Origin of the sequence: Caenimonas terrae (assembly GCF_042655405.1) — a bacterium.
Lineage (GTDB): Bacteria > Pseudomonadota > Gammaproteobacteria > Burkholderiales > Burkholderiaceae_C > Ramlibacter > Ramlibacter terrae_A.
Map to the genome: position 1 here is coordinate 486,163 of NZ_JBHSMF010000009.1, position 56,360 is coordinate 542,522.

The window sequence follows — 56,360 nt, forward strand, 5'->3', positions numbered from 1 at the left end:
TTTCGCACCGTGAGCCAGGACGACATCCTGTTCCTGCGCTCCGGCGTGTCGCAGGCCGGCTACTTCACCAACGTCGGCCAGACGCTGCGCCAGGGATTCGAGCTGTCGGCGCGCTGGCGCAAGGCACCGTGGCAATGGCATGCGGATTACAGCCATCTGGATGCGACTTACCGCAGCCAGGGCACGCTGCCCGGCCCGCTCAGCACGCCGCAGCGGCCCGACAGCTTCCGGCCCGGCACGCCGATCGCCGGCCTGCCGCGCCAGGTGCTCAAGCTGGGCATCGACTGGCAGGCCACGCCCGCGCTCACGCTCGGCGCCGACTGGCTGGCCGCGGGCTCGCAGGTGGTGGCAGGCAACGAGAGCGGCAACCGTCCCGAGCTGGGCCGGCTGGCGGGCTATGCGGTGCTGGATGCGCGCGTGGTGTGGCAGTTGCAATCGCGCTGGCAGGCCTGGGCGCGCGCGGGCAATGTGCTGGACAAGCGCTACGCGACGTTTGCCACCGGCAACCGCGATTTCTTTCCCGGCGGGCGGGCGCTCGGCCCGGGCCAGGAAGCGGCGGCCTCGCGCTTCCTGGCGCCGGGCACCGGCCGCAGCCTGACGCTGGGCCTGCGCTACGAATGGGACGAATGAGCCTCAGCGCAGGCTGGTGAGGTAGTGCGCGAGGTTCTCGATGTCGGTGTCGCTCAGCGTCTGCGCCACGCTGGTCATGCTGCCGGCGTCGTTGTTGCGGCTGCGCGTCTTGAAGTCGTGCAGCTGCTGCACGATGTAGTCGTATTGCTGGCCGGCCACCCGCGGGATCTCGTTCTGGCCCAGGAAGCCGCCGAGGTGGCACATGGTGCACAGCGTTTCGTCGGCCTTGGCCTTGCCCAGTTTCACCTTGGCGTCGTCGGCCTTGAAGGTCGAGGGCTTGAGCGGCTGGGCGGCGAAGAAGTTGGCCAGGTCGATCATGTCCTGCCGCGACAGCGGCTTGGCCATGGGCGACATCACCGGGTTGTTGCGCCGCCCTTCCTGGTAGTCGCGCAGCTGGATGTAGATGTAGCGCCAGGTCTGGCCGGCGAGGTTGGGGAAGTTGGGCGCGACGGAATTGCCGTCCGCCCCATGGCAGGCCGCGCACACCTGCGACTTGGCCCGGCCCGCCTCGACGTCCTGCGCCGGCGCCTGCGCCAGCGCGCCGCAGCACGCGGCCGCCAGCACGGCACACATCAGCGGGCCGATCGCTCTCAAGTCAGTCCGGCAGGGCGAACACCACCATCGTGTTGCCCCGCTTGTAGTCGAGCTGGGTGTTGCCGCCGCAGCCCATCGCGATGTATTGCTTGTTCTTCACCATGTACGAAACCGGCATCGCATTGGCGCCGGCGCCGCAGTTGAACTCCCACAGCAGCTTGCCCGTGCCCGCATGCAGCGCGCGGAACAGGCCGTTGCCTTCGCCGTAGAACACCAGGTCGCCGGCGGTGGCCAGCGCGCCGCCGATCAGGGGTTGCTCGGTGTCGAACTTCCACGCGATCTTGCCGGTGTCCACGTTCACCGCCGCCAGCCGGCCCCACTGCTTCTCGCCCTCGATCACCTTGAAGGCGCCGCCCAGCCAGAGCTTGCCGCCCGGGTACTTGGAGGGCTCCACGTGGTAGGTCATGGGCTGGTGCAGGTTCAGCGCGTAGGCCAGCCGGTGCTTGGCGTTGTAGGCCATCGGCGACCATTCGACGCCGCCGTTGGCGCCCGGCAGCATGCGCGAGCCGCCCGGCGTGGGCAGCACCCACATGTTCTCCTGCGGGATCATGGCTTCGGAGAAGCGGATCAGCTTGCCGGTCTCGCGGTCGTGGATGTAGATGTGGCCGGTCTTGCCGCCGTGCATGACGGCCGGCACCATCCGGCCCGAGCTGTCCTTCACGTCCAGCAGCACCGGCGGGCTGACCGCGTCCAGGTCCCAGACGTCGTGCGCGATGTACTGCGAATGCCACTTGTAGGCGCCGGTGTCCAGGTTCACCGCCACCATCGAATTGGTGTACAGGTTGTCGCCGGGGCGTTCGGCGCCGAACAGGTCGGGCGAGGGATTGCCGGCGACGAAGAAGATGGTGCGGGTCTTGAGGTCCACCGCCGGATTCATCCAGACGCCGCCGCCCAGCGTCTGGTAGAAGGACGCGTCGCGCGCCAGCGCCGCCTTCTCGGCCGCGATGTCGCGGTGCATGTTGCGGCCGGTGGCGTCGTTCTCCGCCCACACGCCCTCGTGGCCCTTCTCCGGGATGGTGTAGAAGGTCCAGAGCAGCTTGCCGGTGTTCGAATCGAAGGCCTTGACGAAGCCGCGGATGCCGTATTCGCCGCCGTTGGTGCCGATCAGCACCTTGCCGTCCGCCACCGTGGGCGCCATCGTTTCGCTGTAGCCCTTTTCCGGGTCGGCGATCTCGGTCTGCCACAGCACCTTGCCGGTCTTGGCATCCAGCGCCACCAGCTTGGAATCGAGCGTGCCCATGAACAGCTTGCCGCCCTCGATGGCGACGCCGCGGTTGTTCGGGCCGCAGCAGAAGGTCGTGATCGGACCCATGTTGTGCTTGTAGTGCCAGAACTCGTGGCCGGTGACCGCGTCCAGCGCATAGACGTGGTTGAACGAGGTCGTCATGTACATGATGCCGTCCACCACGATCGGCGCCGTCTCCATCGACTCGCGCACTTCGGTCTGGAACATGAAGACCGGCTGCAGCCGGCGCACGTTGCCGGCGTTGATCTGGCTGCCCGGATAGAAGCGGGTCTGCGCATAGCCGCCGTTGGTGTGCAGCCAGTCCTTGGACTGGCGGTCGGCGTCATTGAGCTGGGCCTGCGACACGTTGGGCGCGGTGGCGATTTCCCTGGGGCCGGCGTAGCGGCCCTGGCCCTGGATTTCCTGCGCGCCGGCCGCCCAGGCCAGCGTCCCGAGGGCGAAGACCGCGGCCAGCCGCAGCGTCGTGGACAGTTTCATTTGGCGTCTCCTCAATGCAATTGTTCGTGCGTTGCCATGACCGAACTACGGGCGCTGTTCGCGCTTCTCTGGGGCAGAATGCAGTATTAAGATTTCCCGCGCCGGTTGCAAGTGGCATTCCGGCCGGCGCATCGGAAACCCCGCTGCGTACGCCGAAATTCTCTTTTTGAGACAGACCATGAAGCAAGCAATCCGGTGGACGGTCCTGTGCCTGATCGGCGCGGTGGCCACGGCGGCGATGGCCCAGCAGGGAGCCGACCAGATCAACATCAACGGCCAGCTCGTCCTGGCCGCGCGCGGCGGCCTGGTGCCGCGGGTGAAGGCCCTGCTCGAGCAGGGCGCCAGTGTCAATTCGCGCGACCGCAACGGCGACACGCCGCTGAACATGGCGTCGGCCAGGGCCAATGCGCCGATGGTGGCCGCCTTGCTGGGCGCCGGCGCCGATCCCAACCTGCCCAACATCGCCGGCGTCACGCCGCTGATGGGCGCGGCGTTTGCCGCCAACGAGGAGATCTTCCGCTCGCTGCTGGCCGCCGGTGCCCGCACCGAACCCGTGGACCGGGTGCACAAGAACGCAGCCACCTACGCCGCGGCCAACGGCTGCACCGGCTGCATCCGGGCCCTGGTCGCGGCCGGCGTGCAGGTCAATGCGCGGCTGGAAAACGACCTGACCCTGCTGATGTGGGCGGCAGCCTATGGCCACGAGGACACGGTCAAGCTGCTGCTGGAGCAGGGCGCCGAGCGCAAGGCGCGCGATGCGCGCGGCAAGAGCGCCGCCGACATGGCGCGCGAGGGCAAGCACCTCGCGCTGGCCAGCCTGCTCGATTCCTGACCCGTATGCACGACGTCCAGTCTTTCGCGCGCCGTTGCGGCGCACCAGCCCTGCTGGCCGCCGCCATGCTGCCCCCGGGTGCCGCCATCGCCCAGCCGCAGCCGCAACCTCCCGTGCGCGAGGGCTTGCTCAGCCCGGTGGTGATCAGCGTCACGCGCGGGGTGGAGCAGCGTGCCTTCGACACCCCGGCCTCGGTGGACGTGGTGGATGCGGCGGTCATCCGCGACGCCGGCCCGCAGGTCAACCTGTCCGAAGCGCTGTCCCGGGTGCCGGGCGTGGTCGCGCTGAACCGGCAGAACTACGCGCAGGACATCCAGATCTCCTCGCGCGGCTTCGGCGCCCGCTCCACCTTCGGCGTGCGCGGCCTGCGGCTGTACGTGGACGGCATTCCCGCCACCGGGCCGGACGGGCAGGGCCAGGTCTCGCACTTCGACCTGGCGTCGGCGGCGCGCATCGAGGTGCTGCGCGGGCCGTTCTCGGCGCTGTACGGCAATTCGTCGGGCGGCGTGATCAGCATGTTCACGGCCGACGGCGGGCCGCAGACCATCGGCGAGATCGGCACGGCCTTCGGCAGCGACGGCCTGCGCCGCACCGGCCTGAAGCTGGGCGGCCAGCAGGGCGCGCTGCAATACAACCTGAGCGCCTCGCGCTTCGAGACCGACGGCAGCCGCCAGCACAGCGCCGCCGAGCGCACCGGCTTCAACGGCAAGGTCAAGTACACGCTGGACGCGGACACCCGCTGGACCTTCGTGCTCAACAGCGTGCGCATGCCCGACGTGCAGGATCCGCTGGGACTGACCCGGGCGGAGCTGCAGGCCGACCCGCGCCGGGCGACGCCGGCGGCACTGACCTTCAACACCCGCAAGTCGATCGACCAGACCCAGGGCGGCGTCGTGCTGGACCACCGCTTCAATCCTGGCAACGCACTGCAGGTGACGGCCTATGTCGGCGAGCGCGCCACCCAGCAGTTCCAGTCGATCCCGGTCGCCACCCAGACGCCGGCCTCGCACCCGGGCGGCGTGATCGACCTGGCGCGCGATTACTCCGGGATCGACGCACGCTGGATCCGCAAGTCGCAGTTGCTGGACGAGCCGCTGACGTTCACGGCCGGCGTGTCGATGGAGCGGTTGCAGGAAGACCGGCGCGGCTTCCAGAATTTCGTCGGCAGCACGCTCGGCGTGCTGGGCGCCTTGCGGCGCGACGAAGCCAACGACGTGCGCAGCACCGACGAGTACGCGCAAGCGGAATGGGCGCCGGGGCGCTGGCGCATCTCGGCGGGCGTGCGCCACTCGCAAGTGAGCTTCGATTCGCGCGACCACTACGTCGTGCCGGGCAACCCGGACGACAGCGGCTCGGTCAGCTACAGCGCCACCTCGCCGGTGCTGGGCCTGGTGTTTCGCGCCAGCGACGACCTCAACCTCTACGCCTCGCTGGGCAAGGGCTTCGAAACGCCCACGCTCAACGAACTGGCCTACCGCCCGAGCGGCGCGACCGGGCTGAACCTGAACCTGCGCAGCGCCGGCAGCCGGCAATGGGAGCTGGGCGTCAAGAGCCAGTTCGGCAAGGACTGGGCCCTGAACGCCGCGTATTTCCGCGCCCGCACCAGCGACGAGATCGCGGTGCTGGCCAACACCGGCGGGCGCAGCGTCTACCAGAACGTCGGCAGCACCAGCCGCGACGGCGTGGAGGCGGTGCTCAGCGGCCGCTGGCAGGGCGGCTGGTCGGCGTACGCCTCGGCCAGCTACCTCGATGCGATCTATCGCGACAGCTTTCTCACCTGCACCAGCGCGCCCTGCGCCAAGCCGACCACGCGCATCGCCGCCGGCAACCGGATCCCCGGCATCCCGGCCAGCACGCTGTATGCCGAGGTGGCGTGGGCGCACCGGCCCTGGGGGCTGGAGACGGCGCTGGAGTGGCGGCGCCTGGGCCGCATCTACGTCGACGACGGCAACACCGACGCGGCGCCCGCCTCCAGCGTGTTCAACCTGCGGGTTTCGCTGGCGCAGCAGGTGGGCCGTTGGGCCCTGCGCGAGTTCCTGCGGGTGGACAACATCGCCGACCGCAGCTATGTCGGCTCGGTGATCGTCAACGAGGGCAACAGCCGCTTCTTCGAGCCGGCGCCGGGGCGCACCTGGCTGCTGGGCCTGAACGCGGCCTACCAGTTCTGAAACCTTGCGGGACGGACCTTCGGCTCTGTCCCCAACTGATGTAGAGGCAGCGATGGAAAACCTCGACGTGATGGTGCTGCGGACGCTGCGCGACTGGCGCGCCGTCGGCAAGCGGGCGCTGATGGCGACGGTGGTGCGGACCTGGGGCTCGTCGCCGCGGCCGGTCGGCTCGATCATGGCGCTGTGCGAGGACGGCTCGGTGGTCGGCTCGGTCTCGGGCGGCTGCATCGAGGACGACCTGATCTACCGCTTCACCCAGGCCTACGCAGGCAAGCAACCGGGCCACGCGATTCCGTCGGGGCCGCCGACCTTCGTCAAGTACGGCGTCACTGCCGACGAGGCGCACCGCTTCGGCCTGCCGTGCGGCGGCACGCTGGAACTGCTGCTGGAATACGACCCGGATGCCAGGGGCCTGACCGAACTGGTGCGGGCGCTGGAAGCGGGCCAGCTGATGCAGCGCACCGTGCGCCTCTCCGATGGCGTCGCCACGCTGGCGCCCGCGCCGGGCCCCACCGGCCTGGAGGTGGACGAGACGCAGGTGGTCAACACCTTCGGGCCCGAATACCGGATGCTGCTGATCGGCGCCGGCCAGCTCACCGAATACCTCGCGACGATGGCCCTGTTCAGCGGCTTCGCAGTGACGGTGTGCGATCCGCGCGAGGAATACCGCGGCACCTGGAACGTGGCCGGCGCCACCGTGCTGGCGGACATGCCCGACGACGTGGTCGCCGCGTTCAAGCCGGACCGGCGCAGCTGCGTGGTGGCGCTGACGCACGATCCCAAGCTCGACGACCTGGCGCTGCTGGAGGCGCTCAAGACCGAGGCGTTCTACGTCGGCGCCATCGGCAGCCGGCGCAACAACCAGGCGCGGCACCAGCGGCTGATCGAGCACTTCGACCAGACCCGCCAGTCGCTGGCGCGGCTGCGCGGGCCGATCGGCATCTACATCGGCAGCAAGACGCCGTCGGAGATCGCGGTCAGCGTGATGGCCGAGATCATCGCGGTGAAGAACGGCGTGCAGCTGCCGCGCGACATGGAAGTCGGCCAGGCCAAGGACGTGCTCGCGGGCAAGTGACAACCCGTCATTCCGGCCTCGAGCCGGGATCCAGGCGGCACGACTTCGGGGCATGTCCATCATGAAGAAGCGGTGCCGGCGTTCTCCCTGATCGACCGGTATCTGGATTGAAGCGCCGGGATTCCGGGTCAGGCCCGGCATGACGTCTTTTTCTCAATGGCGTTTAATTCACCAGTTGGTTAAAGTGGGCGCATGACAACCGACAAATTCGACGACGTCGCAGCGCTGGAGGAGGCGCTGTCGCGTCCATCGCAGGCGCTGGCCGACACGCTGGCCGCAGTGCCGGGCGACATCATGGTGCTGGGCGTGGGCGGCAAGATGGGGCCGACGCTGGCGCGCATGGCCAAACGGGCGGCGCCGGGCAAGCGGGTGATCGGCGTGGCGCGTTTTTCCGAAGCCGGCCTGCGCGAGCGGCTGCAAGGGCAGGGCATCGACTGCATCGAGGCCGACCTGCTGTCGCGCGAGGCGATCGCCGCGCTGCCCGATGTGCAGAACATCGTCTTCATGGCCGGCCGCAAATTCGGCTCCGCAGGGAGCGAGTGGCTGACCTGGGCGATGAACGCCCATGTGCCGGCGCTGGTGGCCGAGCGCTTCGCCGGCTCGCGCATCGTCGCCTTCTCCACCGCCTGCGTCTATCCCTTCGTCGGCACGGATACCGAGGGCGCAACGGAAGACATGCCGCCGACTGCGCCCTCGGGCGAGTACGCCAACTCCTGCGTGGCGCGCGAGCGGATGTTCGAGCACTTCTCGCACGCGCACGGCACGCCGGGACGGCTGATCCGGCTGTCGTATGCGATCGACATGCGCTACGGCGTGCTGCACGACGTGGCGCAGAAGGTGCTGCAGCGCCAGCCGATCGACATGGCGATGGGCTGGGCCAACATCGTCTGGCAGGGCGAGGCCAACGACTGGACGCTGCGGGCGCTGGCCCATTGCGAGACGCCGACCGCGCCGCTGAACCTCAGCGGCCCCAAGGTCAGCATCCGTGAGGTGGCGAAGGAACTGGGCCGGCGGCTGGCCGTCGAGCCGGTGCTGGTCGGCCAGGAGGCGCCCACGGCGTGGCTGGTGGATTCCTCGCAGGCCTACGGACTGTTCGGCCGGCCGCAGGTCGGCCTGTCCACCATGCTGGACTGGACCGCCGACTGGGTCAAGCGTGGCGGCGCCAGCCTGGGCAAGCCCACGCACTACGAAGCGCGGGACGGAAAGTATTGACTTGCCGGACAGACCTTCCGCTCTGTCCCCAACTGACGAGGCCGCAGATGAAGATCGACGACATCCCCGCTGCCTCGCTGGCGCTGCTGCGCCGCGGCACCGCGATCCCCGCGCACCTGCTGGCGCTGGACGGCGAGCGCCGCTTCGACGCGCGCCGCCAGCGAGCGATGAGCCGCTACTACCTGGACGCCGGCGCCGGCGGGCTGGCGGTCGGCGTGCATTCCACCCAGTTCGCGATCCGCGAGGCCGGCCTCTACCAGCCGGTGCTGGCGCTGGCGATGGAGACCGCCCGCGAATGGGAGCCGATCGGCGGCCGGCGGCCGCTGTTCATGGTGGCGGGCCTGGCGGGCCGCACGGCGCAGGCGGTGCAGGAAGCGGGCATTGCGCGCGGCATCGGTTACCACGCCGGCTTGCTGAGCCTGGCGGCGATGAAGGGCGCGAGCGAAGACGAGTTGATCGCGCATTGCGAGGCGGTCGCCGCCGTCATTCCTCTGGTGGGCTTCTACCTGCAGCCGGCCGTGGGCGGCATCGAGCTGTCCGCGCACTTCTGGCAGCGCTTTGCCGCGATCGACAACGTGGTCGCGATCAAGATGGCGCCCTTCAACCGCTACCGCACGCTGGACGTGATCCGCGGCGTGGTCGCGGCCGGCGCGCAGGAGCGCGTGACGCTGTACACGGGCAACGACGACCACATCGTGCTGGACCTGCTGGCGCCTTTCACCTTCCAGCGCGATGGCGCGGACGTGACGGTGCGCATCAAGGGCGGATTGCTGGGGCACTGGAGCGTGTGGACGCGGCGTGCGGTGCAGCTGCTGGAGCGCATCCATGCCGCGGTTGAAAGCGGCGAGGTGTCGGCGGAACTGCTGGCGCTCGATGCGCAGGTCACGGACTGCAACAGCGCGCTGTTCGACGTCGCGCATTCCTTCCACGGCTGCATCGCCGGCTGCCACGAGATCCTGCGGCGCCAGGGCCTGCTGGAAGGAATATGGTGCCTGGACCCGCAGGAGGGGCTGAGCCTCGGGCAGGCCGCCGAACTCACGCGCGTGCATGACGCCTATCCGCACCTGCACGACGACGCCTTCGTCGCCGCCAACCGCGAGCGCTGGCTGGCGTAGTCGCGCCTAGGGCATTCCTCGTTGACAGCGGCAGGACCAGCCCGTAGAGTCGTTCAATTAACTGTTTAGTGAATTAACCCACGGAGACACCATGCACAAGCGCCATTTCCTCCAGGCCGTTTCCCTTGCCGTCGCCACCCTGGCCGCCTGCGGCCCGGCGCTGGCGCAGCAGTGGAAACCGACGCGGCCGATCAACCTGATCGTGCCGTGGGCGGCCGGCGGCTCCACCGACCAGGTCACCCGCGTGACGGCGGCGGAAATGGAAAAGGCGCTGGGCCAGACCATCGTCATCATCAACCAGCCGGGCGCGTCCGGCGCCATCGGCACCAAGAGCGCGCTCGATGCGGCCAGAGACGGCTACACCTGGACCGCCGGCGCGGCGCAGGACCTGGGCACCTACCAGACGCTCGGCTCGGTCAACACCAGCATCAAGGACTGGCACCTGTTCCTCAACGTCGCCAACATCCAGGTGATCGGCGTCAATCCCTCGCGGCCCTGGAAGACCGCCAAGGAGCTGCTGGACGACATGAAGGCGCGGCCCGGCCAGATCAGCGTCGCCACCGCCGGCGTCACGTCCGCCGCCCATGCGGCCATGGACCAGATCGTCAAGTCCACCGGCGTGAAGTACAAGGAAGTCTCCTACGACGGCGGCAACCCCGCGGTGGTGGCCACCGTGGCGGGCGAGGCCGACCTCACCACCCAGCTGGCGGTGGAACAGGCCGACATGATCCGCGGCAAGCGCCTGCGCCCGCTGGCCACCGTCAGCGACAAGCCGCTGGAGCTGGAAGGCTACGGCGTGATCCCGCCGCTGTCGCAGACGGTGCCGGGCTTCACCGCCCCGGCCAATTACTTCGGCATCTTCATTCCCAAGGGCGTGCCCGACGACGTGATCAGGACGGTGGAGCGGATCTGGAGCGAGCAGATCGCCAAGAGCGACGCCCTGAAGAAATACGCCACCAGCCGCGGCGCGCTGTTCAACCCGCTGTACGGCGACAACGCGCAGAAGGCGGTGTTCCCCGCGGTGCAGGCCAACGCCTGGAACCTGCATGCCAGCGGCAAGACCAAGGTCTCGCCGGACACGGTCGGCATTCCCAAGCCCTGAGGTCCGCGCATGGCCGAAGCGACCGAAGCCACCGAGGCACCCGACGACCATGCGCAGCGGCAACCGCCGCGCTCCGATTTCCGCGACGCGGTGGGCTGGACCATCCTGGGCTTTGCCATCCTGGTCGGCTCGCTGCGGATGGACCGGCTCGAGTCGCAGAACATCAACCCGTACACCGTGCCGGGCCTGCTGCCCGGCCTGCTGGGCCTGACGATGTTCCTGCTCGGCGGCGTGATGGCCCTGCGCAGCTGGCGGCGCGGCGCCTTCACCCAGCCCGCCGTGCCTGCGTCCGGCCTGCTGCGCGAAGAGCGCCGGCGCGCCTGGCTGGTGATCGGCCTGTGCGTCGGCTACGGCGTGGTGCTGGTCGGCCACGGCATCCCGTTCTGGCTGGCATCGTCGATCTATGTGACCGGCTCGGTCCTGATCCTGCGGCGCCTGAGCCGCGACGAGGACGAGCGCCGCCTCGATGGCCGGGCCTGGCTGAAGGCGCTGGTGATCGGCGTCGGTGCGTCGGTGGTGACGCAGCTGGTGTTCCAGGAGCTGTTCCTGGTGCGCATGCCCTGAAGCTTCCCCCGAAAGCCGTTCCATGTTCCAAGGACTGTCCGACCTCGGGCACGCATACCTCAGCTTCATGAATCCGCTGACGCTGGCCTACGGGCTGGGCGGCGCCTTCGTCGGCATCGTGATGGGCATCCTGCCGGGGCTGTCGGCGACGCTGGCGATCGCGCTGCTCACCACGCTGACCATCAAGCTGCAGGCCAACGACGCGATCCTGGTGCTGATCTGCTCCTATGTGGGCGCGCTGTACGGCGGTTCGCGCACTGCCATCCTGCTGAACATCCCCGGCACCGCCGCCAACGCCGCCTCCTGCGCCGACGGCTATGCCCTGGCGCAGCGCGGAGAAGCGGGCCGTGCGATCGGCATCGCCACCTCGGGCGCTTTCGTCAGCACGCTGATCGGCGTCGTCTGCCTGGCGATGTTCACGCCGGCGCTGGCCGAAGTGGCGCTGTCCTTCGGCGCCTTCGAATTCTTCTGGCTGGCGCTGTTCGGCGTCACCATGTCAGGCAGCATCGTGGGCGACGATCCGCTCAAGGGCTGGCTGATGGGCCTGCTGGGACTGTTCGTGGCGCAGGTCGGGCAGGAGAGCCTGTATGCGTACAACCGCTTCACCTTCGACTGGGACCAACTATCGGGCGGCATCGCGCTGATCCCGGCGCTGGTCGGCGCCTTCGGCCTGGCGGAGGTACTGACCACGCTGTCGGACCCGGTGGAGCGCAAGATGGTGGAACTGAAGGACTCGGTGCTGCCGCGCTTTCGCGAGGTGCTGACCTACTGGCGCACGGTGCTGCGCTCGGGCCTGATCGGCGTCTTCACCGGCCTGCTGCCGGGCGTGGGCGAGGACGCCGGCGCCTGGATGTCGTATGCGGCAGCCAAGGCGGTGAGCAAGGAGAAGGAGCTGTTCGGCAAGGGCTCGATCGACGGCCTGATGGCGGCGGAGACGGGCGACATGGCCTCCATCCCCGGCCACATCATCCCGTCGCTGGCGCTGGGCATCCCGGGCTCGGCGCCGTCGGCCGTGCTGATGGCGGCGATGATCATCCACGGCATCCAGCCCGGGCCGATGCTGATGATCCAGCACCCGCACTTCATCTACGAGGTGGTGGCGATGACCACGCTGGCCTCGGTCACCATCCTGCTGTTCGGCCTGTTCGGCGTGCGGCCGCTGCTGCAGGTGCTGCGGGTGCGGCGCTCCATCCTGATGCCGATCGTGTTCCTGCTGTGCACCGTCGGCGCCTTCGCCAGCGCCTCGCGGCTGTTCGACATCTACGCCATGCTGGCGATCGGCATCGGCGCGTTCTTCCTGCGCCGGCGCGGCTACGAGATGGCGCCCTTCGTGCTGGGCCTGGTGCTCGGGCCCTTGCTGGACAAGAGCCTGCGGCGCGGGCTGGTCCTGTCGGACGGCAGCCTGGCGCCGTTCTTCACCCGTCCCATCTCGATGCTGTTCGCCGGCGTCACCATCTTCATGATCCTGCTGTACATCCCGGCGTTCAAGGCGCTGGTCAACCGGGGCAAGGCGGGCGTCGGCTCGGGCGTGCGCTCGCTGTTCGGCCGCCGCACCTGATAGCCTCGCGCGATGAAGTTCTCCCTGTGCAACGAGGTGCTGCAGCCGCAGCCGTTCGAGCAGCAATGCGTGGCGGCGGCGGCCATGGGTTACGACGCGCTGGAGGTGGCGCCCTTCACGCTGGCCGACAACCCGATGCTGATCAGCGATGCGCAGGCCGGCGCCTTGCGCCGCATGGCGCAGGATGCCGGCCTGGTCGTCTCCGGCCTGCATTGGCTGCTGGTCGCGCCTTCGGGCCTGTCGATCGTCGATGCCTCGGAACCGGTGCGCCAGCGCACGCTCGCCGTGATGCGGCGGCTGGTGGAGCTGTGCGCCCTGATGGGCGGCAGCTACCTGGTGCATGGCTCGCCCAAGCAGCGCTCGGTGCCGCCCGGCTCCAGCCGCGAACAGGCGCTGGAACGGGCCACCGACTGCTTCGCGGCGATCGCGCTGGCGGCGCGCGACGCCGGCGTGGTCTATTGCATCGAGCCGCTGGCCACCCGCGAGACCGACCTGCTCAACACGGTGGAAGAGGCGGCGCGCATCGTCGACGCCATCGGCTCGCCGGGCCTCAAGACGATGATCGATTGCAGCGCCGCCGGCCAGGTGGAGCGCGAGCCGGTCGAGGCGCTGATGCGGCGCTGGATGCCCAGCGGCCACGTCGCCCATGTGCAGGTCAACGACCCGAACCGGCGCGGGCCGGGGCAGGGCGCAATGCGGTTCGCGCCCATCCTGGAGGCGATCGCGCAGCTGCAGGCCAGCGGCGATTACGACGGCATCGTGGCGGTGGAACCGTTCGACTACGTGCCGGACGGCCCGACCTGCGCGGCGCGCTCCATCGGCTACCTCAAGGGCATCGTCGAAGGGCTGGCCCATGGCTGAGGCGCCGCTGCTCTCGGTGCGGGAGATCGAGCTGTTCGAGCGGCCGGTGCTGCTGCGGCTGCCGTTCCGCTTCGGCGTCGTCACGCTGACGCAGTGCCCGCAGGCCTTCGCGCGGGCCCGCATCGAATTCGCCGACGGCCGCAGCAGCTGGGGCGCGGCGGCCGAGATGATGGCGCCCAAGTGGTTCGACAAGAACCTGGCCCTGTCCAACGAGGACAACGTCGACCAGCTGCGCGACGTGCTGCGCATGGCGCGCGCGGCCTACTTGGCCGACGCATCGGCCGCGTCCGCCTTCGGCCATTTCGCGCGCCATTACGACGCCCATCTGCAGGCCGCGGCCGCCAAGGGCTACAACCCGCTGCTGGCCAACTACGGGCCGGCGCTGCTGGACCGGGCCGTCCTCGACGCGCTGTGCCGGGGGCTGGGCCTGTCGTTCTACACGGCGATGCAGCGCAACCTGGCGGGCATCGGCAATGCGCGAGCCGAATTCGACGGCCTGGACATCGACGGCTTTCTGGCCGGCCTGCGTCCGGCGGCGAGCATCGAGGCACGCCACACGGTGGGCATGGTGGACGCGATCACGCAGGATGACCTGGCAGCGCCGGTCGACGACGGCCTGCCCGAAACGCTGGAGCAGGTGGTGCAGCGCTATGGCCACCGCTATTTCAAGCTCAAGGTCGGCGGCCGGCTGCCGGCCGACATCGAGCGCCTCGGCGCCATCGCGGCGGTGCTGGACCGGTTGCCGCAGCCCTACTTCGCATCGCTGGACGGCAACGAGCAATATGCGGACGCGGCGGGCGTCGCCGAATTGCTGGCCCGCATGCGGGAGACGCCGGCGCTGCGCCGCCTGAACGACTCCATCCTGTTCGTCGAGCAGCCGATCTCGCGCCAGCACGCGCTGGACGTCGACCTGCGGACCGCCGGCCTGGGCAAGCCGGTGATCATCGACGAATCCGACGGCGAGCTGGACACCTTCCTGCGGGCGCGCGAGCGCGGCTACGCGGGCGTCTCCTCCAAGACCTGCAAGGGCCTGTACAAGTCCGTGCTCAACGCGGCGCGCTGTGCGAGCTGGAACGGGCAGGCCGGCCAGGCGGCCTGCTTCATGTCGGGCGAGGACCTGACGACGCAGGCCGGCCTGTCGGTGCAGCAGGACCTGGCGCTGGTGAACCTGCTGGGCATCACCCACGTGGAGCGCAACGGCCACCATTACGTCAACGGGATGGCGGCGCAGTCCGCGGCGGAGCAGCAGGCCTTTCTCCAGGCCCATCCCGACGTCTATGAACGCAGCCAGGGCGCGGTGCGGCTGGCGATCCGCGCCGGCCGGATCGCGCTCGGCTCGCTGGCTGGTCCGGGCTTCGCCAGCGGCGCCATGCCCGATTTCGCCCAGATGACGCCCCTGCGCCACGCGCTTTAGGGTCCGGCAGCCTCGCAACGCCCTGGTCCGTGGCGGATTTCACGGAGCGATTTCACGGTCCCTGGCCCGGGATGGCGTTGGATGCTGCCATTTGTATCTTGTGTGTCATACAGTAACAGTAGCCCGGCAGGAACCTGCGGGCCCATGACCACAAGGACCAGCCATGTTGAAGATGCTCAGCTTCCTAGCCAGTTCCGCAGCGGTGGCGCTGCTTGCCGCCGCCGGCCCGGCGGCCGCCCAGTCCGTTCCGCCTGCCAGCGCAGCCGAGGTGCGCGACTGGCGCCTCGGCGAGGTGCCGATGCCCAAGGACAACGTCAGCACGCCGGCGCGGGTGGAGTTGGGCCGGACGCTGTTCTTCGATCCGCGCCTCTCCGGCGCCGGCGCCATGTCCTGCGCCTCCTGCCACGAGCCGTCGCTGGGCTGGACCGACGGCCGCAAGACCTCGGTGGTCGGCTCCGACGTGATGGGCCGCGCCTCGCCGACCATCGTGAACCTGGGCTACAACACGCTCTTCACCTGGGACGGCCGCAAGAAGACGCTCGAGGAGCATGCGGTCGGCCCGCACAAGCACCTGAGCACGCCGGACTTCAAGGCGGCGGCGGAGCGGATCGGCAAGATCGGCGGCTACCAGAAGATGTTCGCCAGCGCCTACCCTGGCGAGCCGATCGAGGTCGAGACCATCGCCAAGGCGATGGCGGCCTTCCAGCGCACCGTGGTGTCCGGCGACTCGCCGTTCGACCGCTGGCTGGCGGGCGACACCAAGGCGCTGACCCCGCAGCAGTACCGCGGCTACACCCTGTTCGTCGACCCGGGCAAGGGCAACTGCGCCGCCTGCCACCGGGGCGCCAACTTCACCGACAACGGCTTCCACAACATCGGCCTGAAGACCGCCGATCCGGGCCGCTTCGCCTTCCTCAAGCTGGCCTCGATGAAGGGCGCCTTCAAGACCCCGACGCTGCGCGAGATCGAGATGACGGCGCCGTACTTCCACGACGGCTCGGCCACGACGCTGCGCGAGGTGGTGGACTTCTACGCCCGCGGCGGCGACGACCGCTCCAACGTGTCGGGCGACGTGAAGAAGCTCGACCTCACCGAGCAGGACAAGGACGACCTGGTGGCCTTCCTGCGCTCGCTGACCGGCCGCTTCGTCGCGGTCGTCCGTCCGGTGCTGCCGCAATGAAGGCCGCCCGCTACGCCATTGCCCTGGCCGTGTCGCTGCTCGGCGCCCAGGTGCAGGCCGCCGAGCACGTGGTGGTCCAGAAGGGCCGCGCCTTCTCGGTCAAGCAGCTGAACGTCAAGCAGGGCGACAGCATCAAGTTCGTCAACGAGGACCCGTTCGCCCACAACGTGTTCTCGCTGTCCGAGACCAAGAGTTTCGACCTCGGCGCCCACGGCCAGGGCACCTCCAAGTCGGTGGTGATGGACAAGGCCGGCACGGTGGAAGTGGAGTGCGCGGTGCACCCCGACATGAAGATGGTCGTCGACGTCAAGAAGTGAAGGAGCGGCACATGCGCAGGCACGTTTCAATGGCAGTTCGATCGTTCGCACCGGCGGTTCTTGCCGCCGCGCTGCTCGCGGGAACGGTGCATGGGCACGCCTTCGCGGCCGCCGCGCCCCAGGCCGGGGCGGCGGACGACGAGGAAGCGGCCCGCAAGGCCGCCAGCCTGGCGGCCGCCCAGCGCCTGCAGGCGCAAAAAGAGGCCGCGGCCAAGGTGGCGTCCGAACGGGCCGAGGCCGCGCGCGCCGCCTTCGCCAAGGCCGCCGCCGCCGAGGCCGCGCAGGCGGCCGCACAGGCGCGGGCGGAGCGGGCCAGGCTGGCCCAGGTGCTGGCGACGAAGCGCGCCGAAGAGGCCGCCGTTGCCGCCGACGTGGAGCGGGTGCTGCAGCGCGCCAGGTCCGACTATCCGCTGCTGACGACGCCGGCGGGCGAAACCTTGCTGCGCCGGATCATGGACCGTCAGCGCCAGCTGGTGGCCGAAGGCGTCTACCCCAGCATCGCGATGGTGGAGGCGATCTCCGACCACGCCGATATGCTGGCGCCGCGGCCGGCCAGGCCGGTGCAGATGGCGGCCCACGCGGTGCGCCCGGCGTCGGCCGGGGCCGCGGAGACCTGCCGCTGGGTGACGCCGATCAAGTGGGCCTGCGACTAGCCGGCCGGCACGCGCCGCGGCCGGCTACATCTTGCCGGGCAGCCAGGTCGCGATCTGCGGCACGAACCACAGCAGCAGCGCCATCACGCACATCAGGAAGAAGAAGGGCATCGTCACCCGCGCAATCCAGGTGATCTCCTTGCCCGTCATGCCCTGCAGCACGAACAGGTTGAAGCCCACCGGCGGCGTGATCTGCGCCATCTCCACCACGATCACGATGAAGATGCCGAACCAGATCAGGTCGATGCCCGCGGCCTGAACCGTCGGCAGGATCACGCCCATCGTCAGAACCACCATCGAGATGCCGTCCAGGAAGCAGCCCAGGATGATGTAGAAGATGGCCAGCGCCACCATCAGCATGAACGGGCTCAGGCCCAGCGAGGCGACGTATTCGGCCAGGTGGCGCGGCAGGCCGATGTAGCCCATGGCCAGCGTCAGGAAGGCGGCGCCGGCCAGGATCAGCGCGATCATGCAATACAGGCGCGTCGCGCCCATCAGCGAATCGCGGAAGGTCTGCCAGCCGAGCGAACGCTGCGCGGCCGACAGCAGCAGCGAGCCGACCACGCCGACCGCGGCCGCCTCGGTGGCCGTCGCGACGCCCGAGTAGATCGAGCCCAGCACCGCGGCGATCAGCAGCACCACCGGGATCAGGTGGCGCGACTCGTGCAGCTTCTGGCCGAAGGTCATGGTGCCGTCGCGCCGCGGCACCTTGCCCGGGTTGAGCAGCGCCCACACCATCAGGTAGCCGGAGAACAGCGAGGCCAGCAGGATGCCCGGAAAGATGCCGGCGACGAACAGGCGCGCGATCGAGACGTCGGCCGACACGCCGTACACGATCATGATGATCGAGGGCGGGATCAGCAGGCCCAGCGTGCCGGCGCCGGCCAGCGAGCCGATGGTGATTTCCTCCGGATAGCCGCGCTTGCCCAGTTCGGGCAGCGTCATCTTGCCGATGGTGGCGCAGGTGGCCGCCGACGAACCGGAGACCGCGGCGAAGATGGTGCAGCCGATCACGTTGGTGTGCAGCAGCCGGCCCGGCAGGCCGTTGACCCAGGGCGCCAGCCCGCGGAACATGCTCTCGCTCAGCTTGGTGCGAAACAGGATCTCGCCCATCCAGATGAACAGCGGCAGCGCGGTGAGGGTCCAGCTCGAGGACGAGCCCCAGACCGTGATCGCCATCGCGTCGCCGGCCGGCCGGGACGAGAAAAGCTGCATGCCGATCCAGGCGACCCCGGCCAGCGTCAGGCCGATCCAGACCCCGCTTCCCAGCAGGGCGAACAGCGCCACGATCAGCAGCGTGGTGACGGCGACGTCATTCATTGTGCAAGGCCTCTTCGGGTTCGGTCGTGACGCGGCGGCCGGTCAGCTCCAGCCACCACTCGTCGATGAAGGCGACCAGCAGCACCACCGTGCCGACGGCCATCCCCAGCTGCGGGATCCACAGCGCCGTCGCATCGTTGCCGGTGGAGATGTCATTGAGCACGTGCGACTGCCAGGCGAGCCGCACCGAGTAGTACGCGAACAGCGCCGCCAGCAGCACCGCGGCGGTCAGCGCCCACATCTCCAGTGCATGCTTGGCCCTGCCCTGGAGGCGACCGAGCAGCAGCGTGACGCGGATGTGTTCGTTGTGCTTGAGCGTGTGGGCCAGCGCCAGGAAGCCGGCGGCGGCCATGGCGTAGCCGGCGTAGGCATCGGTACCGGTCGCCTGGAAGCCGAGCTGGCGGCTGACGATCGACAGCAGCACCATCGCCAGCACGCCGATCATCGCGAGCGCGGCCAGCCAGGCGGCGCCGTCGTAGAGGAGGTCGAGTGTTTTTCTCATGTGAAAATCCCGCGGGCGCCGGGGGCAGGCCGCGGGATTGCCTTGTGTTGCGGTCCCTTATTTCTGGTACGCGTCGACCAGCGCCTTGCCGTCGGGGCCGGCCTTCTCCAGCCATTCCTTGAGCATCACGTCGCCGACCTTCTTCATGTCGGCCTTGAGCTGCGGCGACGGCGCGATGATGTTCATGCCGTTCTGCTTGAGCAGGCCGATGGTGCGGTCGTTCTCGGCGCGCGAGGCGGCCCAGCCGCGGGTCTCGGCCTCGGCGCCGGCCTTGAGCAGCGCGTCCTGCGTCGGCTTGTCCAGCGCGTTGAAGGCGGCGCGATTGACCAGCACCGCGTTCTTCGGCAACCAGGCCTGGGTGTCATACCAGTTCTTCAGTTGCTCGTAGGTCTTGGTGTCGTAGCCGGTGGAGCCGGAGGACATGTACGAGTCCACCACGCCGGTGGCCATCGCCTGCGACAGTTCCGCCGCCTGTACCGTCACCGGCTGCGCGCCCACCAGTTCGGCGATGCGGGCCGTGGCCGGGCTGTAGGCGCGCCACTTCAGGCCCTTCATGTCGGCCGCGGAGTTGATCTGCTTCTTCGAATAGATGCCCTGCGGCGGCCAGGCCACCGCGTACAGCAGCATCATTCCCTGTTCGCCGAGCTTCTTGTCCAGGAACGGCTTCTGCGCCTTGTACAGCTTCATCGCCTGGTCGTAGCTGTCGGCCAGGAAAGGCAGGCCGTCCGCGCCGAACAGCTGCCACTCGTTCTGGTAGTTCACCAGCAGGATCTCGCCGATCTGGGCCTGGCCCTGCTGCACCGCGCGCTTGATCTCGGGCGCCTTGAACAGCGAGGCATTGGCGTGCACCTGGATCTTGAGCTTGCCGCCGGTGGCCTTGTCGACGTCGTTGGCGAACTGCTGCAGGTTGACGGTGTGGAAGTTGGAGGCCGGGTAGGCGGCCGGAAGGTCCCATTTGGTCTGGGCGTAGGCGCTGCCGGCCAGGGCCAGGACAGCGGCGAGCAGGACTTGTCTGGTGTTCATGGGCGTTCCGTGAGAGTGCGGTGAAGAGGGAAACAAGGATAAATGCAAGGACCGCGCCAGCGTCTCCGGTGTTTCCCCCGGTGAGGCGCACTGCACCGGCACCGCAATCGGCCGCGGCTAGCGGCGCGCCAGTGCCTGCCAGGCGCGGACCGCGGCCAGCACCGTTTCCGTCTGCACCGTGTGCGCGAAGCGGAAGGCCTCGCCATGGACGGTCTCGTCCGGGAACTCGGTGATCAGCGTCACCGGCGCGCCGGGCCGGTCCACCGCCGCCACCGTGCAGGAGATGCCGTGGATGGTCTCGAAGGCCGGCGCGCCGGCGTGCCGCTGGTACAGCGCCAGCTGGCGTGCATTGAAGTCGGCCAGGCCCGGAACCTTCGCCAGCGCGGCGCAGACCTGTTCCAGCAAGGCGCGCGCCTCGCGCCCCCAGCCGGCGTGGTGGCGCAGCACCAGGAAGAAGCCCTTGGGCACGGTCCACAGTTCGAAGCCCTGCGGCAGGTAGCCCGACCAGGGCCGGGTCCACTCGTGCGCCGGGTAGCCGTGCAGGTTCACGTGCAGCTGCGCGCCCGACAGCGCCACCGCCTGCTCGCGCGCCGCGCGCTCGTACAGCGGCGGTTCGGTGCGGAATTCGACGTCGTCGCCCAGCGCGGTGTAGCGCGCCGCGTGGTGCATGTGGCCCGGGTTGTGGGCCGCGAGCTCGCGCTGCAGGGCGTAGCCGTCGGGGTTTTCCAGCGCGACCAGCGCGAAGTGCGCCTCGTCCTGCGCCTGCAGCACTGTCGCCGCACGCAGCGCCCCGACGATGCCCGAGGTCTCGTTGGCGTGCTGGCCGCCGCTGATGAACACCGGCGCCGCGCTGCCGCGGTGGTACAGGCCGGTCACGGCCCGGCCCTGCCGGCTGGTGGCAGCGAAGCGCTCGCCGCTCAGGCCGTCGATTTCGGCGGTGATGCGCGCGGGCTCCGGCGCCGTCAGCAGCAGGTCCAGCGGCACCGAGCGATCGGCCGCCTGCGCCTTCGGCGGCGCGGGATCGAAGGGGCGCAGCGCGATGCGCAGCCGCGCGCTGCGATCGCTGGCGCGGATGTCCGGCACGATCTGCCCCGGCTGCAGCCGCCGGTCACCCGGCGCCCGCCCGGAGCGGCGCTGGAAGATCTCCAGCAGCGAGAAATAGATGTCCTCGTGCAGCGCTTCGTGCGTGCTGATGGATTCCTGCAGCAGGGGCAGCTCCTGCTCGATGCCGGGCAGCTCGATCCGCACCTCCAGCCGCTCGAAGTACGGCTCGGCCTGCGGCCAGGCGTGGTCCTGCACGGTCTGCAGCACCTTCTCGAACAGCTGCTCGTGCTCGGTCTGCTGCGCGCCGTCGATCGGTGCGGGGCCGGCGCCGCGCACGCGCAGCCAGCCGGTGGGCGAGAGATGGTCGATGCCGGACGGGCCGGTGTGGCTGCGGTTGGGCGCGAACACGTCCAGCTGCTGCCGGCGGCCGTCGTTCCACGTCAGTGTCAGCTCGTAGTGCAGGTCGGCGCCGCCGGCGACGAATTCCAGCTTGCCGCCCGGAAGCAGTGCGGCCAGCGGATAGGCCTCCAGCAGGAAGCGGCGCTCCGACGCGCCCGGATGCACCGGATAGCGCACCGTCACGTGCGCCAGCGCGCTGCAGTCGATTTCTTCGAGGAAGCAATGCACCAGCGGCTTGTAGGCGCTGCGCAGCGTGGCTGTGACGCCGGCCGCACGCAGTTGCTCCTCGGCGGCGCGGCGGGCGGCGACGCCCTCGAACAGCCAGCCTTCGACGCTCGCGCCCCGCCATTGGGGCAGGCCGAAGCGCTCCACCCAGCTGTCCAGCGTGCGCGGGACGGTCGTTTCGAACAGCACTGTGTCGGTCATCAGAGTTTTCCGGTCGGGTCCAGCCGGTCGCGCAGCCAGTCGCCCAGCAGGTTCAGGCCCAGCACCGTCAGCATGATCGCGACGCCGGGGAACACGCTGACCCACCACGCGGTCTGCATGTAGGTGCGGCCGTCGGCCAGCATGCCGCCCCAGCTGGGGATCAGCGGGTCCACGCCCAGGCCCAGGAAGGTCAGGCTGCTTTCCAGCAGGATGTTGTTGGCGACGTTGAGCGTCACCAGGATGATCACCGGCCCGATCACGTTGGGCAGGATGTGGTGGCGCACCATGGACAGGTCGCGCACGCCGAAGGCGCGGGCCGCCTGCACGTATTCGCGCTCGCGCACCGACAGCACCAGCCCGCGCACCAGCCGCGCGAACTGCACCCACTGCGAGATGATCATGAAGACGATGATGTTGCCCAGCCCGCCGCCCAGGATCGAGATGAAGGTCAGCGCGATCAGGATGAAGGGCAGGGCCAGCTGCACGTCGACGCAGCGCATCAGGATCGTGTCCCAGACGCCGCGGTAATAGCCGGCGACCAGCCCGATGGTGATGCCCAGCAGCGAGGCGCCCAGCGTGGACAGCAGTCCGACCATCAGCGAGATGCGCCCGCCCACCAGCACCCGCGCCAGCACGTCGCGCCCCAGCGGGTCGGTGCCCAGCGCGTGCGCCCATTGCGCGAACGGCGGGCTCAGGCGCGCCGCCAGGTCCATGGTGGAGCCGCGGTCCGGAAAGATCCAGACCGACAGCAGCACCAGCAGCACCATCAGGCCGGTCAGCAGGGCGCCGGCGATGAACTCGAGCGAGCGCCACTGGAACGCGCGCCCCTGGGGAGCCGCGGCGGTGGGCAGGACGGCGGGCTGCATGCTCACTTGCTCCGGATGCGCGGGTCGACCAGCCCGTAGGCGAGGTCCACCAGCAGGTTGACGGCCACGATGACCAGCGCCAGCACGGTGACCGTGCCCTGCAGCACCGGATAGTCGCGCCCGGAGATGGCGTCGAAGGCCAGCGTGCCCAGCCCGGGCCAGTTGAAGACCTTCTCCACCACCACGATGCCGCCGATCAGGTTGCCGAACTGCAGGCCGATGTAGGTTATGAGGGGAATGGCGCAGTTGCGCAGCGCGTGCTTGTACAGCACCGCCCGTTCGGCCAGGCCCTTGCTGCGCGCCACCGTGATGTACTGCGACGACAGCGTCTCCAGCATCGCCGTGCGCACCAGCCGCACGTTGGTGGCCGACAGGATGATGGCCATGGTCAGCGCCGGCATCACCAGGCTCAGCGGGCCGTCCCAGCCCGAGGGCGGCAGCAGCTGGAGGGTGACGGACAGCAGCAGCACCAGCATGATGGCCAGCCAGAAATTCGGGAACGACAGGCCGACCAGCGAGACGATGCGGATCACCTGGTCGACGCCGCGGCCCTTGTTGACGGCGGCGTGGATGCCCAGCGGCACCGACACCAGCACCGACAGCAGCAGCGAGACGAAGGCCAGCGCCAGCGTGGCGGGCAGGGCGTCGGCGATCAGGCCGCGCACCGGCGTGCCGCCCATGAAGCTCCTGCCGAAGTCGCCGACCACGATGCCGCGCACGAAGTCCGCGTACTGCACCAGGAAGGGCCGGTCCAGGCCCAGGCCGGCGCGGATGTTCTGCAGGTCCTGCTCGGTGACGCTGCCGGCGCCCTGGCTGAGCATCAGCGCCGGGTCGCCCGACAGCCGCACCGCATAGGACACGAACAGGGTCACCACCAGCAGGACGAAGATCGCCTGCAGGATCCGCTTGAGAACGAAGCCGCCCACGTGCTGGCCTGGCCGTTGCTGCGGCGCGCGCTTATTCGACCGTGGCGTTGACGAAGCGGAAGCGCCCGTCGGCCGGCAGGTCCAGGTTCTTGGCGCGCTTGTTCAGGCCGTACACCGTGTTCAGGCTGTACAGCGGCATCTCCAGCGCCTGGTCGGCGACGTAGCGGGCGATCTCGTGCAGCGTCTGCTTGCGCGCGGCCTGGTCCCAGGTGTTGCGCTGGGTGTGCAGCAGCGCGTTGAGCTTGGCGTCGTCGTCGAACGGATTCCAGCGCTGCTTGGTGTAGTACATGGCGTAGGCCGTGTTGTCGTAGTCGAAGGTCCAGCCGCCCCACTGGTTCTGCCACATCTCGCCGGTCTTGCCGTTCGGGATGATGTCGTTGAGCAGCACGTTGGTCTCGTACGGCTTGAGCGAGACGGTGATGCCCACGGCCTGCAGGTAGCCGGCGACGGCCTGCGCCACCTCGCGGAAGTTGCTGTCCGGGCCGCGGAAGTCCAGCTGGATGGAGGTGCCGGGCTTGACGCCGGCCTTCTTCAGCATGGCCTGCGCCTGCGCCGGGTTGAAGGGCAGCGGCTTCATCGACGGATCGTTGCCGAACGAGAGCACGCCCTGGAAGCTGGCGATCGGCTTGGCGTTGCCCAGCAGGATGGTCTTGATGATGGCGTCGCGGTCCACGGCCATGGTCAGCGCCTTGCGCACTTCCTTGTCCTTCATGATGCCGCGCTGCGTGTTGTAGCGAAGGGCCAGGGCGACCGGGCCGTCCATGCTGAGCACGGCCAGCTTGCTGTCCTTCTTGAGCGTCTCCACCATCGACAGCGGGATCTGGTTGGCGACGTCGATCCGGCCGGCCTGCAGTTCGGCCGCCTGCGTCGCCGGCTCGGCGATGAAGCGGTAGTTCAGGTTGTCGACCTTGGGCGCGCCGCCCCAGTAGTTGGGATTGCGCTCCAGCGCCAGCGCGATCTTGGGCTTGTATTCGCTGAACTTGAACGGGCCGGTGCCCACCGGGTTCATGCCGAAGAACTGGCTGCCCTTTTCCTTGATGTACTTGGGCGGCACGATCATCGCGCCGTAGCCGGCCAGCTTGGTCAGCAGCACCGGGTCCGGGCTCTTGAGGATGAAGTCCACCGTCATCGGGTTGACCACCACCACCTTGTCGATCGAGGTGTAGTTGGACTGCTGCGGCCCCTTCTTGCCTTCTTCACCGAGCAGGCGGTCGAAGGTGAACTTCACCGCCTCGGCGTCGAAGGGCTCGCCGTCGTGGAACTTGACGTTCGGGCGCAGCGTGAAGCGCAGCTTGGTGTTCTTGTCCGTGAACTCCCACTTGGTCGCCAGGCCGGGCACCAGCTTCATGTCCGGCGTGCGGATGATCAGGCCGTCGAACACCTGGCTGCCGACGGCACCCCAGGAGACCAGGAAGGTGGCGATCGGGTCCCAGTTGCCCGGGTCCTGGTGCAGGGCCACGTTGAGCGTGCCGGCGGCGTGCGCAGCGGGCGCGCCCAGGCAGGCGAGCACCAGGCTGCTGGTGGCGAAGAGGGCTTTGAGCTTCATTGGGGGTCTCCGGAGGGTGGACTTGGAAATGGGATGTGCGCCGTCAGGCGACGGCGGCCTGGGCGACGCGGTGGCCGGGATTGACTTCGACCAGCCTGAGGATCTCGGGCCCGTGGCCGACCTTGCGCATCGGGCTGGGAATCTCGCCCTGGATCAGGCGCGAGTCGATCCGGTGCCCGGGCTCGGCCACCGGCACCGCCGCCAGCAGCTTGCGGGTGTACGGGTGCTGCGGCCGCTCGAAGATGTCCTGCCGGCTGCCGATCTCCACGATCTGCCCCAGGTACATCACGGCGACGCGGTGGCTGATCTTCTCCACCACCGCCATGTCGTGGGTGATGAACAGGTAGGACAGGCCGCGCTGCGCCTGCAGTTCCATCATCAGGTCGATGATCTGCGCCTGCACCGAGACGTCGAGCGCGGACACCGATTCGTCGGCGATCACCAGCCGCGGGTTGCAGGACAGGGCGCGGGCGATGCAGATGCGCTGGCGCTGGCCGCCGGAAAATTCGTGCGGGTAGCGCTGCGCGTGCTCGGGCCGCAATCCCACGCATTCCAGCAGTTCGGCCACGCGCTTTTGCACCGCGCGCGGGTCATCCAGCAGGCGATGAGTGCGGATCGGCTCGGCGATGCTGAAGCCCACGGTCTTGCGCGGGTCCAGCGACGCGTACGGGTCCTGGAAGATGTACTGGATCTCTTGGCGCAGCCGCTGGCGGTCCTGCGCGTGCATGCCGGCCAGCTCCTTGCCCTCGAAACGGACCGTGCCGCTGGTGGCCTGCACCAGCTGCTGCAGCGTCTTGCCGATGGTGGACTTGCCGCTGCCGGATTCGCCGACCAGCGCCAGCGTCTCGCCGGGATAGATCTCGAAGCTCACTGCTTCCACCGCATGGACGCGATGGGTGGCCCGCCCCAGCAGGTTGTGGGCGACGTCGAAGCGGGTGGTGAGCTGGTCGACCGACAGCAGCGGGGCGCTCGCGTCCACCGTGTCCTGCACCTGCTCGGTCCCGACCTCGCGCAGCTGCCCGTCCTCCAGCACCACCAGCGGCATGCGGCGCGGCAGGGCCAGGCCGGCCTGGCTGCCCAGTTTCGGCACGGCGGCCAGCAGCGCGCGGGTGTAGGGATGCTGCGGGTGGTGGAAGATCCGGTCGACCGGCCCCTGCTCCACCTGGCGGCCGCGCCACATCACCACTACGTCGTCGGCCATCTGCGCCACCACGCCCATGTCGTGGGTGATGAACATGACGGCGGTCTGCAGCTCGCGCTGCAGCTCGCGGATGATGTTCAGGATCTGGGCCTGGATGGTCACGTCCAGCGCCGTGGTGGGCTCGTCGGCGATCAGCAGCGCCGGCTTGCAGGCCAGCGCCATCGCGATCATGGCGCGCTGGCGCATGCCGCCCGACAGCGTGTGCGGATAGGCGTCGAGCAGGCGGCCGGCGTCGGGCAGGCGCACCAGTTCCAGCAGCGACAGCGCCTGCGCGCGGGCCTGGGCGGCCGTCATGTGCTGGTGCAGCACCAGCGTCTCCGCGATCTGGTTGCCGATGGTGAACACCGGGTTCAGCGAGGTCATCGGCTCCTGGAAGATCATCGCGATCTCGTTGCCGCGGATCGAGCGCATCGCCTCTTCGCTGGCGAGGCGCAGGTCCTGCGGCCCGCTGACCGGCGAGTTGAACAGGATCTGGCCGTCGACGATCTCGCCGCCCGAGTAGTCGGTCAGCCGCATGATGGCCTGCGAGGTGACCGACTTGCCGGAGCCCGATTCGCCGACGATGGCCAGGGTGCGGCCGGCGCTGACGTCGAAGCTCAGGCCGTCGACCGCCCGCAGGCGGCCGCCCGGCACCGGGAATTCCACCGCCAGCGAGCGCACGGACAGCAGCGGGCCGGCGGCTTGCGGGGCGGCGTTCAAGGGCGCAGGATGGACGGCGGGCATGCGGGAGAAACGGGGCGCTGCGCGAGGCAATGTTTTATTTTCGTCGACAAATTGTCGGCAGAATGTCGACGAGTTCTAGAATCCTAACATGTCAAAAGCACCCCGCTCCACCAAGTCCAGTCGCATCGTGTCGTCGGCCCACCTGGTGTCGCCGCAGAGCGCGGAGCTGAGCGAATTCGAGTTCGGGCTGATCGTCGCCGGCAACGCGTTCCACCGCTGGATCGCCCATTGCATGAGCGCCGCCGGCCTGAAGGACCTGACGCCGCTGGACGTGCTGGTGCTGCACCACGTCACCCACCGGGCGCGCGACAAGCGGCTGGCCGACATCTGTTTCATCATGAACGTGGAAGACACCCACCTGATCAACTACGCGCTCAAGAAGCTGTTGAACCTGGGCGTGGTGGCCTCCAGCAAGAGCGGCAAGGAGGTGACCTATGCCGCCACCGACCTGGGCCACCGCTACGTCGAGCGCTACCGCGAGATCCGCGAGAGCTGCCTGATCAACGCGCTCAACGCCGACGACGCGCTGAACCGCGACATCGGCGAGCTGGCCCGCCTGCTGCGCGTGCTCTCCGGCATGTACGACCAGGCCGCCCGCGCGGCCGCCTCCCTTTGAAGAACAAGACGCAAATGCAAACCACGATGGACACCAGGCGCTGGCAATTCTGGATCGACCGCGGCGGCACATTCACCGACGTCGTCGGCCGGCGCCCCGACGGCAGCCTGGCCACCCACAAGCTGCTGTCGGAAAACCCCGAGCAGTACCGCGACGCCGCGGTGGCGGGAATCCGCCACCTGCTCGGGCTCGCAGACGGCCAGCCGGTGACGCCGGCGCAGGTGGAGTCGGTGAAGATGGGGACCACGGTCGCCACCAACGCGCTGCTGGAACGCAAGGGCGAGCCGACGCTGCTGGTGACGACGCGCGGCTTTCGCGACGCGCTGCGCATCGCCTACCAGAACCGCCCGCGCCTGTTCGACCGCCACATCGTGCTGCCCGAGTTGCTGTACAGCGAGGTGCTGGAGGCGCAGGAGCGGGTGGCGGCGCAGGGCGAGGTGCTGCAGCCGCTGGACGAGGCGGCCTTGCGCGCCGGCCTGCAGGCCGCCCATGGGCGTGGCCTGCGCAGCGTGGCGGTGGTCTTCATGCACGGCTACCGCTTCACCGGGCACGAAAAAGCGGCGGCGCGGCTCGCGCGCGAGGTCGGCTTCACCCAGGTGAGCAGCTCGCACGAGACCAGCCCGATGATGAAGTTCGTCAGCCGCGGCGACACCACGGTCGTCGACGCCTACCTGTCGCCGATCCTGCGCCGCTACGTCGACCAGGTGGCCGGCGAGATGCCGGGCGTGCAGCTGTTCTTCATGCAGTCCTCGGGCGGCCTGACCGACGCCCATGCCTTCCAGGGCAAGGACGCCATTCTCTCGGGACCGGCCGGCGGCATCGTCGGCATGGCCAGGACCGCGGCCCTGGGCGGCCACGACAAGGTAATCGGCTTCGACATGGGCGGCACCTCCACCGACGTCTCGCACTTCGCCGGCCAGTTCGAGCGCGAGTTCGAAACCCAGGTGGCCGGCGTGCGGATGCGCGCGCCGATGATGAGCATCCACACGGTGGCGGCCGGCGGCGGCTCGATCCTGGCCTTCGACGGCGCGCGCTTCCGGGTCGGGCCGCAAAGCGCGGGCGCCAATCCGGGCCCGGCCAGCTACCGCCGCGGCGGGCCGCTGGCCGTGACCGACGCCAACCTGATGGTCGGCAAGATCCAGCCGCGCTACTTTCCCAAGGTGTTCGGCCCGCAGGGCAACGAGGCGTTGAGCGCGGACGCCGCCCAGGAGCAATTCTCAGCCCTGGCGCAGCAGACCGGCCGCAGCACCGAGGCGATCGCCGAGGGCTTCATCAACATCGCGGTGCAGCAGATGGCCAACGCCATCAAGAAGATCTCGGTGGCGCGCGGCTACGACGTGACGCGCTACACGCTGCAGTGCTTCGGCGGCGCCGGCGGCCAGCACGCCTGCCTGGTGGCCGATGCGCTGGGCATGACGCGGGTGTTCGTCCATCCGCTGGCCGGCGTGCTCAGCGCCTACGGCATGGGCCTGGCGGACCAGAACGTGATCCGTGAGCAGGCGGTGGAACTGCCGCTGGCAGCGGGGTCCCTGGCGGAGGTGGCGCAACGCCTCGACGCGCTGGCAGCCGCGGCGCAGGGCGAGCTGCGCAAGCAGCAGGTGAACACCGGAACGATCGTGGTGCAGCGGCGCGTGCATGTCCGTTACCAGGGCAGCGATTCGGCGCTGGTGGTTCCGTTCGGCGATCTGGCGACGATCACCTCGGGATTCGAGGCAGCCTACCGCCAGCGCTTTTCCTTCCTGATGAAGAACAAGCCGCTGGTGGTGGAGGCGGTGTCGGTGGAGGCGGTGATCGCCGGCGATGCGCCGCACGAACCGGCGCATGAAATGCATCCGGTGCGCGAGGTGCCCCGGCGCGAGACGGTCCGCATGTATTCGGGCGGCAAGTGGCACGCCGCCGCGCTGGTGGTGCGCGAGGACCTGCGCCCGGGCGATCTCATCGCCGGGCCGGCGATCATCGCCGAGAAGAACGCGACCACCGTGGTCGAGCCCGGCTGGGAAGCGAAGCTCACTGCGCTGGACCACCTGGTGCTGGACCGGCGCGAGGCGCGCGTCATCACCTTCGCCGCCGGCACCACGGTGGACCCGGTGCTGCTGGAGGTGTTCAACAACCTGTTCATGAACATCGCCGAGCAGATGGGGCTGCAGCTGCAGAACACCGCCTACTCGGTCAACATCAAGGAACGGCTGGACTTCTCGTGCGCGCTGTTCGATGCGCAGGGCAACCTGATCGCCAATGCGCCGCACATGCCGGTGCACCTGGGCTCGATGGGCGAGAGCATCAAGACCGTAGTGCGGGAGAACGCCGGCAAGATGGCGCCCGGCGACGTGTTCGTGCTCAACGACCCGTACCACGGCGGCACCCACTTGCCGGACGTGACGGTGATCACGCCGGTGTACCTGAATCTGCCCGTTCGGGCTGAGCCTGTCCTTCGACAAGCTCAGAACGATCGGAATGCGAGCACTTCGACAAGCTCAGTGCGAACGGAGGTTCCGCTGTTCTACGTCGGCTCGCGCGGCCACCACGCCGACATCGGCGGCACCTCGCCCGGCTCGATGCCGCCGTTCTCCACCCGGATCGAGGAGGAGGGCGTGCAGATCGACAACGTCAAGCTGGTCGACCGCGGCACGCTGCGCGAGGCGGAGATGCTCGCGCTGCTGCGCAGCGGGCAGTATCCCAGCCGCAATCCCGAGCAGAACATGGCCGACCTGAAGGCGCAGATCGCCGCCAATGAGAAGGGCGTGCAGGAACTGCGCAGGATGGTGGAGCAGTTCGGCCTGGACGTGGTGCAGGCCTACATGGACCACGTGCAGGACAACGCCGAAGAATCGGTGCGGCGCGTCATCACGCGCCTGAAGGACGGCAGCTTCACGCTGCCGCTGGACAACGGCGCCCAGATCCAGGTGGCGATCCGCGTCGATGCGAAGAACCGCTGCGCCGAGATCGACTTCAGCGGCACCTCGCCGCAGCAGGTGAACAACTTCAATGCGCCGACGGCCGTCTGCATGGCGGCCGTGCTGTACGTGTTCCGCACGCTGGTGGATGACGACATTCCGCTCAACGCCGGCTGCCTCAAGCCCCTGAAGGTGATCATCCCGGCCGGCTCCATGCTCAACCCGCATCCGCCGGCCTCGGTGGTGGCGGGCAACGTGGAGACATCGTCCTGCATCACCAATGCGCTGTTCGGCGCGCTGGGCGTGATGGCGTCCAGCCAGTGCACGATGAACAACTTCACCTTCGGCAACGAACGCCACCAGTATTACGAGACCATTTCCGGAGGCAGCGGCGCCGGGGCAGTGATCGACGCCGCGGGCCGGGTCGTCGGCGGCTTCGACGGCACCAGCGTGGTCCAGACCCACATGACCAACTCGCGGCTGACCGATCCGGAAGTGCTGGAGTTCCGCTTCCCGGTGCGGCTGGAAAGCTACGAGATCCGCGCCGGCTCCGGCGGCAAGGGCCGCTGGACCGGCGGCAACGGTGGGGTGCGGCGGGTGCGCTTCCTGGAGCCGATGACCGCCAGCATCCTGTCCAACGGCCGCAAGCATGGCGCCTTCGGCATGGCCGGCGGCCAGCCGGGGCAGGTAGGCATCAACCGGGTGGTGCGCGCCGACGGCCGCGTGGAGACGCTGGAGCACATCGGGCAGGCGCAGATGCAGCCCGGCGACATCTTCGAGATCCTCACCCCGGGCGGCGGGGGTTACGGCAAGGAGTGATGGCGATGCACTTCGTGGACAACTACCGCTACCTGGCGCGCTACAACGGCTGGATCAACCAGCGGCTGTACGACGCCTGCGAAGGGCTGAGCGACGAGGAACGCAAGCGCGACCGCGGCGCCTTCTTCGGCTCGATCCACCGCACCTGGAACCACCTGCTGTGGGGCGACCGCATGTGGCTTGCGCGCTTCGCGGCGCAGGAGGGCGCGGCTGCCGCTGCGCTGTCGGCCGACCTGCTGGCGCTGCCGCCGGGCGCCGCCCATGCGACGCTTCTCTATGACGACTGGTCTGAGTTGCGCACGCAGCGGGCCCGCCTGGACGATGCGATCGAGCGCTGGACCGGCGCCATGCCGGCGGACTTCCCGCTGCGCACCATGCGCTACAGCAACACCAAGGGCGTGCAGCGCGAGCATCCGGCGTGGATGGCGCTGACGCATCTGTTCAACCACCAGACCCATCACCGCGGGCAGGTGACCACGCTGCTGACCCAGGCCGGCATCGATCCGGGCCTGACCGACCTGATCGCCCTGCCGGCGCAGTGAAGCGGCCATGAAAAAACCCGCCGCAGCGGGTTTTTTCATTGGGGCAGGCAGCCCTTACTTCTTGGCGGCGCTGGCAGCCGGCTTGGCGGCATCGGCCTTGGCATCCGCCTTGGCGACGGCCTTGTCGGCCTTCGCTTCGGCCCGGGCTTCCTTCTTTTCCGCCTGGGCCTTGGCCTTCGCTTCCTTCTTGTCGGCCTTGGCTTCGGCCTTTTCGGCCTTGGCGTCCGCCTTGGCGACAGCCTTGTCCGACTTGGCATCGGCCTTGGCGTCCTTCTTTTCTTCCTTGGCGGCGGCCTTGGCGTCCTTGGCCACGGCGCCCTTGAAGCTTTCGCCGTTGACGGTCAGGCCGTTCTCGGACAGCTTGACGGCGCTCTTCTCGCCCACGCCCTTGACGCGGTCGATGAAGTCCTGCCAGTTCTTGAACTCGCCCTTCTTGCGCTCGGTGGTGATCAGCTTGGTGGTGACTGGGCCGATGCCCTTGATGCTATCGAGCTGGGCGTCGGTTGCCTTGTTGACGTCGACGGCGGCCATGGCAAGGGTGGCGTACAGCATGACCAGGATGGCCAGGATTTTCTTGAGCATTTGATTCTCCTTGGAGGGGCCGGCACGGTGTGCGCCGGGCCCGTGTCTAACGGCGGGCGGCCGGGCCCGGTTGACGGGGGCTCCCCTAGCTGGAGGAAAGCGCCGCGACGTAGCTGGCAACGCCGCTCTGGACGTCGGCGAATGCGTGCGTGCAGCCGGCGGCGCGCAGCGCGGTGAGGTCCGCCTGCGTGTAGCACTGGTACTTGCCGCGCAGCGCGTCGGGGAACGGGATGTAGTCGATCAGGCCCTGCGCCGCGGCGCCGGCCGTGTCCAGCACCGGCTGGCCCGGGCGCAGCGCGTTGACGACGGCGGTGGCGACGTCGTTGAACGGCTGCGCGCGCCCGGTGCCCAGGTTGAAGATGCCCGACTTGTCGGGATGGTCCAGGAACCACAGGTTGACGGCCACCACGTCGTCGATGAAGACGAAGTCGCGCATCTGCTCGCCCGGCCCGTAGCCGCCGTACTCGCCGAACAGCTTCACCTTGCCTTCGGCGCGGAACTGGTTGTACTGGTGGAAGGCGACGCTGGCCATCCGGCCCTTGTGCTGCTCGCGCGGCCCGTAGACGTTGAAGTAGCGAAAGCCCGCCACCTGCTGGGTGGCGGCCTCGAACCTGTCGCCCAGCTCGCGCCGCAGCTTGCGGTCGAACAGCAGCTTGGAGTAGCCGTAGACGTTCAGCGGCCGCTCGAATTCGGGGGTTTCGCGAAAGGACGCGGGGCCGCCCGTGCAAGCCTGGCCGGGCGCCGGACCCCCATACGTTGCGGCCGACGACGCATACAGCAGCCGCGTGCGCAGCCGCTGGCAGGCCTGGAACAGGCCGCACGACAGCGTGTAGTTGTTCGCCATCATGTACTTGCCGTCGCTCTCCATCGTGTCGCTGCAGGCGCCTTCGTGGAACACCGCCTCCACCTTGCCGTAACCGGCCTCGGCAAAGCGCGGATAGAACTCGCCGGCGTCGACATAGTCGGCGATCTTCAGGTCGGCGAGGTTGCGGAACTTGTCGCCCTGGGTCAGGTCGTCCACCGCGATGATGTCGTCGACGCCGCGCGCGTTCAGGCCCTTGACGATGTTGCTGCCGATAAAACCCGCAGCCCCCGTTACTACAACTCTCACGAATGCCTCCTGCGGGTTTCAGTGGAGACCAACTTGCTCCGGCAAGTCATGCCGGAACCAAAACCGGCAGCGCCGGTGACGACGACCCTCATGCGAACAGCTCCTCGTACGAGACGGTGGCGGTGCCGAACTTTCCCACCACGATGCCGCCGGCCTTGTTGGCCAGCGGCATCGCCTCGCGCAGGTCCATGCCGGCCGCCACCAGCGCCGCCAGCGTGGCGATCACGGTGTCGCCGGCGCCGGTGACGTCGAACACCTCGCGCGCCTGCGCCTCCACGTGCAGCGCGCCCTGCGCATCGAACAGCGTCATGCCGTCCTCGCCCAGGGTCACCAGCAATGCATCGAGCTGCAGCTCCTGGCGCAGGCGCTGCGCCTTGGCGGCCAGCTCCTCGCCATCGCGCCAGCCGCCGACCACCTGCTGCAGTTCGGCCCGGTTCGGCGTGATGACGCTGGCGCCGGCGTAGCGGGAATAGTCGCTGCCCTTGGGATCGACCAGCACCGGCTGGCCGGCGGCGCGGGCGCTGGAGATCATCGCCTGGATGTGGGCCAGCCCGCCCTTGCCGTAATCGGAAAACAGGATCGCGTCGTGCGCGGGCGCCAGCTGCGAGAAGGCTTCGGTCTGCGAGGCCAGCGCCTCGTGGTCCGGCTCGTTTTCGAAGTCCATGCGCAGCAACTGCTGGTGGCGCCCGATCACGCGCAGCTTGACCGTGGTGCGCAGGCCCGGGTCGCGCCGCAGGTGGGTGGAGATGCCGGTCTCCTTGAGCAGCGCTTCCAGGATCTGGCCGGGCTCGTCGTCGCCGACCACGCCCAGGAAGCTCGCCTGCGCGCCCAGCGTGACCACGTTGTACGCCACGTTGGCGGCGGCGCCGATGCGTTCTTCCTCGCGCGTGACCCGCACCACCGGCACCGGCGCCTCGGGCGAGATGCGGTCCACCGCGCCGTGCCAGTAGCGGTCCAGCATCGCGTCGCCCACCACGAGCACGCGGGCCTTGGCCAGCTGCTGCTTGCTGATCTGCTTCATAGTTCTTCGACCCGCCTTGCCGGATAGCTGTCCCAGGCGTGGCAGCCGGGGCATTGCCAGAAATGCTGCTTGGCCTCGAAGCCGCAAGCTGCGCACCGGTAGCGGGTGAGCGGCTTGACGGCATGGTCCAGGGCCCGCTGCACGGTGGGATGGAACTCCTCGTGTTCGAGCCTTTCCTCGGCCAGCCAGCGGGTGGCCGCCACCAGCGACAGCTCTCGGCCCAGGTGCTGGACGTACCAGCGGCGCGCCGATTCGCGGTCCGGGTCGAGCGCCACGATGCCTTCCAGCACGTCGATCGACGGCGCCAGCTCGTAACTGGTCTGCAGCGTCTCCAGCGCCTCGGCCTGCATGCCGCAGGCCACCGCCGTTTCCACCAGCGGGCTGGCGACCAGCGGGATCGCCGACGGCGCCGAATGGGCCAGCCGCGAGAGCGTCTGGTAGGCGGTCGCCACCTCGCCGGCGCGCCACTGCAGCGCCGCCAGGTCCATGCCCGGCCGGGCCGCGTCCGGCGCCATCCTCATCGCCTCGCGCAGCAGCGGTTCGGCCTTGTCGTTGGGCACCAGGGCGGCCCGCTCGCACAGGTAGTGCGACTGGCGCGCGCTGAAGTTGCCGTGGCCGCTGGCCTGCAGCTTGGCCGCGGTGTCGCCGGCCTGCACCCAGTCGCGCGAGCGCTCGTAGATCGACAGCAGCGCCAGCAGTGCCTGCTCCTCGAAGTCCGAGCCCTCGAGCTTGCGCAGCGCTTCTTCGGCGCGGTCGAGCAGGCCGGCCTTGAGGTAGTCCAGGGCCAGCGCGTGCTGGGCCCGCTGGCGGTCGGCGCGCCCGAGGTCGCCGCGCGAGAGCAGGTGCTCGTGCACGCGCACGGCGCGCTCGTACTCGCCGCGGCGGCGGAACAGGTTGCCCAGCGCGAAATGCAGCTCGGAGGTGTCCGGGTCGTTCTGCACCGCCTCGATGAAGGCGTCGATCGCCTGGTCCTGCTGCTCGTTGAGCAGGAAGTTCAGGCCGCGGAAGTAGGCCTTGGGCGCCTGGCGGTTCTCCATGCGCAGCTGGCGCAGGTCGAAGCGCGAGGCGGCCCAGCCCAGCACGAAGGCGATCGGCAGACCCCAGAGCACCCAGCTGAGGTCAAAGTCCATGGTGCATCGGCGGAACCGGCGTTTCGGGGGGAGAGGACCGGGCCATGCTGGCGCGGTGGGCGGCGACCCGGTGCTTCCACCAGCGCGGCACCATGCCGAGCGCGCCGATGGCCAGGCCGAGCGCGAAGGCGGCCAGCACCACCAGCACCAGCGGCGCGCGCCACTGGGTGCCGAAGAAGAAATGGACCGTCGCGTCCTGCTGGTTGTTCAGCGCGAAAGCGAAGAGGGTAAAAAAAATGGCTGCCTTGAGCAGCCACAGGACGTATTTCATCGAGCTCCTCGAAGCCGGATTCTAGGGCCTAGGCCCCGGTCTCCAGCTCCTGGGTCCGCTTGTCCACCGCCTCGCGCAGGGCCTTGCCCGGCTTGAAGTGGGGAACCCGCTTCTCCGGGATCTGCACGCTTTCGCCCGAGCGGGGATTGCGCCCCAGGCGCGGCGGCCGCCGGTTGATCGAGAAGCTGCCGAAGCCGCGGATCTCGATCCGGTGCCCTTTCACCAGCGCTTCGCCCATCGCGTCAAGAATGGTCTTGACGGCATATTCGGCGTCGCGGTGCGTCAGCTGGCTGAAACGCGCTGCCAGTTCTTCGACGAGGTCGCTACGGGTCATAGGTCTCCCGGAATTGTCATCCCGGGCTCGACCCGGGATCCATGCCGCACCGGACAGACCATGCTGCCGGTGCGTCTGGATGCCGGAAACGAATCCGGCATGACAGTCCTTGTTACTTTTCCGAGTTGTCCAGCTTGGCGCGCAGCAGGGCGCCCAGGCTGGTGGTGCCGGCGTTCTCGCGCGAGGACTGCTGGCTCAGGTTCTGCATCTGGCCCTGCTCGTCTGCCATGTCCTTGGCCTTGACCGACAGCTGGATGTTGCGGGTCTTGCGATCCACGTTGACAACCACGGCGGAGACTTCGTCGCCTTCCTTGAGCACGTTGCGGGCGTCTTCCACGCGGTCGCGGGAGATTTCCGAAGCACGCAGGTAGCCGATGATGTCTTCGCCCAGGTCGATCTCGGCGCCCTTGGCGTCGACGGTCTTGACCTTGCCGGAGACGACGGCGCCCTTGTCATGGATGGACACGAAGGTCGCGAACGGGTCGCCGTCCAGCTGCTTGATGCCCAGCGAGATGCGCTCGCGGTCCACGTCGACGGCCAGCACGATCGCATCGACTTCCTGGCCCTTCTTGTAGTTGCGCACGGCGGCTTCGCCCGGCTCGTTCCAGGACAGGTCCGACAGGTGCACCAGGCCGTCGATGCCCGCTGCCAGGCCGACGAACACGCCGAAGTCGGTGATCGACTTGATCGGGCCCTTGACGCGGTCGCCGCGCTTGGTGTTCTGCGCGAATTCCTGCCACGGGTTGGCCTTGCACTGCTTCATGCCCAGCGAGATGCGGCGCTTGTCTTCGTCGATCTCCAGCACCATGACTTCGACTTCGTCGCCCAGGGCGACGATCTTCGACGGCGCGACGTTCTTGTTGGTCCAGTCCATTTCGGAGACGTGCACCAGGCCTTCGATGCCCGGCTCCAGTTCCACGAACGCGCCGTAGTCGGCGATGTTGGTGATCTTGCCGAACATGCGGGTGCCCTGCGGGTAGCGGCGGTTCACGCCCATCCACGGGTCGTCGCCCATCTGCTTCAGGCCCAGCGAGACGCGGTTCTTCTCGGTGTCGAACTTGAGGATCTTGGCGGTGATTTCCTGGCCGGCCTGAACGACTTCGCTCGGGTGGCGGACACGGCGCCAGGCCATGTCGGTGATGTGCAGCAGGCCGTCGATGCCGCCGAGGTCCACGAACGCACCGTATTCGGTGATGTTCTTGACGACACCGCGGACGACGGAGCCTTCCTTGAGGGTTTCCATCAGCTTGGCGCGCTCTTCGCCCATCGACGCTTCGACAACGGCGCGGCGGCTCAGCACCACGTTGTTGCGCTTGCGGTCCAGCTTGATGACCTTGAACTCCATCGTCTTGTTTTCGTACGGCGTCAGGTCCTTGATCGGACGCGTGTCGATCAGCGAGCCGGGCAGGAAGGCGCGGATGCCGTTGACCAGCACCGTCAGGCCGCCCTTGACCTTGCCGCTGGTGGTGCCGGTGACGAATTCGCCGGACTCCAGCGCCTTCTCCAGGCTCATCCAGGACGCGAGGCGCTTGGCCTTGTCGCGCGACAGGATGGTGTCGCCATAACCGTTTTCGATGGCGTCGATGGCCACCGACACGAAGTCGCCGACCTGGACTTCGATCTCGCCCTTGTCGTTCTTGAATTCGTCGATCGGCACGTACGCTTCGGACTTGAGGCCGGCGTTGACGACGACGAAGCTGTGTTCGATGCGGACCACTTCGGAGGTGATCACCTCGCCGGTGCGCATTTCGGAGCGCTGCAGCGACTCCTCGAACATCGAGGCAAAAGATTCCATGGATTCAGACATTGGTTTTTTCCTTGCGCGTCAGCAGGTTTCCATCCGCGGGATTGCGGAATGTTTCTAGGACTGAGACGGCTCTTTGCGGCTTGGGACCGCGGGTTAAGTTGAACAACCGCACGGCCTGGGCGCTGCTGCGCGAGAGGGGCCAAGCGGACCTTTTGCAATCAGCTGTGGAAGGGCTGCCTTGCATCCCACCACTGGAGCACCTGGGCCACCGATTCTTCGATCGAGAGGCTCGAGTTATCCAGCAGGAGGGAATCCGCGGCCGGTTTCAGGGGCGCCACGGGCCGGGACGAATCCCTTGCATCGCGCGCCTCCAGAGCCTGCCGAAGACTGTCAATTGTAGCGGGAATTCCCTTTGAAATCAACTGCTTATGGCGGCGCTCGGCGCGCTGGCCGGCGCTGGCCGTGAGGTAGACCTTCATCGGCGCCGCGGGGAAGATGACCGTGCCCATGTCGCGGCCGTCGGCCACCAGGCCGGGCAGGCGGCGGAAGCCGTGCTGCAGCGCCAGCAGCGCGGTGCGCACGGCCGGCAGCGTCGAGACCCGGGAGGCGTTCATGCCCGCCTCCTCGGTGCGGATGGCCTCCGACACGTCGATCCCGCCCAGCAGGATGTGGCCCTGCGAAAACCGGACCGGCAGGGAGCGTGCCAGGCCGGCGATGGCGGCTTCATTGGCGGGGACCAGGTCCAGGCCGGCGCGCCGTGCCGCCAGTGCGGTCACCCGGTAGAGCGCGCCGGAATCGAGGTAGTGGTAGCCCAGGCGGTGCGCCACTTCGGAAGCCAGCGTGCCCTTGCCGGAGGCCGTCGGGCCGTCGATGCACAGCACCGGGATGTCCTGCGGCCCGGTCTGGGCCACCGAGAACAGCGCCTCGAAATAGTCGGGGAAGGTCTTGGCCACGCACTTCGGGTCCAGGATGCGCACCGGAACCCGGGCCGGATTGAAGGCTGCCAGCGAGAAGCACATCGCCACCCGGTGGTCGTCGTAGGTGTGGATGGAGGCGGCCTTCCACTGGCCTGGCGGCGTCACCTGCAGGAAGTCCGCGCCTTCCTGCACCAGGGCGCCGAGCTTGCGCAGTTCCACCGCCATCGCCGCCAGCCGGTCCGTCTCCTTCACGCGCCAGCTCGCGATGTTGCGCAGCGTGCTGGTGCCGTCCGCATACAGCGCCATCACCGCCAGCGTCATGGCGGCGTCGGGGATGTGGTTGCAGTCCAGGTCGACGGCCTTGAGCGGCCAGGCGCCGCGGCTGATCACCAGGCCATTGGGTTCCCCCTCGATCCTCGCACCCATCAGCCGCGCCGCCTCGACGAAGCGGATGTCGCCCTGGATCGAGTCGAGCCCCACGCCCTGGATGCGCACCGGCGCCTGCGGCGTCGCCGCCAGCGCACCGAGTGCGATGAAGTAGCTGGCCGACGAGGCGTCCGCCTCCACGTGGATGCTGCCCGGCGAGCGATAGGCGCTGCCGGCGGGGATGGTGAAGCGCGACCAGCCGTCGCGCCGCACGGCGATGCCGAAGCGCTCCAGCAGCTTGAGCGTGATCTCGATGTAGGGCCGGGAGATCAACTCGCCGACGACCTCGATGACGATGTCGCGTGGCGCCGACAGGCCGCCCTTAAGCGCCGGAGCCCCCTCGGGGGGCAGCGAGGACACGGGAGTGCCCAGCGTGGGGGCTTTATCTCTGGCGACGAGTGGCAGCGCCATCAACAAGGCGGTGAGGAACTGGCTGGAGACGTCGCCCCGGACCTGGATCGCGGCGTCGAGTGCGAGCCGCGGCTGGCCGATGCGCAGCGGCGGATAGCCTTCCGTGCCCAGGTAATCGATCGAGCAGCCGAGCTGGCGCAGCGCGTCCACCAGGTCGCCGATCGGCCGCTCGTGCATGCGCGCCACGCCGCTGAGCTCGAAGTCGCCGCCCAGCACTGCCAGCGCCGCGGTCAGCGGCCGCATCGCGGTGCCGGCGTTGCCCAGGAACAGGCGGGCGGGGGAGGCCGGCGCATTGCCGCCGAGCCCGGTGATTTCCAGCGCTGCGCCCTGGTGGCGCACGCCGCAGCCCAGGGCGCGCAAGGCGTCCAGCATCACCCGGGTGTCGTCGGAATCGAGCAGGTCGTGGATCAGCGTGGCGCCGCCGCTGAGCGCCGCCAGCAGCAGCACGCGGTTGGAGATGCTCTTGGAGCCGGGCAGGTTCACCGTGCCCGCGGCGCCGGCCAGCGGCGGGATGTCCAGGAAGGCCGTGGAAAACATCAGGCGCCCGGACGCATCATTTCTTGGGGAATCCCATGCGCCAGCCGGCCCGGGCGCGGCTGGCGCTGGCGATGGATTCCTCCAGCGCCTCGCCGTTGTTGTTGGTGATCATCGCTTCCATGGCCTGCAGCGCGCGCTGGAACTGGCCCGATTGCTCCAGCAGCTCCTGGCGGTTGGCCAGCAGCACGTCGCGCCACATCTTGGGATCGCTGGCCGCGATCCGCGTGAAATCGCGAAAGCCCGGCCCGGCGAGCGACAGGAATTCCTTGCCGCTGGCCTGGCCCGTGATGCCGTTCATCAGCGCGAAGGCGATCAGGTGCGGCAGGTGGCTGACCGCTGCGAAAGCGGCGTCGTGCGCATCGGGCGACATCTGCACCACGTGGCACTGCAGCGCCTCCCAGACTTCCGCGGCGCGCCGCAGCTGCGCGAGCTGGGTGCGCTCGATCGGCGTCAGGATGACCGTCTTGCCGGTGTAGAGGTCCGGATCGGCATGCTCCACCCCGGACACTTCCTTGCCGGTGATCGGATGGCAGGGCACGAACGAGCCGATGTGGTCGCGCAGCACCCGGCGCGCGGAGTCCACCACGTCGCGCTTGGTCGAGCCGACGTCCATGATCAGCATGTCGTTGTTGACCAGGTGGCGGATCGCCTTGAGCGTGGCTTCGGTGGCGGCGACCGGCACCGCCAGCAGCACGATGTCGGCGCCCGACACCGCCAGCAGCGCCGACGGCGCCTCGACGTCGATGACGCCCATCTGGCGCGCCCGCTCGGTGGTGGAGGGCGACTTGCTGTAGCCGACCACGCGCTTGACCAGCCCGGCGCGCTTGAGCGCGAGCGCAAAGGAGCCGCCCATCAGGCCGCAGCCGATCAGACCGAGTTGTTCAAACATGGAGTGGGGGTTTCATCATTCGCCGACGGGGTAAGTGCCCAGGACCTTGTAGAACGCGCACAGGGACTGCAGGTCCTTGAGCGCGGCCGCGACATGCGGCTGGGACGGGTGTCCCTGCAGGTCGATGTAGAAATAGTATTCCCACTGCCCCGAGCGGGCCGGGCGCGACTCGAAGCGCGTCATCGACACGCCGTGCTGCTTGAGCGGCACCAGGATGTCGTGCACCGCGCCCGGCCGGTTGGGGACGGACACGATCAGGCTGACGCAATCGCGCCCCGACGCCTGCGGCGCCTGCAGCGTCTGCGGCAGGCAGATCACGGCGAAGCGCGTGCGGTTGAAGGCGTCGTCCTGGATCGCATGGACCGCGACGTGCAGTCCGAACTCGCTGGCGGCGCGCTCGCTGGCGATGCCGGCCCAGGCGGGATTGGTGGCGGCCAGCCGCGCGCCTTCGGCGTTGCTGGAGACGGCGCGCCGCTCGGCGTTGGGCAGGTGCTTGGTCAGCCAGCCCTGGCACTGCGCCAGGGCCTGGGGGTGGGCCAGCACCACCTCGATGCCTTCGAGCGAATTCGACAACCGCAGCAGGTGGTGCCGCACCAGCAGGCTCACTTCGCCGACGATGTGCAGCGGCGACTGCAGCAGCAGGTCCAGCGAACGCGTCACCACGCCTTCGCTGTTGTTCTCCACCGGGACCACGCCGAAATCGGCGGTGCCGGCGGTGGCGGCGTGGAACACCTCGTCGAAGTTGACGCAGGGCACGTGCTCGATGCTGGAGCCGAAGAACTGGACCGCGGCCTGCTCGCTGAAGGTGCCGGCGGGCCCGAGGTAGGCGACGCGCAGCGGCGCCTCCAGCGCCCGGCAGGCCGACATGATCTCGCGCCAGATGGTGGCCACGTTCTCGCTCTTGAGGGGCCCCTGGTTGGCCGCCTGCAGCGTGTTGATCACCTGGGCTTCGCGCTCGGGCCGGAACACCGGCGAGCCCTCGGCGCGCTTGAGCTCGCCCACTTCGTTGGCGAAGCCGGCGCGGCGATTGAGCAGGGCCAGCAGCTCGCGGTCGACTTCGTCGATCGCGGCGCGCAGCTGGCTGAGATTCTTCTTTGTTGTACTCATAAGGAATGCATGCAATCGACCGTCAGCGGCCCCCCGCCGCCGACCGTCTCCCCGGCGCGATCAGGCCGGACCCGGTTCTTCCGCGCCCGGCTCGGCGGCCTCGACGTCGGCGGGATTGGCGTCATTTTCCACGATGCGCTGCAGGCCGCTCAGCTTGGAGCCTTCGTCCAGGCCGATCAGCGTCACGCCCTGCGTGGCGCGGCCCATCTCGCGGATCTCGCTGACCCGGGTGCGGACCAGCACGCCCTTGTCGGTGATCAGCATGATCTCGTCGTCGGCATGCACCAGCGTTGCGGCAACGACCTTGCCGTTGCGCTCGCTCTGCTGGATGGCGATCATGCCCTTGGTGCCGCGGCCGTGGCGCGTGTATTCGGTGATGCCGGTGCGCTTGCCGTAGCCGTTGGCGGTGGCGGTGAGCACGCTCTGCTGCTCGTCCTCGGCCACCAGCATGGCGATCACGCCCTGGCCCTCGTCGAGCATCATGCCGCGCACGCCGCGGGCGTTGCGGCCCATCGGACGCACGTCGTTCTCGTCGAAGCGCACCGCCTTGCCGCCGTCGGAGAACAGCATCACGTCGTGCTTGCCGTCGGTCAGCGCCGCGCCGATCAGGTAGTCCCCGTCGTCCAGGTCCACGGCGATGATGCCGGCCTTGCGCGGGTTGCTGAATTCGTCCAGCGCGGTCTTCTTGACCGTGCCCATGGACGTCGACATGAACACGTAATGGTCGGCCGGAAAGCTGCGGAATTCGCCGGTCAGCGGCAGCACCACGTTGATCTTCTCGCCTTCCTGCAGCGGGAACATGTTGACGATCGGGCGGCCGCGCGAACCGCGCGAGCCCGCCGGCACTTCCCACACCTTCAGCCAATAGAGCCGGCCGCGGTTGGAGAAGCACAGGATGTAGTCGTGCGTGTTGGCGATGAACAGCTGGTCGATCCAGTCATCTTCCTTGGTGGCGGTGGCCTGCTTGCCGCGGCCGCCGCGCTTCTGGGCGCGGTATTCCGACAGCGGCTGGCTCTTGATGTAGCCGCTGTGGGACAGCGTCACCACCATGTCGGTCGGGGTGATCAGGTCTTCAGTCGACAGGTCGAACGAGCTGTGCTCCACCAGGCTGCGGCGCGCGCCCAGCTTGGTCTGGCCGAACTCCTGCTTGATGGCCGTGAGCTCTTCGCCAATGATGGCGGAGACGCGCGCCGGCTTGGCCAGGATGTCCAGCAGGTCCTCGATCTCCGCCATCACTTCCTTGTATTCGGCGACGATCTTGTCCTGCTCCAGGCCCGTCAGGCGCTGCAGCCGCATCTGCAGGATTTCCTGCGCCTGGGTGTCCGAGAGGCGGTACAGGCCATCCGCGCCCATGCCGAATTCGCGCTCCAGGCCCTCGGGCCGGTAGTCGTCGGCGTTGACGACGCCGCCGTCAGTGCGCGCGCGGGTGAGCATCTCGCGCACCAGCTGGCTGTCCCAGGAGCGGCTCATCAGCTCGGCTTTCGCGACCGGCGGGGTGGGCGCGTTGCGGATGATCTGGATGAAGTCGTCGATGTTGGCCAGCGCGATCGCCAGGCCTTCCAGCACGTGGCCGCGTTCGCGTGCCTTGCGCAGCGCGAACACGGTGCGGCGCGTCACCACTTCGCGGCGGTGCTGCAGGAAGACCGAGATCAGGTCCTTCAGGTTGCACAGGCGCGGCTGGCCGTCGATCAGGGCCACCATGTTGATGCCGAAGGTGTCCTGCAGCTGGGTCTGCTTGTACAGGTTGTTCAGCACCACCTCGGGTACTTCGCCGCGCTTGAGTTCGATCACCAGACGCATGCCGGACTTGTCGCTTTCGTCCTGGATGTGGCTGATGCCCTCGATCTTCTTTTCGTTGACCAGTTCGGCCATCCGCTCCTGCAGCGTCTTCTTGTTCACCTGGTAGGGCAGCTCGTCGACGATGATGGACTGGCGCTGGCCCTTGTCGATGTCCTCGAAGTGGCACTTGGCACGCATCACCACCTTGCCGCGGCCGGTGCGGTAGCCTTCCTTGACGCCGTTGATGCCGTAGATGATGCCGGCGGTGGGGAAGTCGGGTGCCGGGATGATCTCCATCAGCTCGTCGATGGTCGCCTCCGGGTTGCGCAGCAGGTGCAGGCAGCCGTCCACCACTTCGTTGAGGTTGTGCGGCGGAATGTTGGTGGCCATGCCGACCGCGATGCCGCCGGAGCCGTTGACCAGCAGGTTGGGCAGCTTGCTGGGGAGCACCAGCGGCTCGCGTTCACTGCCGTCGTAGTTGGGGCCGAAGTCGACCGTCTCCTTGTCGATGTCCGCGAGCATCTCGTGGGCAATCTTGGCCAGCCGGATCTCCGTGTAGCGCATCGCCGCCGCGTTGTCGCCATCGACCGAGCCGAAGTTGCCCTGGCCGTCCACCAGCATGTGGCGCATCGAGAAGTCCTGCGCCAGCCGCACGATGGTGTCGTAGACCGACTGGTCGCCGTGCGGGTGGTACTTGCCGATGACGTCGCCGACGATACGGGCCGACTTCTTGTAAGGCCGGTTCCAGTCGTTATTGAGTTCGTGCATCGCGAACAGCACCCGGCGGTGGACCGGCTTGAGGCCGTCGCGCGCATCCGGCAAGGCCCGCCCCACGATCACGCTCATCGCGTAATCGAGGTAACTGCGCCGCATTTCCTCTTCAAGACTGATTGGCAGGGTTTCTTTGGCGAACTGGGTCATGAGGAGGAGGTGGGGCGGGCGAGGGCGAAGCAGCTGATTTTACGTTGCGCGGGGCCATGTCGCAAAGCAGCAACATAAGCCGGCTATTGAGGTTTTGTCCTACGAAGCCCAGCCTTGATAACCGTTGATTGTGTAAGGACGTGTGGCACAATGACTTTGACGTTTTTGGTGATGGTCACCTTAATCGTAGTGTTTACGCAGCGCGGCTGCGGCTTTTTCCCCAAGAGGAGAACCATGAAGAAACTGAACAAAGTGGCGATGCTGTTTGCCTCCGTCGCGCTGGCAACCACGGCCGTCGCACAGACCCGGGTGACCGCAGCAAATGGCGGCAACGTGATCGACAACTGGCAAAACGGCACCGGTGAGTACGTCTGGAAGAACGGCACGAACGAACTGTGCTGGCGCGATGCCAACTGGACGCCCGCCACTGCCGCCGTGGGTTGCGATGGCGCCCTGGTCCAGGCTGCTCCTGCTGCCGCTCCGGCCCCGATCGTCGCCGCTCCGGCTGCGCCGTCTGCTGCTCCCGCTCCGGCTCCGGCTCCTGCCGCCGCTGCTCCCCAGCCGCCCGCAGCCACCAAGGTCACCTACGCCGCTGACGCCTTCTTCGACTTCGACAAGTCGGTTCTGAAGCCCGAAGGCAAGGCCAAGCTCGACGACCTCGTCAGCAAGGTCAAGGACATCAACCTGGAAGTGATCATCGCCGTCGGCCACACCGACTCGGTGGGCACCGATGCGTACAACCAGCGCCTGTCCGTGCGCCGCGCCGAGTCCGTCAAGGCCTACCTCGTGTCCAAGGGCATCGAGAAGAACCGTGTCTACACCGAAGGCAAGGGCGAGAAGCAGCCGGTCGCGGACAACAAGACCGCCGAAGGCCGCGCCAAGAACCGCCGCGTGGAAATCGAAGTGGTCGGCACCCGCGCCAACCGCTAACCGCTCGCGGTCCGCAAAAAAAGCCCCGGCAACGGGGCTTTTTTCATTTCTGTCGCCGAGAATCACGGCATGAGCGAGCAGACCGTCAACGCCGATCCCGCCGAACTGGCCAAGTTCTCCGACCTGGCCCACCGCTGGTGGGATCCGGAGAGCGAGTTCCGTCCGCTGCACCAGATCAATCCGCTGCGGCTGGAATGGATCCAGGCGCAGTTTCCCCTGGCGGGCCAGCACGTCCTCGACGTCGGTTGCGGCGGCGGCATCCTGGCGGACTCGATGGCCCGCAAGGGCGCCGACGTGCTGGGCATCGACCTGGCCGGCAAGGCGTTGCGGGTGGCACAGCTGCATGCACTCGAGGCGCAGACGCCGCACGTCAAGTACCGCGAGGTCAGCGTCGAGGCGCTGGCGGCCGAGCAGCCCGCCAGCTTCGACGCCGTGACCTGCATGGAAATGCTGGAGCACGTGCCGGACCCGGCCTCCGTGGTCCGGGCCTGCGCCGCGCTGGTCAAACCGGGCGGCTGGGTGTTCTTCTCCACCATCAACCGCAACCCGAAGGCATTCGTGCTGGCCATCCTCGGGGCCGAGTACCTGCTGAACCTGTTGCCCCGAGGCACCCACGAATATGACAAATTCCTGCGCCCCAGCGAGCTGGCCGGATTCTGCCGTGCCAGCGGGCTGCAATTGCAGCAGAGTCGGGGCCTGGAATACAACCCGCTGACGCGCCGCTACTGGATGTCGGGCGACACCAGCGTCAATTACCTGATCTCCACCCGAAAAGCCTGATGTTCGACGATATCCACGCGGTCCTGTTCGACCTGGACGGCACCCTGATCGACAGCGCGCCGGACCTCGGGGCCGCCGCCGACAAGATGCGGGTGGACCGCGGCCTGCCGTCGCTGCCGCTGGACCACTACCGTCCGATGGCCGGGGCAGGCGCCCGCGGCATGCTGGGCATCGCCTTCTCGATGACGCCCGACCACCCGGGCTTCGGCAGCATGCGCGAGGAGTTCTTCATCAACTACGAAGGCTGCATGACGCAGCGCACCTACGTCTTCGAGGGCGTGGCCGAACTGATCGCCGCGCTCAAGACGCGGGGCGTCAAGTGGGGCGTGGTGACCAACAAGGCCGCGCGCTTCACCGATCCCCTCACCCGCAAGATGCCCTTGTTCGCGACCGCCGCCGCCGTCATCAGCGGCGACACCACCGCGCATGCCAAGCCGCATCCCGCACCGCTGCTGGAGGCGGCGCGCCGGCTCAACGTGGATCCGTCGCGCTGCGTCTACGTGGGCGACGACGAGCGCGACATCGCAGCCGGCCTGGCCGCCGGGATGGCGACGGTCGCGGCCACCTACGGCTACCTCGGCAGCAACGGAAACACCCAGGCCTGGGGAGCCCACGCGCAGATCAAATCGCCTTTCGAGCTGCTGCCCCTCTTGAAATTCGGGCTGCAGGCGTAAACTACGGGGTTCCTGGGGCTGCACTGGTTTCGACGTGGGTTCGGACGCGCGGCAGGGCATGTCGAGCTGAATGTGCTCGTAAAAAAGATTCAAACAAACTAACTGCAAACGACGAACGTTTCGCACTCGCCGCTTAATTGCCGGTGAGCTTTGCAACAGCAGGCCGATGGGCTGGGCAAGGGGTCTTTAACGCAAGTTGAATGCTCCCGGCTGCAAAGATAATTTCATCGGCTGGTTTCCTGTCGGGTAACTTGGCAGGGAACGAGAAAATAGGTTGCTGGCGTCCCCTAGAGCGTGCCGCTGCGCGCTAGGGGAAGCGAGATCCAAACCAGACGGCTAAACATGTAGAACTGTGCGAAGAAGGCTTGCGGACGCGGGTTCAATTCCCGCCAGCTCCACCATATGACCCGGCAAAGGCCGCTAACGACATACTGTTAGCGGCCTTTTTCTTTTATAAATCAAGAACTTAGCCTACAACAACCTTTTGCTCGGGCAGTTGCCCGACCCCAACGCTAAGCCGGGCCGTCTTGACTAGAATTCTAGACAAATCTGCGTTACACGACTGTCTCAACCTGAAAGACTGATTTTCTAGACAAATGCCGTGAATCGGCATAAGGTCGTTCATAACGCCTAGAAATCTAGTCATCATGAACCTTGGCAAATCTATCCCAACTCCAGCGGACTGCCTCGTCCCAGACGGCAAAGCATTCGGCGCCTCAATTCGTGCCGCGCGCCGCGCTGCCAACATGACCCTGGCCGAGGCATCGCTCTTGCTCGGAGTGGCCCGGCAAACGCTCACCAACCTGGAAACCGCCAAAAGCAGCGTGAGCCTGGACACCGCGTTGCGAGCCGCGCGCGAGTTCGGCGTGGCAATCCTGGCCGTGCCCGGGGGCCAGCGCGAAGCCGTGCGCCGTGCGCTGGCCGGCATGACTGCGAACGCCGACACGAACTCTCCGTCCCCCGAGAAGTGACCAACCATGACGACCCTGAACGTGTGGGCCGGTGAGGATCTCGTGGGTGCGCTGGGTCATGACCCGCAAGCCAACCGCTTCAGCTTCGACTACGCCCCCGAGTGGGTCCACGCTCCGGGGAGCTTTCCGCTCAGCCCACAGCTTCCTTTGCAACGCCCGGTGGGCGAGACTCCAGAGCAGCACAGCGCGCAGGTGCGGCAGTTCTTCGAGAACCTGTTGCCTGAAGGCGAAGCTCTGGATCATGCGGCGCTGACCGCGGGCACAACGCGCTCCAACTTGGTGGGCCTGCTGATCGCCATCGGCAAGGAGACTGCCGGCGCGTTGCGCGTCACCTTGGCCGCCGACAAGGCTGCCACGCCAGATCACCCGGTTCGCTCTCACCTGCGCGAAATCACCCCAGACCAGCTCTCGGAGCGAATCCGCCAACGCGAGAACGTGCCGTTCTCCGTCTGGGACGGCAAGGTGCGGCTTTCTATCGCGGGTTACCAGGACAAGATCGCGGTCTACGAGCGCGAAGGCAGGTGGTTCCTGGTGGAGGGCGGCCCGCTGGCGTCCACGGAAATCGTGAAGCCATTGCCGATGCGCAGTCAGCTGGCAGCCTTGCCTGCCAACGAGCACATGTGCATGCGGCTGGCACGACGCATCGGCCTCGCAGCAGCATCGACCCGACTTGTGCACGTGCCAGAGCCGGTGCTCCTGGTGCACCGCTTCGACCGCGTCGAAACCAAGGAAGGCGTCAGGCGCCTGCACATCGTCGATGGCTGCCAGGCGCTGGGCTTGGCGGTGTCCATGAAATACGAGCGGGCCTACGGCGACACCCCCGAAGTCGCCAACCTGCGCGACGGCGCTAGCCTGCCAAGGCTGTTTGCGTTGGTGGACCAGAGCCCGGTGCCGGCGGTGGACCGGCTCGGCCTGTTGCGATGGGCGATCTTCCAGGTCCTGATCAGCAATACAGACGCCCACGGAAAGAACGTGTCCTTCTTCTGTGACGCGCGCGGCCTCCGGTTGGCGCCGGCCTACGACATGGTGTGCATGGACGCCCTCGATGCCGGTTTCTCGCACACCTACGCGATGGCGATTGGTGATGCGTTCACCGAAGAGGCGCTTACCCCCTATGAATGGGCGCACTTCGGCCACCTGTGCAAGCTGCCCTTCCGGCTGGTGGCACACGAGCTCGAAGGGCTTGCCGACAAGGTGATTTCGATCATGGATGCGTTTCTGGGGGAGATGATCAGCCAGTCGGTTCCCTCCGCCGTGGCGCAGCGCTTCCAGGAAGTGGTGATGGCCACGTGCACGCGTCAGCGCGCGCACGCACCGCAGATCGCGCGGTTCAAACGCTCCGACTTCCAGTGAACCACGTCAAGATGCCGGCTTTTCAACAAGCCGGAGATTCGGCGTCGCCCTGGGCTTGCGGCAGTCCTCGGTGAACGATATGGCGCTGGAGGCGTCGCTGCTGGACGAGCCTTCCTTGAGGAGATCATCCAAGTGCCTCTTCACTTGCCTCCAGTTGATGAAGACAGCCTCCGTCATCTTGCGTTAGAGGGGTAGACAACGCTGTAAATCACGCTGACGTCACGCTTACTCACCAGTGCGGGCAGTGCGGTCGGCGCACTCCATGCTGGATCGCCGGTCAGGCCGGTTTGTATCCGGTTTTGTCGAACAGGTACTGGCGCGATTCTGTCGCGAGGCGCCTGGCCCTGTTCACCAGCGCGATGTCCACCAGGCGTCCATTCATCTTGACTGCGCGGCCCCGCACAAACACGGCGTCGATGGCGGAGGTATCGGCGGCGGCCACAATCGCATCAACGGGATCCTGCATCGGGTAGTACAGCAAGCTGGTGGCCTGCATCATCAGCAAGTCGGCATCCTTGCCCACTTCAAGGGTGCCGATGCGCATTTCCTGCCCGATCGTCTTAGCGCCGTCGACTGTCGCCATCTCGAGCAGGCGCTTTGTCGTGATGCTGTTGGCGGCGTTGAAATTCTGGGGTTCCGGCCGGCTGTCGGGCGGGTTGGCGGCCTCGACCCGCCCCACGGACAGCGTGCTGCGCATGATCGAGAACATGTCGCCGGCCGACGTCGATTCGCTGTCGCAGCTCAGGCTCACAACCAGCCCCTTCTGGACGGAACGCACGACCGGCGGCAAGCCGCGCCGCCAGCGCACGCGCAGCATTTCGTCCAGCGGCGAGATGGACGCCGTGCCGCCGGAATCCTTGATCATCTGGAGTTCGTCGTCGGTGCTGTCGCGCACATGCACGTGCGTGATGTCCGGCCCCAGAAGCTTCGCATCGTTCATGGCGCGGATGCCCCCCGCCACTGCAAAGCCGATGTGAATGGTCGTGCGGATATCCAGCTCGCGCGCGATCCGCAGGTCGCGCGCCACCTGGTCCATCACCGCGAAGTCCGGTCCGCGGCCGGCCATCGCGAGCTGGACCATGCCCTCGTTGCTGCTGAAGTGCTGCTTGCGCACGCGGCGGATGTCGTCCGGGATATCCGTGGTGCTCTTGGAGATCCAGATTGCCGGGTTGGGGGCCTGCGGCCATCCCATGGCGAACACGCTGCGCGCGCCGGCGTCGCGCAGGGCCGCGACGGCGGCATCCGCATGTGCGGGCGTGTTCTGGATGTGCGACCAATCGAGCAGCGTCGTGATGCCGCCATCGAGTGCTGCGAGCCGTCCGATCAGGTTGGCTGCATAGACGTCCTCCGGCCGGAAGATAACCCCGAACTTGAAGAAATTGAACTGGAAATACTGCGCCGCGCTCCAGTTCGCGCCCAGGTGACGCAGGCAGCTTTGCCAAGTATGGCGATGCGTCTCGACAAAGCCCGGCATCAGGATGCGGTCGGAGGCATCGATGACTTCCGCATCGCCTGCGGAGATCGACGGCGCGATGGCAGCGATCTTCCCCTTCTCCACGAGGAGGTCGCCGCGCAAGACCTTGGAGACCGGTGCCATCGTCAGCAGCAGGCCGCCTTTGAACAGAACGCGGTCGCCCCGCGGCACCGCCATCGGGCGCGGGCCGTCGGGGGATGCGCAGCCCACGGCTGCCAGTGCCGGTACTGTGAGTGAAGCTTGCAAGAAATTTCTACGGTCCATGATGTTTCCTTCGCTTGTTCTCAGTCGCGCGGTTCGGCGAAACGCCGCGACCAGCTTTCGGCGGGCTCGAAGGCCGGGTCCGCGCGACAGGCCGCCTCGGTTTCCGCCCAGAGGTCCGCATCGCTTTTCTCCAGGTCGAGCGGGTTGCCGTATGGCTGCGGGATGTACCAAGGGGTGTCGAGGTAGACCTCGACGGTGTTGCCTTCAATGTCCGAGAAATAGATCGACAGCGCATTGCCATGGTTCATGCCGCGCATCTGGGTGGCGCCCGCTTCGAGCGCGCGCGCGCGCACCTGCCGCAGGTGGTCGATCTCGGTCACCCTGAACGACAGCTGCATCACCGTACTGGGCGTGTCCAACCCGCGCCCGCTCGCGAGCACCAGCTGGTGGTGCTGGTCTGGCGTTCCGCTCAGGAAGTGCAGCTTCATGCGGAAGTTGCGGCCCTCGCCCTGGTCGGTGACGCGCATCCCGAAAACACCGGTGTAGAAGCGCGTCATCGCATCGATGTCGCGCGTGAAGATGCCGAAGTGGGAAAGCTGGGGAGCGCAGGTGAGTTCCATGGCGGTTCAGGGGTGAAGGATGATCTTGCCGAGGTTGTCTGGTGCGTCCAGCCGCGCGTGGGCCTCGCGGGCGGCGGACAGGGGCATGACGGTGGCAGCGGGCGCACGGACACGTCGCGACGCGAAGGCCTCGATGGCATCTGCCATCAGCCGGCGGCGCAACGGGATGTCATCGTCGAAGGTGTGCATGGAGAACACGCGCACGGCCAGGCTGCGACCGAGCTGCGCACGGAGTGCGCCGAATACGTCGCCCGCCGGCGGACCGCCAACGATGTTGTACGAGACCGCTGTTCCGAGTGGCGCGAGCGAGCCCAGACATTGCATGAACAACGCGCCGCCGATCGGGTCGATCGCCAGGTCGACGCCGCGGCCGCCTGTGAGCTGCCTCACCCATTCGGGCAGGCCCGCTTCCGCTGGGTCCAGCACGGCGTCGGCACCGTTGTCACGAACGAAGGCGCGCTTGGCTTCGCTGCTCGCCGTCGCGATGACCTGGATCCCGTGCGCGCGAGCGAGTTGCACCATCGCCGACGCCACGCCACCCGCCGCTGCGGTGACCAGCACCGAGCGAGGCGGCCGGCCATTGCCGCAGTGGAACAGCAGCGCATGGGCCAGCTGGAAGTTGGGCAAGCTCACCGCGTCGTCGAAATCGATCGCGGCGGGCAGCGCGTACAGGGCGCTGGCGGGAGCGCAGGCAAACGTGGCATAACAGCCGCCGCGGTTGGGCAGCTCGCGCGAGCTCAGGAGAACGTGTTGCCCGGGAGTCACTTCGCTGACGCCCGGGCCGATCGCATCCACGACGCCCGCCATCTCATTGCCCGGGACCGCCGGCAGCGGCGGCATCCACTTGTAGCGGCCGGTACGGATCAGGGCGTCGGGGCGGCCCACGCCGATCGCCACGGCGCGGACGCGGGCCTCGCCGGGCCCGGGCTCGGGCAGCGGCAGGTCCGTTAGGTCCAGGACTTCTGGACCTCCCGTGCGACGCAGCAAAACCGCTTTCATGGCCGCTGGATCACAGCTTGGGGATCCTTGCGTCCGCGACGACCTGCGACCATTTCTGCAGCTCGGCGGTCATCATGGCCTGCATCTCCTGCGGCGAGCTGGCTCGCGCGTCACCGCCCAGTTCTTCCAGGCGCGCCTTGATCGCCGGGGCCTGCACGGCCCGACGCGTCTCGGCATTGAGCCGTTCCACGACTGAAGCAGGTGTGCCGGCAGGCACCAGCCAGCCGGCCCAGGAGCGGACGTCGTAGCCGTTGACCCCTTGCTCCGCTACCGTCGCGACATCTGGCATGCCGGACCAGCGCTGCGGTCCGGTAACGCCCACCACGCGCACCTTGCCCGCCTTGATCTTCCCAGCACCGCGGTCGGCGGCGCGATCACCAGCGGGACCTCGCCGCCCAGGAGTGCAGTCAGCGATGCCGTGTCGCCCCGGTAAGGGACGTGCACCAGGGCCACGTTCGCCAGCTTGGCCAGCAGCTCGCCGCCCAAGTGGTGCGTGGAGCCTATGCCGGCGGTGCCGTAGTTCACCGAGCCGGGGGTCGCGCGCGCGGCAGCCAGGACATCGGCCATCGTGCGGAACTTCGAATCGGCCGGCACTACCCAGAGGAACGGAAAGTACGTGATGGTGGACACCGCCTGGAAGGCGTTGACGGTGTTGTACGGCAACTTGTCGTAGAGGGCACCGGCCACCACGTGGCCACCTGTGGCCAGTAGCATGGTGTAGCCATCCGGCTGCGCCCTCGCGACAGCAGCCGACGCAAGGGTGCCACCGGCGCCAGTCAAGGCTTCCACCACGATCGGCTGGCCGAGCCTCTTGCTCATTTCCGCACCGACCAGCCTCGCGATGGTGTCGGCGTTGCCGCCGGCCGCGAAGCCCTGCAGGGCCTTGATCGGGCGCTCGGGCCAGGTCTGGGTGGCGGCGTGGCCGGCCTGTCCCACCAGCAACGCGGCCAGGCCGGCCGAACTGAATTCACGACGATTCATGGGGCTGCTCCGATGGTGGCTTCAGGCTTGCTGGATAACCGGATTGCGTAGCACGCCTATCTTTTCGATTTCCACTTCCACAACGTCTCCGGGCTTGAGATAACGGGGCGGCTTGCGGCTCCAACCCACGCCGGCGGGCGTGCCGGTGGCGATCACGTCGCCCGGTACCAGCGTGAAGATCGTGGAGGCGTAGGCGATCAGTTTCGCCGTCGAGAAGATCATGTGGCCGGTGTGGCTCTCCTGCACAGTCTCTCCGTTGATCCGGGTGGCCAGCCGCAGCGGCTGGTTGGCGGGGATCTCGTCTGCGGTGACCATCCATGGACCGAACGGTCCGGTGCCTTCGAAGTTTTTGCCCGACGCGATCTGCTTGGCGTGGAACTGCCATTCACGCACGCTGACGTCGTTGTAGATGGAGTAGCCGGCCACGTGCTCATATGCCCGCGCCTCTGGAATGTCCCGGCCGGGCTTGCCGATGATCACTGCCAGCTCGCCTTCCCAGTCCAGCGTTTCGGACACGCGGGGGCGCACGATGGCCTGCTCGTGCCCGACCTGAGAGCGCCATACGCGCAGGAAGATCGGTGGCTCCTGCGACAGCTCGCGATGCATTCCAGCAGCCAGCACTTCCTGGTGGTGGTCCATGTAGTTGCGCACCGCGCAGACGATCTTCTCGGGGCGCGGGATGACGGGCAGGTAGGTCAGGCCAGCGAGCGGAATCTCTGGTTTCAGGCCCTGTACGAGCGCGTCGCGCCGTGCGTAATCAAGGGAGCCGATGAAATCGGCAAGGCTGGCGTGGCCGGTCCGCTCGGCGAGCGGGACCACCCCATCGCCGGCAACGGCTCCCCAGCCTTCGCGGCCGTCTTGGGAATAGGAGACGAACTTCATTGCTTGTTCCTCGTTGAAAGGCTGCAAGTTTCGTTTTGTGCATAAAAAACAAAATAAGCACAAACCCGTAGATCGTGCGGCATTCGGTCGCTTAACATCCCACAGGTGAAAACCCTTGTCGAAACCGAAATTCCCCTGGCGGAGCATGCGTACCGCGAGCTGCGCAAGGCCATTCTTCGCTGCGAGTACGAGCCCGGCGACCGACTCAGGGTTGAAGAGCTCACGCGGCGCTTCGGCGTTAGCAGCAGCCCGATCCGCGAAGCCCTCAATCGCCTGTCGCAGCAGGGGCTCGTGCGCACCGTGGAGAACTGTGGCTTCCGTGTGGCGCCGCTCACGGCGGAAGGCGTGGCCGACGTGGTGCGGGTGCGCCTGATGATCGAAGCCGAGGCGCTGCGCGATTCGATCGCCCATGGCGATGATGCCTGGGAGGCCTCCATCGTCGCCTCCGCCCATGCCCTGGGCCTGGTCGAGCGCCGCCTGGGGGACGAGCCCCGCGCCCTCGACGACGAATGGTCGGCGCGGCACCGCGCATACCACATGAGCCTATATTCCGCCTGTACATCCACCCTGTTGCTGGAGATGGTCGGCGTCCTGTTCGACCGGGCGGAACACTATCGGCGCTGGAGCGCGACGCACCGCCAGGCGCCCAGGTCCAAGAACGACGAACACCAGAAACTGCGTACCGCCGTCCTCGCGCGCGATACCGACAAGGCGCTCGAGCTGATCCGCCGGCATATCAGCCGCACCGGCGTGCTGGTTGCTGCCGCGCTGGACGGCGCGCCCCCGGAATGGATCCAATAACCGTCGCGGGACACCATGGAACACAAGATCCGAAAATCCGTTCTCAACATCGAGACGATCCATCACGACGGTGGCGCGCCCGCCACCGCGCCGCTTCGCATTGCGATCGCCGCAGTGGTGATGGAGAACCCCTTTGCCGGCCGCTACGAGGCGGACCTGATGCCGTTCATGGAGTCGCTCAAGCCGATCGCGAAGGACCTCACGCAGCGCATGCTGGAAGCGCTGGGCGTGGATCGCGCGGCCATCGAGATCTTCGGCAAGGGCTCGATGGTCGGCACGGATGGCGAGCTGGAGCACGCCGCCATGTGGCATGCACCCGGCGGCGCCGGGGTCAAGGAAGTCCTGGGCGCGAGGGGCTTCGTCGCCGCCGGAAAGATGGTGGCGACTCTCGGTTCACGCCTGCAGATGCCCCTGGTGTATGTGAACTCGCCTTGGGTCCGCAGCCACTACAACACGACCCAGTTGTGCATCCACGATGCGCCGAAGCCGCGCGAACTGGTCTTTGCGCTCGCGATCGGCACCGGCGGGCGCGTGCACGCGCGCCTGCAGGGGCTGACGCGCGAGCAGGCAGAGGCGGGCAAGGGTCCACCTTTCTGAGTGCGGCCGGTTGCGCGGCCCGGGCACGTCATGTGTGGGGCTGCTTCACTTAGGGGTGGTCGTTGC

Annotated in this window: 49 protein-coding genes, 1 other RNA gene and 1 pseudogene (1 of these 51 running past the window's edge); 25 read left to right on the plus strand and 26 right to left on the minus strand. The window is 67.9% G+C overall.

The annotated features are described in order from the left end of the window. Positions 1–630 carry the 3' portion of a TonB-dependent receptor gene (locus ACFPOE_RS16175; RefSeq protein ID WP_376851193.1) on the plus strand. It extends 1,599 nt beyond the left edge of the window, so the window shows 630 of its 2,229 coding nt (coding positions 1,600–2,229); the start codon falls outside the window, past its left edge; the stop codon is at positions 628–630. Positions 631–633: 3 nt separating this feature from the next. Here the strand turns inward: ACFPOE_RS16175 and ACFPOE_RS16180 are convergent, their stop codons facing one another. Beyond that, on the minus strand, positions 634–1,203 hold the full coding sequence (locus tag ACFPOE_RS16180) for a c-type cytochrome (protein ID WP_376851911.1): 570 nt from the start codon (positions 1,201–1,203) through the stop codon (positions 634–636). 22 nt (positions 1,204–1,225) lie between these two features. Then, entirely contained in the window at positions 1,226–2,947 is a 1,722-nt protein-coding gene (locus ACFPOE_RS16185) for a pyrroloquinoline quinone-dependent dehydrogenase (RefSeq protein WP_376851194.1), read from the minus strand. A gap of 178 nt (positions 2,948–3,125) precedes the next feature. Here ACFPOE_RS16185 and ACFPOE_RS16190 point away from each other — a divergent pair, with 178 nt between their 5' ends. From ACFPOE_RS16190 to ACFPOE_RS16250, 13 genes are all read left to right on the plus strand, one after another. After that, complete coding sequence (locus ACFPOE_RS16190) at positions 3,126–3,779, plus strand: ankyrin repeat domain-containing protein (RefSeq protein WP_376851196.1); 654 nt, start codon at positions 3,126–3,128, stop codon at positions 3,777–3,779. A 5-nt stretch (positions 3,780–3,784) separates the two neighbouring features. Beyond that, entirely contained in the window at positions 3,785–5,947 is a 2,163-nt protein-coding gene (locus ACFPOE_RS16195; RefSeq protein WP_376851198.1) for a TonB-dependent receptor family protein, read from the plus strand. A gap of 52 nt (positions 5,948–5,999) precedes the next feature. Further along, complete coding sequence (locus ACFPOE_RS16200) at positions 6,000–7,022, plus strand: XdhC family protein (RefSeq protein ID WP_376851199.1); 1,023 nt, start codon at positions 6,000–6,002, stop codon at positions 7,020–7,022. Between the two features lie 192 nt (positions 7,023–7,214). Next, on the plus strand, positions 7,215–8,234 hold the full coding sequence (locus ACFPOE_RS16205; RefSeq protein WP_376851201.1) for an NAD-dependent epimerase/dehydratase family protein: 1,020 nt from the start codon (positions 7,215–7,217) through the stop codon (positions 8,232–8,234). A 47-nt stretch (positions 8,235–8,281) separates the two neighbouring features. Continuing rightward, positions 8,282–9,349, plus strand: a complete 1,068-nt coding sequence (locus ACFPOE_RS16210; protein ID WP_376851202.1) for a dihydrodipicolinate synthase family protein — start codon at positions 8,282–8,284, stop codon at positions 9,347–9,349. Between the two features lie 91 nt (positions 9,350–9,440). After that, positions 9,441–10,451: a Bug family tripartite tricarboxylate transporter substrate binding protein gene (locus tag ACFPOE_RS16215; RefSeq protein WP_376851204.1), complete on the plus strand. Its 1,011-nt coding sequence runs from the start codon at positions 9,441–9,443 to the stop codon at positions 10,449–10,451. A 9-nt stretch (positions 10,452–10,460) separates the two neighbouring features. Next, positions 10,461–11,015, plus strand: coding sequence for a tripartite tricarboxylate transporter TctB family protein (locus tag ACFPOE_RS16220; protein WP_376851205.1), 555 nt, complete (start codon positions 10,461–10,463; stop codon positions 11,013–11,015). Positions 11,016–11,037: 22 nt separating this feature from the next. Continuing rightward, positions 11,038–12,573 (plus strand): tripartite tricarboxylate transporter permease, encoded by a 1,536-nt coding sequence (locus ACFPOE_RS16225; RefSeq protein WP_376851207.1) that lies wholly within the window; start codon positions 11,038–11,040, stop codon positions 12,571–12,573. Between the two features lie 12 nt (positions 12,574–12,585). Next, positions 12,586–13,434: a sugar phosphate isomerase/epimerase family protein gene (locus ACFPOE_RS16230; protein WP_376851208.1), complete on the plus strand. Its 849-nt coding sequence runs from the start codon at positions 12,586–12,588 to the stop codon at positions 13,432–13,434. Further along, entirely contained in the window at positions 13,427–14,848 is a 1,422-nt protein-coding gene (locus ACFPOE_RS16235; protein WP_376851210.1) for an enolase C-terminal domain-like protein, read from the plus strand. Before ACFPOE_RS16230 ends, ACFPOE_RS16235 begins: the two co-directional genes overlap by 8 nt. A gap of 163 nt (positions 14,849–15,011) precedes the next feature. Next, positions 15,012–16,028 carry a cytochrome-c peroxidase gene (locus ACFPOE_RS16240; protein WP_376851211.1) on the plus strand — a complete coding sequence of 339 codons (1,017 nt, stop codon included), beginning with the start codon at positions 15,012–15,014 and terminating at the stop codon, positions 16,026–16,028. Then, on the plus strand, positions 16,025–16,345 hold the full coding sequence (locus ACFPOE_RS16245; protein ID WP_376851213.1) for a cupredoxin domain-containing protein: 321 nt from the start codon (positions 16,025–16,027) through the stop codon (positions 16,343–16,345). Before ACFPOE_RS16240 ends, ACFPOE_RS16245 begins: the two co-directional genes overlap by 4 nt. Before the next feature lie 29 nt (positions 16,346–16,374). After that, positions 16,375–16,998, plus strand: coding sequence for a hypothetical protein (locus ACFPOE_RS16250; protein ID WP_376851215.1), 624 nt, complete (start codon positions 16,375–16,377; stop codon positions 16,996–16,998). Positions 16,999–17,022: 24 nt separating this feature from the next. Here ACFPOE_RS16250 and ACFPOE_RS16255 read toward each other — a convergent pair whose 3' ends face one another. The 8 genes from ACFPOE_RS16255 to ACFPOE_RS16290 form a co-directional block, all read right to left on the minus strand. Next, a complete protein-coding gene (locus tag ACFPOE_RS16255) occupies positions 17,023–18,318 on the minus strand; it encodes a TRAP transporter large permease (RefSeq protein ID WP_376851216.1) in 1,296 nt (431 codons plus the stop codon). Then, positions 18,311–18,820: a TRAP transporter small permease gene (locus ACFPOE_RS16260; protein ID WP_376851218.1), complete on the minus strand. Its 510-nt coding sequence runs from the start codon at positions 18,818–18,820 to the stop codon at positions 18,311–18,313. Before ACFPOE_RS16260 ends, ACFPOE_RS16255 begins: the two co-directional genes overlap by 8 nt. A gap of 57 nt (positions 18,821–18,877) precedes the next feature. Further along, positions 18,878–19,843, minus strand: coding sequence for a TRAP transporter substrate-binding protein (locus ACFPOE_RS16265; protein ID WP_376851220.1), 966 nt, complete (start codon positions 19,841–19,843; stop codon positions 18,878–18,880). Between the two features lie 117 nt (positions 19,844–19,960). Further along, the gene (locus ACFPOE_RS16270) at positions 19,961–21,712 is read right to left on the minus strand and encodes a peptidase M14 (protein WP_376851222.1); all 1,752 of its coding nucleotides are present in this window, start codon (positions 21,710–21,712) and stop codon (positions 19,961–19,963) included. Then, positions 21,712–22,578, minus strand: coding sequence for an ABC transporter permease (locus tag ACFPOE_RS16275; RefSeq protein WP_376851224.1), 867 nt, complete (start codon positions 22,576–22,578; stop codon positions 21,712–21,714). Before ACFPOE_RS16275 ends, ACFPOE_RS16270 begins: the two co-directional genes overlap by 1 nt. A 2-nt stretch (positions 22,579–22,580) precedes the next feature. Then, positions 22,581–23,504 (minus strand): ABC transporter permease, encoded by a 924-nt coding sequence (locus ACFPOE_RS16280; protein ID WP_376851225.1) that lies wholly within the window; start codon positions 23,502–23,504, stop codon positions 22,581–22,583. A gap of 31 nt (positions 23,505–23,535) precedes the next feature. Then, the gene (locus ACFPOE_RS16285; RefSeq protein ID WP_376851227.1) at positions 23,536–25,050 is read right to left on the minus strand and encodes an ABC transporter substrate-binding protein; all 1,515 of its coding nucleotides are present in this window, start codon (positions 25,048–25,050) and stop codon (positions 23,536–23,538) included. Positions 25,051–25,093: 43 nt separating this feature from the next. Next, the gene (locus ACFPOE_RS16290) at positions 25,094–26,974 is read right to left on the minus strand and encodes an ABC transporter ATP-binding protein (protein ID WP_376851228.1); all 1,881 of its coding nucleotides are present in this window, start codon (positions 26,972–26,974) and stop codon (positions 25,094–25,096) included. Positions 26,975–27,062: 88 nt separating this feature from the next. Between ACFPOE_RS16290 and ACFPOE_RS16295 the strand changes: the two genes are divergently transcribed. Genes ACFPOE_RS16295 through ACFPOE_RS16305 form a run of 3 tightly spaced genes read left to right on the plus strand, consistent with a single transcriptional unit; the run spans position 27,063 to position 31,845 of the window. Then, complete coding sequence (locus ACFPOE_RS16295; RefSeq protein ID WP_376851230.1) at positions 27,063–27,590, plus strand: winged helix DNA-binding protein; 528 nt, start codon at positions 27,063–27,065, stop codon at positions 27,588–27,590. 14 nt (positions 27,591–27,604) lie between these two features. Beyond that, positions 27,605–31,303, plus strand: a complete 3,699-nt coding sequence (locus tag ACFPOE_RS16300; RefSeq protein ID WP_376851232.1) for a hydantoinase B/oxoprolinase family protein — start codon at positions 27,605–27,607, stop codon at positions 31,301–31,303. A gap of 5 nt (positions 31,304–31,308) precedes the next feature. Continuing rightward, positions 31,309–31,845: a DinB family protein gene (locus ACFPOE_RS16305; RefSeq protein WP_376851912.1), complete on the plus strand. Its 537-nt coding sequence runs from the start codon at positions 31,309–31,311 to the stop codon at positions 31,843–31,845. 54 nt (positions 31,846–31,899) lie between these two features. Here ACFPOE_RS16305 and ACFPOE_RS16310 read toward each other — a convergent pair whose 3' ends face one another. The 11 genes from ACFPOE_RS16310 to gyrA form a co-directional block, all read right to left on the minus strand. After that, positions 31,900–32,427, minus strand: coding sequence for a ComEA family DNA-binding protein (locus tag ACFPOE_RS16310; protein ID WP_376851233.1), 528 nt, complete (start codon positions 32,425–32,427; stop codon positions 31,900–31,902). 85 nt (positions 32,428–32,512) lie between these two features. After that, the gene (rfaD, locus tag ACFPOE_RS16315; protein WP_376851235.1) at positions 32,513–33,538 is read right to left on the minus strand and encodes an ADP-glyceromanno-heptose 6-epimerase; all 1,026 of its coding nucleotides are present in this window, start codon (positions 33,536–33,538) and stop codon (positions 32,513–32,515) included. An 88-nt stretch (positions 33,539–33,626) separates the two neighbouring features. Next, positions 33,627–34,559: a D-glycero-beta-D-manno-heptose-7-phosphate kinase gene (gene rfaE1 / locus ACFPOE_RS16320; protein ID WP_376851237.1), complete on the minus strand. Its 933-nt coding sequence runs from the start codon at positions 34,557–34,559 to the stop codon at positions 33,627–33,629. Then, on the minus strand, positions 34,556–35,689 hold the full coding sequence (lapB, locus tag ACFPOE_RS16325) for a lipopolysaccharide assembly protein LapB (protein WP_376851239.1): 1,134 nt from the start codon (positions 35,687–35,689) through the stop codon (positions 34,556–34,558). Before lapB ends, rfaE1 begins: the two co-directional genes overlap by 4 nt. After that, on the minus strand, positions 35,679–35,960 hold the full coding sequence (locus ACFPOE_RS16330; RefSeq protein WP_376851240.1) for a LapA family protein: 282 nt from the start codon (positions 35,958–35,960) through the stop codon (positions 35,679–35,681). Before ACFPOE_RS16330 ends, lapB begins: the two co-directional genes overlap by 11 nt. Before the next feature lie 28 nt (positions 35,961–35,988). Beyond that, the gene (locus ACFPOE_RS16335; RefSeq protein WP_376851242.1) at positions 35,989–36,294 is read right to left on the minus strand and encodes an integration host factor subunit beta; all 306 of its coding nucleotides are present in this window, start codon (positions 36,292–36,294) and stop codon (positions 35,989–35,991) included. 112 nt (positions 36,295–36,406) lie between these two features. Continuing rightward, entirely contained in the window at positions 36,407–38,101 is a 1,695-nt protein-coding gene (gene rpsA / locus ACFPOE_RS16340) for a 30S ribosomal protein S1 (protein WP_376851244.1), read from the minus strand. A 158-nt stretch (positions 38,102–38,259) separates the two neighbouring features. Then, positions 38,260–40,332 (minus strand): bifunctional 3-phosphoshikimate 1-carboxyvinyltransferase/cytidylate kinase, encoded by a 2,073-nt coding sequence (locus ACFPOE_RS16345; RefSeq protein ID WP_376851245.1) that lies wholly within the window; start codon positions 40,330–40,332, stop codon positions 38,260–38,262. A gap of 16 nt (positions 40,333–40,348) precedes the next feature. Beyond that, complete coding sequence (locus ACFPOE_RS16350; RefSeq protein ID WP_376851247.1) at positions 40,349–41,221, minus strand: prephenate dehydrogenase; 873 nt, start codon at positions 41,219–41,221, stop codon at positions 40,349–40,351. Between the two features lie 15 nt (positions 41,222–41,236). Then, on the minus strand, positions 41,237–42,328 hold the full coding sequence (pheA, locus tag ACFPOE_RS16355; RefSeq protein WP_376851248.1) for a prephenate dehydratase: 1,092 nt from the start codon (positions 42,326–42,328) through the stop codon (positions 41,237–41,239). A gap of 60 nt (positions 42,329–42,388) precedes the next feature. Continuing rightward, positions 42,389–45,028 (minus strand): DNA gyrase subunit A, encoded by a 2,640-nt coding sequence (gene gyrA, locus ACFPOE_RS16360; protein ID WP_376851250.1) that lies wholly within the window; start codon positions 45,026–45,028, stop codon positions 42,389–42,391. A gap of 234 nt (positions 45,029–45,262) precedes the next feature. Between gyrA and ompA the strand changes: the two genes are divergently transcribed. The 6 genes from ompA (at position 45,263) to ACFPOE_RS16390 (ending at position 49,736) form a co-directional block, all read left to right on the plus strand. After that, positions 45,263–45,958, plus strand: a complete 696-nt coding sequence (gene ompA, locus ACFPOE_RS16365; RefSeq protein WP_376851913.1) for an outer membrane protein OmpA — start codon at positions 45,263–45,265, stop codon at positions 45,956–45,958. A 69-nt stretch (positions 45,959–46,027) separates the two neighbouring features. After that, positions 46,028–46,738: a bifunctional 2-polyprenyl-6-hydroxyphenol methylase/3-demethylubiquinol 3-O-methyltransferase UbiG gene (gene ubiG, locus ACFPOE_RS16370; RefSeq protein ID WP_376851252.1), complete on the plus strand. Its 711-nt coding sequence runs from the start codon at positions 46,028–46,030 to the stop codon at positions 46,736–46,738. Then, entirely contained in the window at positions 46,738–47,412 is a 675-nt protein-coding gene (gph, locus tag ACFPOE_RS16375) for a phosphoglycolate phosphatase (protein ID WP_376851254.1), read from the plus strand. Before ubiG ends, gph begins: the two co-directional genes overlap by 1 nt. Before the next feature lie 14 nt (positions 47,413–47,426). Beyond that, positions 47,427–47,813: a transfer-messenger RNA gene (ssrA, locus tag ACFPOE_RS16380) on the plus strand. Positions 47,814–48,059: 246 nt separating this feature from the next. Then, the gene (locus ACFPOE_RS16385; RefSeq protein ID WP_376851256.1) at positions 48,060–48,383 is read left to right on the plus strand and encodes a helix-turn-helix transcriptional regulator; all 324 of its coding nucleotides are present in this window, start codon (positions 48,060–48,062) and stop codon (positions 48,381–48,383) included. Positions 48,384–48,389: 6 nt separating this feature from the next. Further along, a complete protein-coding gene (locus ACFPOE_RS16390) occupies positions 48,390–49,736 on the plus strand; it encodes a HipA domain-containing protein (protein ID WP_376851257.1) in 1,347 nt (448 codons plus the stop codon). Positions 49,737–50,013: 277 nt separating this feature from the next. Here ACFPOE_RS16390 and ACFPOE_RS16395 read toward each other — a convergent pair whose 3' ends face one another. The 5 genes and pseudogenes from ACFPOE_RS16395 to ACFPOE_RS16415 all read right to left on the minus strand — a co-directional run bounded on the left by ACFPOE_RS16395 (position 50,014) and on the right by ACFPOE_RS16415 (position 54,896). Next, positions 50,014–51,474 carry an amidohydrolase family protein gene (locus ACFPOE_RS16395; protein ID WP_376851259.1) on the minus strand — a complete coding sequence of 487 codons (1,461 nt, stop codon included), beginning with the start codon at positions 51,472–51,474 and terminating at the stop codon, positions 50,014–50,016. A 20-nt stretch (positions 51,475–51,494) separates the two neighbouring features. Continuing rightward, entirely contained in the window at positions 51,495–52,034 is a 540-nt protein-coding gene (locus ACFPOE_RS16400) for a VOC family protein (protein ID WP_376851260.1), read from the minus strand. Between the two features lie 6 nt (positions 52,035–52,040). Further along, entirely contained in the window at positions 52,041–53,033 is a 993-nt protein-coding gene (locus ACFPOE_RS16405; protein ID WP_376851262.1) for a zinc-dependent alcohol dehydrogenase family protein, read from the minus strand. 10 nt (positions 53,034–53,043) lie between these two features. Further along, positions 53,044–54,014: pseudogene (locus tag ACFPOE_RS16410) on the minus strand (Bug family tripartite tricarboxylate transporter substrate binding protein). A 21-nt stretch (positions 54,015–54,035) separates the two neighbouring features. Beyond that, a complete protein-coding gene (locus tag ACFPOE_RS16415) occupies positions 54,036–54,896 on the minus strand; it encodes a fumarylacetoacetate hydrolase family protein (RefSeq protein WP_376851263.1) in 861 nt (286 codons plus the stop codon). A 105-nt stretch (positions 54,897–55,001) separates the two neighbouring features. Between ACFPOE_RS16415 and ACFPOE_RS16420 the strand changes: the two genes are divergently transcribed. Beyond that, a complete protein-coding gene (locus ACFPOE_RS16420; RefSeq protein ID WP_376851264.1) occupies positions 55,002–55,697 on the plus strand; it encodes a GntR family transcriptional regulator in 696 nt (231 codons plus the stop codon). A gap of 15 nt (positions 55,698–55,712) precedes the next feature. Next, positions 55,713–56,294 carry an amino acid synthesis family protein gene (locus ACFPOE_RS16425; protein ID WP_376851266.1) on the plus strand — a complete coding sequence of 194 codons (582 nt, stop codon included), beginning with the start codon at positions 55,713–55,715 and terminating at the stop codon, positions 56,292–56,294. Positions 56,295–56,360 lie beyond the last annotated feature (66 nt).

What these genes read in the sequence shown, in the direction of transcription:
- ACFPOE_RS16270 (WP_376851222.1), bottom strand. Translation starts at nt 21,712, where the DNA reads ATGACCGACACAGTGCTGTTCGAAACGACCGTCCCGCGCACGCTGGAC.
- gph (WP_376851254.1), top strand. Translation starts at nt 46,738, where the DNA reads ATGTTCGACGATATCCACGCGGTCCTGTTCGACCTGGACGGCACCCTG.
- ACFPOE_RS16300 (WP_376851232.1), top strand. Translation starts at nt 27,605, where the DNA reads ATGCAAACCACGATGGACACCAGGCGCTGGCAATTCTGGATCGACCGC.
- ACFPOE_RS16250 (WP_376851215.1), top strand. Translation starts at nt 16,375, where the DNA reads ATGGCAGTTCGATCGTTCGCACCGGCGGTTCTTGCCGCCGCGCTGCTC.
- ACFPOE_RS16350 (WP_376851247.1), bottom strand. Translation starts at nt 41,221, where the DNA reads ATGTTTGAACAACTCGGTCTGATCGGCTGCGGCCTGATGGGCGGCTCC.
- ACFPOE_RS16205 (WP_376851201.1), top strand. Translation starts at nt 7,215, where the DNA reads ATGACAACCGACAAATTCGACGACGTCGCAGCGCTGGAGGAGGCGCTG.
- ACFPOE_RS16395 (WP_376851259.1), bottom strand. Translation starts at nt 51,474, where the DNA reads ATGGACCGTAGAAATTTCTTGCAAGCTTCACTCACAGTACCGGCACTG.
- ACFPOE_RS16200 (WP_376851199.1), top strand. Translation starts at nt 6,000, where the DNA reads ATGGAAAACCTCGACGTGATGGTGCTGCGGACGCTGCGCGACTGGCGC.
- ACFPOE_RS16345 (WP_376851245.1), bottom strand. Translation starts at nt 40,332, where the DNA reads ATGTTTTCCACGGCCTTCCTGGACATCCCGCCGCTGGCCGGCGCCGCG.
- ompA (WP_376851913.1), top strand. Translation starts at nt 45,263, where the DNA reads ATGAAGAAACTGAACAAAGTGGCGATGCTGTTTGCCTCCGTCGCGCTG.
- ACFPOE_RS16215 (WP_376851204.1), top strand. Translation starts at nt 9,441, where the DNA reads ATGCACAAGCGCCATTTCCTCCAGGCCGTTTCCCTTGCCGTCGCCACC.
- rfaE1 (WP_376851237.1), bottom strand. Translation starts at nt 34,559, where the DNA reads ATGAAGCAGATCAGCAAGCAGCAGCTGGCCAAGGCCCGCGTGCTCGTG.
- pheA (WP_376851248.1), bottom strand. Translation starts at nt 42,328, where the DNA reads ATGAGTACAACAAAGAAGAATCTCAGCCAGCTGCGCGCCGCGATCGAC.
- ACFPOE_RS16195 (WP_376851198.1), top strand. Translation starts at nt 3,785, where the DNA reads ATGCACGACGTCCAGTCTTTCGCGCGCCGTTGCGGCGCACCAGCCCTG.
- lapB (WP_376851239.1), bottom strand. Translation starts at nt 35,689, where the DNA reads ATGGACTTTGACCTCAGCTGGGTGCTCTGGGGTCTGCCGATCGCCTTC.
- ACFPOE_RS16240 (WP_376851211.1), top strand. Translation starts at nt 15,012, where the DNA reads ATGTTGAAGATGCTCAGCTTCCTAGCCAGTTCCGCAGCGGTGGCGCTG.
- ACFPOE_RS16310 (WP_376851233.1), bottom strand. Translation starts at nt 32,427, where the DNA reads ATGCTCAAGAAAATCCTGGCCATCCTGGTCATGCTGTACGCCACCCTT.
- ACFPOE_RS16400 (WP_376851260.1), bottom strand. Translation starts at nt 52,034, where the DNA reads ATGGAACTCACCTGCGCTCCCCAGCTTTCCCACTTCGGCATCTTCACG.
- ACFPOE_RS16190 (WP_376851196.1), top strand. Translation starts at nt 3,126, where the DNA reads ATGAAGCAAGCAATCCGGTGGACGGTCCTGTGCCTGATCGGCGCGGTG.
- ACFPOE_RS16245 (WP_376851213.1), top strand. Translation starts at nt 16,025, where the DNA reads ATGAAGGCCGCCCGCTACGCCATTGCCCTGGCCGTGTCGCTGCTCGGC.
- ACFPOE_RS16305 (WP_376851912.1), top strand. Translation starts at nt 31,309, where the DNA reads ATGCACTTCGTGGACAACTACCGCTACCTGGCGCGCTACAACGGCTGG.
- ACFPOE_RS16385 (WP_376851256.1), top strand. Translation starts at nt 48,060, where the DNA reads ATGAACCTTGGCAAATCTATCCCAACTCCAGCGGACTGCCTCGTCCCA.
- ACFPOE_RS16330 (WP_376851240.1), bottom strand. Translation starts at nt 35,960, where the DNA reads ATGAAATACGTCCTGTGGCTGCTCAAGGCAGCCATTTTTTTTACCCTC.
- ACFPOE_RS16235 (WP_376851210.1), top strand. Translation starts at nt 13,427, where the DNA reads ATGGCTGAGGCGCCGCTGCTCTCGGTGCGGGAGATCGAGCTGTTCGAG.
- ACFPOE_RS16275 (WP_376851224.1), bottom strand. Translation starts at nt 22,578, where the DNA reads ATGCAGCCCGCCGTCCTGCCCACCGCCGCGGCTCCCCAGGGGCGCGCG.
- ACFPOE_RS16185 (WP_376851194.1), bottom strand. Translation starts at nt 2,947, where the DNA reads ATGAAACTGTCCACGACGCTGCGGCTGGCCGCGGTCTTCGCCCTCGGG.
- ACFPOE_RS16285 (WP_376851227.1), bottom strand. Translation starts at nt 25,050, where the DNA reads ATGAAGCTCAAAGCCCTCTTCGCCACCAGCAGCCTGGTGCTCGCCTGC.
- ACFPOE_RS16295 (WP_376851230.1), top strand. Translation starts at nt 27,063, where the DNA reads ATGTCAAAAGCACCCCGCTCCACCAAGTCCAGTCGCATCGTGTCGTCG.
- ACFPOE_RS16260 (WP_376851218.1), bottom strand. Translation starts at nt 18,820, where the DNA reads ATGAGAAAAACACTCGACCTCCTCTACGACGGCGCCGCCTGGCTGGCC.
- ACFPOE_RS16405 (WP_376851262.1), bottom strand. Translation starts at nt 53,033, where the DNA reads ATGAAAGCGGTTTTGCTGCGTCGCACGGGAGGTCCAGAAGTCCTGGAC.
- ACFPOE_RS16230 (WP_376851208.1), top strand. Translation starts at nt 12,586, where the DNA reads ATGAAGTTCTCCCTGTGCAACGAGGTGCTGCAGCCGCAGCCGTTCGAG.
- ACFPOE_RS16335 (WP_376851242.1), bottom strand. Translation starts at nt 36,294, where the DNA reads ATGACCCGTAGCGACCTCGTCGAAGAACTGGCAGCGCGTTTCAGCCAG.
- ACFPOE_RS16225 (WP_376851207.1), top strand. Translation starts at nt 11,038, where the DNA reads ATGTTCCAAGGACTGTCCGACCTCGGGCACGCATACCTCAGCTTCATG.
- rpsA (WP_376851244.1), bottom strand. Translation starts at nt 38,101, where the DNA reads ATGTCTGAATCCATGGAATCTTTTGCCTCGATGTTCGAGGAGTCGCTG.
- ubiG (WP_376851252.1), top strand. Translation starts at nt 46,028, where the DNA reads ATGAGCGAGCAGACCGTCAACGCCGATCCCGCCGAACTGGCCAAGTTC.
- ACFPOE_RS16210 (WP_376851202.1), top strand. Translation starts at nt 8,282, where the DNA reads ATGAAGATCGACGACATCCCCGCTGCCTCGCTGGCGCTGCTGCGCCGC.
- gyrA (WP_376851250.1), bottom strand. Translation starts at nt 45,028, where the DNA reads ATGACCCAGTTCGCCAAAGAAACCCTGCCAATCAGTCTTGAAGAGGAA.
- ACFPOE_RS16265 (WP_376851220.1), bottom strand. Translation starts at nt 19,843, where the DNA reads ATGAACACCAGACAAGTCCTGCTCGCCGCTGTCCTGGCCCTGGCCGGC.
- ACFPOE_RS16180 (WP_376851911.1), bottom strand. Translation starts at nt 1,203, where the DNA reads ATGTGTGCCGTGCTGGCGGCCGCGTGCTGCGGCGCGCTGGCGCAGGCG.
- ACFPOE_RS16220 (WP_376851205.1), top strand. Translation starts at nt 10,461, where the DNA reads ATGGCCGAAGCGACCGAAGCCACCGAGGCACCCGACGACCATGCGCAG.
- ACFPOE_RS16255 (WP_376851216.1), bottom strand. Translation starts at nt 18,318, where the DNA reads ATGAATGACGTCGCCGTCACCACGCTGCTGATCGTGGCGCTGTTCGCC.
- ACFPOE_RS16390 (WP_376851257.1), top strand. Translation starts at nt 48,390, where the DNA reads ATGACGACCCTGAACGTGTGGGCCGGTGAGGATCTCGTGGGTGCGCTG.
- ACFPOE_RS16425 (WP_376851266.1), top strand. Translation starts at nt 55,713, where the DNA reads ATGGAACACAAGATCCGAAAATCCGTTCTCAACATCGAGACGATCCAT.
- ACFPOE_RS16290 (WP_376851228.1), bottom strand. Translation starts at nt 26,974, where the DNA reads ATGCCCGCCGTCCATCCTGCGCCCTTGAACGCCGCCCCGCAAGCCGCC.
- ACFPOE_RS16415 (WP_376851263.1), bottom strand. Translation starts at nt 54,896, where the DNA reads ATGAAGTTCGTCTCCTATTCCCAAGACGGCCGCGAAGGCTGGGGAGCC.